The 57,671-nt window shown below is 54.5% G+C and carries 57 protein-coding genes and 1 other RNA gene (2 of these 58 cut by a window edge); 36 read left to right on the plus strand and 22 right to left on the minus strand.

The features are described from left to right. On the minus strand, positions 1-1,280 hold the 5' portion of the coding sequence (locus LG297_RS00250; protein ID WP_404423981.1) for a cache domain-containing protein. It extends 508 nt beyond the left edge of the window; only the first 1,280 of its 1,788 coding nucleotides appear in the window; the start codon lies at positions 1,278-1,280; its stop codon lies beyond the left edge, outside the window. 337 nt (positions 1,281-1,617) lie between these two features. Here LG297_RS00250 and LG297_RS00255 point away from each other — a divergent pair, with 337 nt between their 5' ends. The 9 genes from LG297_RS00255 (at position 1,618) to LG297_RS00295 (ending at position 10,144) form a co-directional block, all read left to right on the plus strand. Beyond that, complete coding sequence (locus LG297_RS00255; RefSeq protein ID WP_404423983.1) at positions 1,618-2,334, plus strand: response regulator transcription factor; 717 nt, start codon at positions 1,618-1,620, stop codon at positions 2,332-2,334. A 63-nt stretch (positions 2,335-2,397) separates the two neighbouring features. Next, positions 2,398-4,056, plus strand: a complete 1,659-nt coding sequence (locus tag LG297_RS00260) for a stimulus-sensing domain-containing protein (RefSeq protein ID WP_404423985.1) — start codon at positions 2,398-2,400, stop codon at positions 4,054-4,056. A 55-nt stretch (positions 4,057-4,111) separates the two neighbouring features. Further along, the gene (locus LG297_RS00265) at positions 4,112-4,591 is read left to right on the plus strand and encodes an HPr kinase/phosphorylase (RefSeq protein WP_404423987.1); all 480 of its coding nucleotides are present in this window, start codon (positions 4,112-4,114) and stop codon (positions 4,589-4,591) included. Further along, entirely contained in the window at positions 4,588-5,508 is a 921-nt protein-coding gene (gene rapZ / locus LG297_RS00270; protein WP_404423989.1) for an RNase adapter RapZ, read from the plus strand. Before LG297_RS00265 ends, rapZ begins: the two co-directional genes overlap by 4 nt. An 18-nt stretch (positions 5,509-5,526) precedes the next feature. Next, positions 5,527-5,931 (plus strand): PTS sugar transporter subunit IIA, encoded by a 405-nt coding sequence (locus tag LG297_RS00275; protein ID WP_114094089.1) that lies wholly within the window; start codon positions 5,527-5,529, stop codon positions 5,929-5,931. Between the two features lie 38 nt (positions 5,932-5,969). Continuing rightward, positions 5,970-6,245 (plus strand): HPr family phosphocarrier protein, encoded by a 276-nt coding sequence (locus LG297_RS00280; protein ID WP_404423992.1) that lies wholly within the window; start codon positions 5,970-5,972, stop codon positions 6,243-6,245. Between the two features lie 80 nt (positions 6,246-6,325). Further along, on the plus strand, positions 6,326-8,122 hold the full coding sequence (gene ptsP, locus LG297_RS00285; RefSeq protein ID WP_404423994.1) for a phosphoenolpyruvate--protein phosphotransferase: 1,797 nt from the start codon (positions 6,326-6,328) through the stop codon (positions 8,120-8,122). Between the two features lie 246 nt (positions 8,123-8,368). Beyond that, positions 8,369-9,664, plus strand: coding sequence for an adenosylhomocysteinase (gene ahcY, locus LG297_RS00290; protein WP_062949660.1), 1,296 nt, complete (start codon positions 8,369-8,371; stop codon positions 9,662-9,664). 111 nt (positions 9,665-9,775) lie between these two features. After that, positions 9,776-10,144, plus strand: coding sequence for a 5-carboxymethyl-2-hydroxymuconate Delta-isomerase (locus LG297_RS00295; RefSeq protein WP_404423997.1), 369 nt, complete (start codon positions 9,776-9,778; stop codon positions 10,142-10,144). Between the two features lie 21 nt (positions 10,145-10,165). Here LG297_RS00295 and LG297_RS00300 read toward each other — a convergent pair whose 3' ends face one another. Beyond that, the gene (locus LG297_RS00300) at positions 10,166-11,128 is read right to left on the minus strand and encodes a hypothetical protein (protein ID WP_404423999.1); all 963 of its coding nucleotides are present in this window, start codon (positions 11,126-11,128) and stop codon (positions 10,166-10,168) included. 296 nt (positions 11,129-11,424) lie between these two features. Here LG297_RS00300 and LG297_RS00305 point away from each other — a divergent pair, with 296 nt between their 5' ends. Both LG297_RS00305 and LG297_RS00310 read left to right on the plus strand, forming a co-directional pair. Then, positions 11,425-11,928, plus strand: a complete 504-nt coding sequence (locus LG297_RS00305; RefSeq protein ID WP_404424001.1) for a hypothetical protein — start codon at positions 11,425-11,427, stop codon at positions 11,926-11,928. 160 nt (positions 11,929-12,088) lie between these two features. After that, positions 12,089-12,418 (plus strand): DHCW motif cupin fold protein, encoded by a 330-nt coding sequence (locus LG297_RS00310; RefSeq protein ID WP_404424003.1) that lies wholly within the window; start codon positions 12,089-12,091, stop codon positions 12,416-12,418. A 46-nt stretch (positions 12,419-12,464) separates the two neighbouring features. Here the strand turns inward: LG297_RS00310 and LG297_RS00315 are convergent, their stop codons facing one another. Next, complete coding sequence (locus LG297_RS00315) at positions 12,465-13,712, minus strand: HD domain-containing protein (RefSeq protein ID WP_404424005.1); 1,248 nt, start codon at positions 13,710-13,712, stop codon at positions 12,465-12,467. Positions 13,713-13,987: 275 nt separating this feature from the next. On the opposite strand from LG297_RS00315, the gene LG297_RS00320 reads away from it, so the two are divergent. Continuing rightward, entirely contained in the window at positions 13,988-16,498 is a 2,511-nt protein-coding gene (locus tag LG297_RS00320) for a PAS-domain containing protein (protein WP_404424007.1), read from the plus strand. A 46-nt stretch (positions 16,499-16,544) separates the two neighbouring features. On the opposite strand, the gene LG297_RS00325 is transcribed toward LG297_RS00320, so the two are convergent. Together LG297_RS00325 and LG297_RS00330 are read right to left on the minus strand one after the other, a co-directional pair. After that, positions 16,545-17,501, minus strand: coding sequence for a 2-hydroxyacid dehydrogenase (locus tag LG297_RS00325; protein ID WP_404424009.1), 957 nt, complete (start codon positions 17,499-17,501; stop codon positions 16,545-16,547). 44 nt (positions 17,502-17,545) lie between these two features. Further along, positions 17,546-18,121 (minus strand): hypothetical protein, encoded by a 576-nt coding sequence (locus LG297_RS00330; protein WP_404424011.1) that lies wholly within the window; start codon positions 18,119-18,121, stop codon positions 17,546-17,548. Positions 18,122-18,304: 183 nt separating this feature from the next. Between LG297_RS00330 and LG297_RS00335 the strand changes: the two genes are divergently transcribed. Then, entirely contained in the window at positions 18,305-18,916 is a 612-nt protein-coding gene (locus LG297_RS00335; protein ID WP_404424013.1) for a hypothetical protein, read from the plus strand. A 14-nt stretch (positions 18,917-18,930) separates the two neighbouring features. Here the strand turns inward: LG297_RS00335 and LG297_RS00340 are convergent, their stop codons facing one another. The 4 genes from LG297_RS00340 to LG297_RS00355 form a co-directional block, all read right to left on the minus strand. Further along, entirely contained in the window at positions 18,931-20,406 is a 1,476-nt protein-coding gene (locus LG297_RS00340) for a DUF4139 domain-containing protein (protein WP_404424015.1), read from the minus strand. 141 nt (positions 20,407-20,547) lie between these two features. After that, on the minus strand, positions 20,548-21,036 hold the full coding sequence (gene fliW / locus LG297_RS00345) for a flagellar assembly protein FliW (protein ID WP_404424017.1): 489 nt from the start codon (positions 21,034-21,036) through the stop codon (positions 20,548-20,550). Between the two features lie 98 nt (positions 21,037-21,134). Then, on the minus strand, positions 21,135-22,511 hold the full coding sequence (locus LG297_RS00350; protein ID WP_404424019.1) for an adenylate/guanylate cyclase domain-containing protein: 1,377 nt from the start codon (positions 22,509-22,511) through the stop codon (positions 21,135-21,137). After that, positions 22,495-23,229 carry a Crp/Fnr family transcriptional regulator gene (locus tag LG297_RS00355; protein WP_404424021.1) on the minus strand — a complete coding sequence of 245 codons (735 nt, stop codon included), beginning with the start codon at positions 23,227-23,229 and terminating at the stop codon, positions 22,495-22,497. The genes LG297_RS00350 and LG297_RS00355 overlap by 17 nt, the downstream gene beginning before the upstream one ends. Before the next feature lie 381 nt (positions 23,230-23,610). On the opposite strand from LG297_RS00355, the gene LG297_RS00360 reads away from it, so the two are divergent. The 7 genes from LG297_RS00360 to LG297_RS00390 all read left to right on the plus strand — a co-directional run bounded on the left by LG297_RS00360 (position 23,611) and on the right by LG297_RS00390 (position 30,483). Further along, positions 23,611-24,636 carry a DctP family TRAP transporter solute-binding subunit gene (locus tag LG297_RS00360; RefSeq protein WP_404424023.1) on the plus strand — a complete coding sequence of 342 codons (1,026 nt, stop codon included), beginning with the start codon at positions 23,611-23,613 and terminating at the stop codon, positions 24,634-24,636. A 130-nt stretch (positions 24,637-24,766) separates the two neighbouring features. Beyond that, positions 24,767-25,249, plus strand: a complete 483-nt coding sequence (locus LG297_RS00365; RefSeq protein WP_404424025.1) for a TRAP transporter small permease — start codon at positions 24,767-24,769, stop codon at positions 25,247-25,249. Further along, entirely contained in the window at positions 25,246-26,514 is a 1,269-nt protein-coding gene (locus LG297_RS00370; RefSeq protein WP_404424027.1) for a TRAP transporter large permease, read from the plus strand. The genes LG297_RS00365 and LG297_RS00370 overlap by 4 nt, the downstream gene beginning before the upstream one ends. Positions 26,515-26,525: 11 nt before the next feature. After that, positions 26,526-27,374, plus strand: coding sequence for a shikimate dehydrogenase family protein (locus LG297_RS00375; protein WP_404424029.1), 849 nt, complete (start codon positions 26,526-26,528; stop codon positions 27,372-27,374). Between the two features lie 11 nt (positions 27,375-27,385). Beyond that, complete coding sequence (locus LG297_RS00380; RefSeq protein ID WP_404424031.1) at positions 27,386-28,036, plus strand: GntR family transcriptional regulator; 651 nt, start codon at positions 27,386-27,388, stop codon at positions 28,034-28,036. A gap of 86 nt (positions 28,037-28,122) precedes the next feature. After that, positions 28,123-30,006 carry a bifunctional sugar phosphate isomerase/epimerase/4-hydroxyphenylpyruvate dioxygenase family protein gene (locus LG297_RS00385; RefSeq protein ID WP_404424033.1) on the plus strand — a complete coding sequence of 628 codons (1,884 nt, stop codon included), beginning with the start codon at positions 28,123-28,125 and terminating at the stop codon, positions 30,004-30,006. Positions 30,007-30,033: 27 nt separating this feature from the next. Beyond that, complete coding sequence (locus LG297_RS00390) at positions 30,034-30,483, plus strand: type II 3-dehydroquinate dehydratase (protein WP_404424035.1); 450 nt, start codon at positions 30,034-30,036, stop codon at positions 30,481-30,483. A gap of 1,195 nt (positions 30,484-31,678) precedes the next feature. Here the strand turns inward: LG297_RS00390 and recR are convergent. The 4 genes from recR to ffs form a co-directional block, all read right to left on the minus strand. Continuing rightward, on the minus strand, positions 31,679-32,272 hold the full coding sequence (recR, locus tag LG297_RS00395; protein WP_404424037.1) for a recombination mediator RecR: 594 nt from the start codon (positions 32,270-32,272) through the stop codon (positions 31,679-31,681). A gap of 127 nt (positions 32,273-32,399) precedes the next feature. Next, a complete protein-coding gene (locus LG297_RS00400) occupies positions 32,400-32,723 on the minus strand; it encodes a YbaB/EbfC family nucleoid-associated protein (protein ID WP_007091823.1) in 324 nt (107 codons plus the stop codon). Continuing rightward, entirely contained in the window at positions 32,720-34,624 is a 1,905-nt protein-coding gene (locus LG297_RS00405) for a DNA polymerase III subunit gamma/tau (RefSeq protein WP_404424040.1), read from the minus strand. The genes LG297_RS00400 and LG297_RS00405 overlap by 4 nt, the downstream gene beginning before the upstream one ends. A 155-nt stretch (positions 34,625-34,779) precedes the next feature. Then, positions 34,780-34,874: signal recognition particle sRNA small type (gene ffs / locus LG297_RS00410), an RNA gene on the minus strand. Between the two features lie 196 nt (positions 34,875-35,070). Between ffs and nudC the strand changes: the two genes are divergently transcribed. Further along, a complete protein-coding gene (nudC, locus tag LG297_RS00415; protein WP_404424042.1) occupies positions 35,071-35,997 on the plus strand; it encodes an NAD(+) diphosphatase in 927 nt (308 codons plus the stop codon). 78 nt (positions 35,998-36,075) lie between these two features. Next, complete coding sequence (locus LG297_RS00420; protein ID WP_404424044.1) at positions 36,076-36,876, plus strand: substrate-binding periplasmic protein; 801 nt, start codon at positions 36,076-36,078, stop codon at positions 36,874-36,876. 34 nt (positions 36,877-36,910) lie between these two features. Here LG297_RS00420 and LG297_RS00425 read toward each other — a convergent pair whose 3' ends face one another. The 4 genes from LG297_RS00425 to LG297_RS00440 all read right to left on the minus strand — a co-directional run bounded on the left by LG297_RS00425 (position 36,911) and on the right by LG297_RS00440 (position 39,025). Beyond that, on the minus strand, positions 36,911-37,276 hold the full coding sequence (locus tag LG297_RS00425) for a DUF1636 family protein (RefSeq protein WP_404424046.1): 366 nt from the start codon (positions 37,274-37,276) through the stop codon (positions 36,911-36,913). 81 nt (positions 37,277-37,357) lie between these two features. After that, positions 37,358-37,945 (minus strand): YdeI family protein, encoded by a 588-nt coding sequence (locus tag LG297_RS00430; RefSeq protein WP_404424047.1) that lies wholly within the window; start codon positions 37,943-37,945, stop codon positions 37,358-37,360. 45 nt (positions 37,946-37,990) lie between these two features. Continuing rightward, positions 37,991-38,872: a LysR family transcriptional regulator gene (locus LG297_RS00435; protein WP_404424049.1), complete on the minus strand. Its 882-nt coding sequence runs from the start codon at positions 38,870-38,872 to the stop codon at positions 37,991-37,993. Between the two features lie 27 nt (positions 38,873-38,899). Beyond that, entirely contained in the window at positions 38,900-39,025 is a 126-nt protein-coding gene (locus LG297_RS00440) for a hypothetical protein (RefSeq protein WP_404424051.1), read from the minus strand. On the opposite strand from LG297_RS00440, the gene LG297_RS00445 reads away from it, so the two are divergent. After that, on the plus strand, positions 39,014-39,622 hold the full coding sequence (locus LG297_RS00445; protein ID WP_404424053.1) for a glutathione S-transferase family protein: 609 nt from the start codon (positions 39,014-39,016) through the stop codon (positions 39,620-39,622). The genes LG297_RS00440 and LG297_RS00445 overlap by 12 nt on opposite strands. Positions 39,623-39,756: 134 nt before the next feature. On the opposite strand, the gene LG297_RS00450 is transcribed toward LG297_RS00445, so the two are convergent. Further along, a complete protein-coding gene (locus LG297_RS00450; protein WP_404424055.1) occupies positions 39,757-40,425 on the minus strand; it encodes a glutathione S-transferase family protein in 669 nt (222 codons plus the stop codon). A gap of 157 nt (positions 40,426-40,582) precedes the next feature. On the opposite strand from LG297_RS00450, the gene LG297_RS00455 reads away from it, so the two are divergent. After that, entirely contained in the window at positions 40,583-41,296 is a 714-nt protein-coding gene (locus LG297_RS00455) for a TetR/AcrR family transcriptional regulator (protein ID WP_404424057.1), read from the plus strand. Here LG297_RS00455 and dapE read toward each other — a convergent pair. The 3 genes from dapE to LG297_RS00470 all read right to left on the minus strand — a co-directional run bounded on the left by dapE (position 41,260) and on the right by LG297_RS00470 (position 44,273). After that, positions 41,260-42,402 (minus strand): succinyl-diaminopimelate desuccinylase, encoded by a 1,143-nt coding sequence (gene dapE / locus LG297_RS00460; protein ID WP_404424059.1) that lies wholly within the window; start codon positions 42,400-42,402, stop codon positions 41,260-41,262. The two genes, LG297_RS00455 and dapE, sit on opposite strands and share 37 nt — an antisense overlap. 146 nt (positions 42,403-42,548) lie before the next feature. Beyond that, positions 42,549-43,394 carry a 2,3,4,5-tetrahydropyridine-2,6-dicarboxylate N-succinyltransferase gene (gene dapD / locus LG297_RS00465; protein ID WP_404424061.1) on the minus strand — a complete coding sequence of 282 codons (846 nt, stop codon included), beginning with the start codon at positions 43,392-43,394 and terminating at the stop codon, positions 42,549-42,551. A 180-nt stretch (positions 43,395-43,574) separates the two neighbouring features. Continuing rightward, positions 43,575-44,273: a pyrimidine 5'-nucleotidase gene (locus tag LG297_RS00470; RefSeq protein WP_404424063.1), complete on the minus strand. Its 699-nt coding sequence runs from the start codon at positions 44,271-44,273 to the stop codon at positions 43,575-43,577. Positions 44,274-44,662: 389 nt separating this feature from the next. Between LG297_RS00470 and LG297_RS00475 the strand changes: the two genes are divergently transcribed. The 12 genes from LG297_RS00475 to LG297_RS00530 all read left to right on the plus strand — a co-directional run bounded on the left by LG297_RS00475 (position 44,663) and on the right by LG297_RS00530 (position 56,825). Beyond that, on the plus strand, positions 44,663-46,351 hold the full coding sequence (locus LG297_RS00475) for an EAL domain-containing protein (RefSeq protein WP_404424065.1): 1,689 nt from the start codon (positions 44,663-44,665) through the stop codon (positions 46,349-46,351). A gap of 246 nt (positions 46,352-46,597) precedes the next feature. Continuing rightward, on the plus strand, positions 46,598-47,416 hold the full coding sequence (locus LG297_RS00480; RefSeq protein WP_404424067.1) for a flagellin: 819 nt from the start codon (positions 46,598-46,600) through the stop codon (positions 47,414-47,416). Between the two features lie 77 nt (positions 47,417-47,493). Continuing rightward, on the plus strand, positions 47,494-49,182 hold the full coding sequence (gene fliD, locus LG297_RS00485) for a flagellar filament capping protein FliD (protein WP_404424069.1): 1,689 nt from the start codon (positions 47,494-47,496) through the stop codon (positions 49,180-49,182). Beyond that, complete coding sequence (locus LG297_RS00490) at positions 49,175-49,645, plus strand: flagellar protein FliS (RefSeq protein WP_404424071.1); 471 nt, start codon at positions 49,175-49,177, stop codon at positions 49,643-49,645. Before fliD ends, LG297_RS00490 begins: the two co-directional genes overlap by 8 nt. 7 nt (positions 49,646-49,652) lie before the next feature. Continuing rightward, positions 49,653-50,264: a sigma-70 family RNA polymerase sigma factor gene (locus LG297_RS00495; protein ID WP_404424073.1), complete on the plus strand. Its 612-nt coding sequence runs from the start codon at positions 49,653-49,655 to the stop codon at positions 50,262-50,264. A 59-nt stretch (positions 50,265-50,323) separates the two neighbouring features. Then, positions 50,324-51,007, plus strand: coding sequence for a hypothetical protein (locus LG297_RS00500; protein WP_404424075.1), 684 nt, complete (start codon positions 50,324-50,326; stop codon positions 51,005-51,007). Then, complete coding sequence (locus LG297_RS00505; protein ID WP_404424077.1) at positions 51,007-51,516, plus strand: periplasmic heavy metal sensor; 510 nt, start codon at positions 51,007-51,009, stop codon at positions 51,514-51,516. Before LG297_RS00500 ends, LG297_RS00505 begins: the two co-directional genes overlap by 1 nt. Positions 51,517-51,680: 164 nt before the next feature. Then, complete coding sequence (locus LG297_RS00510) at positions 51,681-52,376, plus strand: flagellar hook assembly protein FlgD (protein WP_404424079.1); 696 nt, start codon at positions 51,681-51,683, stop codon at positions 52,374-52,376. A gap of 17 nt (positions 52,377-52,393) precedes the next feature. Beyond that, entirely contained in the window at positions 52,394-53,689 is a 1,296-nt protein-coding gene (gene flgE / locus LG297_RS00515; RefSeq protein ID WP_404424081.1) for a flagellar hook protein FlgE, read from the plus strand. 36 nt (positions 53,690-53,725) lie between these two features. After that, positions 53,726-54,148 carry a hypothetical protein gene (locus LG297_RS00520; protein ID WP_404424083.1) on the plus strand — a complete coding sequence of 141 codons (423 nt, stop codon included), beginning with the start codon at positions 53,726-53,728 and terminating at the stop codon, positions 54,146-54,148. Positions 54,149-54,179: 31 nt separating this feature from the next. Further along, positions 54,180-55,901: a flagellar hook-associated protein FlgK gene (flgK, locus tag LG297_RS00525; protein WP_404424085.1), complete on the plus strand. Its 1,722-nt coding sequence runs from the start codon at positions 54,180-54,182 to the stop codon at positions 55,899-55,901. Positions 55,902-55,913: 12 nt separating this feature from the next. Then, positions 55,914-56,825, plus strand: a complete 912-nt coding sequence (locus LG297_RS00530; RefSeq protein ID WP_404424087.1) for a flagellin — start codon at positions 55,914-55,916, stop codon at positions 56,823-56,825. Between the two features lie 16 nt (positions 56,826-56,841). Here LG297_RS00530 and LG297_RS00535 read toward each other — a convergent pair whose 3' ends face one another. Next, positions 56,842-57,671, minus strand: partial view of a substrate-binding periplasmic protein gene (locus LG297_RS00535; protein WP_404424089.1) — the 3' portion only. The gene runs 1 nt beyond the window's last position; 830 of the gene's 831 nt are visible here — the last part of the coding sequence; the start codon is cut by the window's right edge — 2 of its three bases fall inside, at positions 57,670-57,671; the stop codon is at positions 56,842-56,844.

The following is a 57,671-nucleotide window of genomic DNA, read 5'->3' on the forward strand; positions in this document are numbered from 1 at the left end:
AAGGTTTTAAGTTGGCCGGTAATCGCACCCATGCGTTCGGTCAGGGCGGCAATTTGTTCGATATTGGGGCCGAGATTTTCCGGCTTGCCGCGTTCAAGCATCAGTTTGGCGCTGGCGCAGAAAGTCCGGATGGCCGCTATCGGCTGATTGATTTCGTGCGCGATGGCTGCCGACATCTGGCCCAGAGCGGCAAGTTTTCCGGCCTGAACCAGTTCGTCCTGTGTGCCGCGCAACTCGGCCTCGGTCTTGCGGCGTTCGCCAATTTCCTGTTCAAGCCGGGTATTAAGGGCCTGAATGCGGGCGAATTCCATGGATTTGCGCTGGGATGCCAGTTTGAGTTCACGTTCGCGCAGGAACAGGACAATCAGAATGATCAGACCCGACCCGATGATGGCGATCAGCATGACACTGGTGCGTCTTTCAGCGACATAATCCATCGGGGTCAGGTAAAACAGATTCCATTCGCTGCCGCTAATCGGTTTGATATCAAACAGAAAGCGTTCATTACCGATTTCAAGCAGGCCATCCTCACCGGACGGGTTTTCATCCATGTTCAACGGCAAAAGTTCCTGTCCGGAATATTGGCGGTTGCGCGAAATCCGATCACGTTCGGGTTCGGTCAGCGGGCGAATGGTGCGATATTTCCAGTTGCCGCGACTGGTCAACATGATCACCCCGTCGGCATCGGAAACGAAAACCGTTTCCCCGCCGTCCTGCCAGTTCCGTTCAAGTTCATCGAGTTCAAGTTTGACCGCGACAACACCGACAATCTCGTTGTCACGTGAAATCGGATGGGAAATAAAAAGTCCGGATCGGCCGGTTGTTACCCCGATGCCATAGAAAAAGCCTTCACCACCGGCAAAAGCTTCGGTGAAATAGGGGCGGAAACTGTAATCCTGTCCGACAAAGCTGTCGGCGGTTCCCCAGTTGCTGGCAGAAACTGTGTTACCGGTTTTGTCCATGACATAAAGGGCGGCGGCCCCGGACCGGTCATTGACCTTTTGCAAATACTGATTGGCGATATCCGCGCTGCCATTGCCGGTAACGACATTGACGATTTCATGGTTTCGCGCCACGACATAGGGCAGATAACGATAGCGGTCGACGGCAGCGCGCAGCGTACTCTCATACAAGGCCAGACGGGCCTGGGCTGTTTGCTGCAACTGGCTGATGGCAAGGTTTCCGGTCGAATTGACGGCAAGCCAGACGACCAGACCGGCAATCACAATCCCTGCCAGACTCAATGACGCGCGGCTATAGGTACTTAGCCAATAGAACAATCCTGCCTCCCGCGCGTTAATGGGTCCCTGCCCTATTTGTTGCCGACTGTTTCGGGCGCATTGTTTCGGGTGACCGGTCCGGTAATGGGGACTCCGGTTTCCCGTTCCGGCGCACGATAGTTATGTAGCTTGGGGGCAGGGAGTCAATAAAGACGCATTTGGATACCGTTATTGCGTGTTACTTTCTGCATGACGGAACGGCTGAAAACCGTGACGCGGTTTCTGTCGTACATGAACAAAGCCTCAAATATGCCTCAAGTGGTTATTTTTTCGCCACAATGGGGTGTATTTTGTTAGGCTGTTTCAAATTTTAATCTGTCCAACTGACGAGGTTCAGGTGAGTAAGATCGCACTTGTTGATGACGACCGTAATATCCTGACATCGGTTTCGATGGCGCTTGAAGAAGAAGGCTATGAGGTCCAGACATATTCCGACGGGTCCGAAGCGCTGCATGCGCTGACCAAGGAAGAGCCCGATCTTGCCGTGCTCGATATCAAGATGCCGCGCATGGATGGTCTGGAACTGCTGACACATCTGCGCAAAAAGTCCCAGATGCCGGTCATTTTTCTGACGTCCAAGGATGACGAGGTCGATGAACTGACCGGTTTGCGCCTTGGCGCAGATGACTATATCAAAAAGCCGTTCTCGCAGCGTTTGCTGATCGAACGTATCCGTACCCTTTTACGCCGTGCCGAAATCATGCGGGCAGGCGGTGTCCGCCCAAGCGGTTCGGAAGACGTCATTCAGCGGGGCGATCTGGTGCTGGACCCGTCGCGCCACATGTGCAGCTGGAAGGGGCAGCATGTGAACCTGACAGTGACGGAATTCCTGTTGATACAGGCGCTGGCAAAACATCCGGGCCATGTTAAAAACCGCGACCAGTTGATTGATGCGGCATATGGTGAACATATCTATGTTGATGACCGTACGATCGACAGCCATATCAAACGTCTGCGCAAGAAATTCCGTGAAACCGACAAGGAATTCAAAGAAATCGAAACCCTGTATGGTGTCGGTTACCGTTACCGCGACACTGCCACAGTCGCGAGCTGAAACCCAGATTATAGTCTTGTCGCAGTGCCGGGCCGGTTGGTCCGGCCTGAATTGCGGGTCTGAATGAGCGAATTACCTGCCTCGGCCGAACAGCATTCCGCACCACAGCATGAAATCCGTGCTGCACGGATAGAGGAACGTCACGGGCTTTTTTCCCCGTTAACCTGGCGCATTCTGGCGGTGAATGCGCTGGCGCTTTTTGTGCTGGTTGCGGGGATACTTTATCTTGGCCGTTACAAGCAGGAACTGATCCATTCCGAACTTGAAGCCATGGCTGTACAGGCGGAAATGTATGCTGCCGCCCTGTCAACCTCTGCCGTCGGACAGAGCGATGATGCTACCAACCGGGTGAAGCTTGAAGTTGCGCGCGAAATGGTGCGTCGTCTTGTTGGAATTACCGGCGCACGTGCGCGACTGTTCGGGGCCAATGGCGAACTGATCGCAGACAGCCGGAATGTCCGGACATTTGGCAGCGGCGCGGTCCAGGCCGAAGAACTTCCCGTACCGGGTGAAGACGACCAGTTTGCCGAAATTATGCGCAAGCTGACCGAAGGGGTGCTGTCGATCTTTGAAGGCGAGCAACCGCTTCCGCTTTATGTCGATCCGCCGGTTGCCAGTGCCAACGATTATCCTGAAGTGCGAGCCGCCCTTGCAGGGTATTCGCGTGGTGTGGTCCGGGTGGATACGGAAGGCGGGCGTGTGCTTTCGGTTTCGGTGCCGGTACAGCGCTTCAAGCAGGTTCTGGCATCGATCATGCTGACCAAAAATGGCGATGCGATCGAAAAAGCCCTGCATGCGGTGCGGCTTGATATCCTGAAAATCTTTGTTTTTGCATTTGGCATCACGGTTTTGCTGTCGATTTATCTGGCCGGGGTGATTACGCGCCCGTTAAACCGGTTGGCGCGTGCGGCCGAACGGGTCCGGCGTAGCAAGAACCGTCAGTTTACCATTCCCGATCTTTCGGATCGTCGCGATGAAATCGGCGATCTGTCGACGACGCTCCGCGATATGACCGAAACGCTTTGGGATCGCATGGATGCAATTGAACGTTTTGCCGCCGATGTTGCACATGAAATCAAAAATCCGCTGACCTCGCTTCGCAGTGCGGTGGAAACCGCAACCCGCCTTAAAGATCCGGAACGCCAGCGCCGTCTGATGGAAATCATTGCCGAAGATGTGCAGCGTCTTGATCGACTGATCAGTGATATTTCCGATTATTCGCGTATGGATGCGGAATTGTCGCGCGCCGAGACCGAGGAGGTCGACCTGCGCGTATTGCTGCAAACTCTGTGCGAGCTATACAATGCCGATGCGGCGGGGCCGCCGGTCAAGGCGTCAGTGCCCGAAAACCTGATTGTTCCGGCGCTTGAAAGCCGGTTGGTGCAGGTATTCCGAAACCTGATTTCGAATGCGATTACCTTTACCCCCGAAGGCGGGACCGTACGTGTGCGTGCGTGGCGCGACAAGGACGAGGCGGTGGTGACGGTCGAGGATGACGGGCCTGGCATTCCGCCGGGTAAGGAAGAAGCGATTTTCGACCGTTTCTATACCGAACGTCCATCCGGTGAAAAGTTCGGCCAGCATTCCGGTTTGGGGCTTTCGATTTCCAAACGGATTGCATCGGCGCATAACGGGGATCTGACTGCATCGAACCGAGTCCTTGATGGCGAGGTCAAGGGGGCGGTCTTTACCTTGCGTCTGCCGCTTGAAGAAGGCGCGTAATGCCGTCAGGTCGTGGTATTTTCTATCCGTGAGGATAGAGCGGGATGTTTCACGTTTGACAAGCCCGGATCATCCGCGCATCGTTTTGCCCGATATGACACAAATCCATGCAAATTGTGTTGCGCTCGGCCCTTATGCGATCCTGTTGCGCGGGCCATCGGGCAGCGGCAAATCCAACCTTGCCCTGCGGCTGATACGGGCTGGCGGGCGACTTGTTTCCGATGACAGAACCGATCTTGTGGCAAGCGGGGGAAAGCTGATCGCAACCGCTCCGGCACAGATTGCGCGATTGTGCGAAGTGCGCGGGATTGGTATCGTCCGCGGGCTTGCTCATCAGGCGGCAGGCGATGTCCGTGTTCTGTTCGATCTGGTGGCCGATCCCGCCGGGATCGAGCGGATGCCGGACCCGCAGTTGGAAACGTTTTGTGGTATTTCGATTCCGTCCTGGAAAATCTGGCCGTTCGATATGGCCGTCGACGCCAAGATTGAAGTAGCCTTGGCCCTGGCAACAGGTGAGATGCAGATCGAAACATGACCGATGCAGATGCAATAACCCCGAAGCAGCCGGGCGACCAAACCGGGGACACGCGGCTTGTACTGGTAACCGGTGTTTCCGGTGCCGGACGAACCACATCACTTAAAATATTCGAGGATTTCGGGTTCGATGCGGTCGATAACCTGCCGTTGCGGTTGTTGCCGGCGTTATTGGGTGGCGGTACGGACCTTGATCAGCCGCTCGCCATCGGACTTGATATCCGCACGCGCGATTTTGGTGTGGACCAGTTTGTCGATATTGTCAGCGACCTTCGCAAGCAGCCCGGCGTTAATCCGATGGTGGTGTTTGTCGATGCGGAAACCGGGGTTTTGCAGCGTCGTTTTACCGAAACCAGACGACCCCATCCGTTGACCCATGACCGGCCCCTTGTTGATGCGATCGAGCATGAAAAACGCCTGATGGCGCCGATTGCCGCTACGGCAGACATGATTATCGATACCTCACGGCTTAAGGCGGCCGAGCTTCGCAAGATCCTTCAGGACCAGTTTGCCATTGGCGAAAAGGATGCGATGGCGATCTTTGTCAAAAGCTTTTCGTTCCGTCAGGGGGTGCCCGGTGAAGCCGATCTTGTTTTTGACGTTCGTTTTCTGAGCAACCCGCATTATGATCCCGAGCTTCGTCTGCTGACCGGGCTTGATAAGCGGGTTGGCGACTATATCGAAAAGGATCAGGATTTCGCCGGTTTCATGGACCGTTTAAAAGCCCTGATCGGCCCGGTTCTGCCCCGCTATGCGCAGGAAGGGAAAAGCTATCTGACTATCGCGATCGGTTGTACGGGCGGCCAGCATCGTTCCGTTTATATCGCGCGCATGCTAAACGACTGGATTGCCGGTCTGGGATATGATGTTCATCTCAGCCATCGTGACAAGCCAGATGAACCAAAACCGGGGGAGTGAATTGATGGAGAAAACTGCATGATCGGGATGGTGCTCGTCACCCATGGCGATCTCGCTAAGGAATTCGTATCGGCCTTGCAGCATGTTGTCGGCGAACAGGAAAATATCGCTGCCGTCTGCATCGGGCCGGACGATGACATGGAACAACGCCGTGCCGACATCCTTGCGAGTGTCGAGGCTGTCGATGATGGCAAGGGCGTTGTGCTGCTGACTGACATGTTTGGCGGCACGCCGTCGAACCTGGCGATTTCCATCATGGAACAGGCCAATGTCGAAGTTATTGCAGGGGTTAATTTACCTTTGTTGATCAAACTGGCATCGGTGCGCATCGATGGCACGCTGGCCGAAACGGTCAATGCAGCGCAGGAAGCGGGCCGGAAATATATCAATGTGGCGTCGCGCCTGTTAAGCGGCGAAGAATAAACAACAATAAAGAAGGCCGGACCAAGGCGGGGACACATATGGCGCAGACGGAAAAGCGGATCGTAACCATCAGCAATCAGCGCGGATTGCACGCGCGCGCGGCCGCAAAATTTGTTAAACTTGCCGGTGAATTCGAATCCCGGATCATGGTGCGCAATCGTGGCACCGAGGTCTCGGGCGTCTCGATCATGGGGCTGATGATGCTTGCGGCATCGACCGGCACGGAAATCGAGATCGAGGCAGCCGGGCCCGACGCCAAAAGGGCGATTGATGCCCTTAACGAACTTGTCGATGCCAAGTTCCACGAAGAATGAAGAAGACTGAATAGGAACCCCGCACGGACGGGGACCTGATTTTCGGGAAACAACAAGAACGAGTTGGCAGCAGATCACGCTTGCAAGTTCCACCAAAAGACCAGACCACAATTGATGACCAATCGCCGACTGGCCGCCGTGTGATCACGGGGCTCGGGGCATCGGGCGGGATTGTTATCGGTCGGGCTTTTGTCATGGACCGGCAATATGTCGATGTCAGTCGGGCGCGCATCGATGCAACCGCCATCCCGACCGAAACCGACCGCCTGCACAAGGGCGTTGCGGAAAGCATCGAACAGCTTAAACGCCTGAAATCGCAGTCGGCCAATGTGGGCGGGGCTGCGTCCGAGGAACTCGGTTTTTTGCTGGATGCCTATGTGCATATGCTGACCCAGTCACGCCTTGTGCGCGGGGCAGAGGACCTGATCAAGACGCGCAACATGAATGCGGTGCATGCGGTCAGCGAAGTGATCGACGCAATCGCCAACCAGTTTTCCGGCATTGATGACCGATATATCGCCGCCCGCGCGTCAGACATTCGCGAGGTTGGGCTGCGCCTGATGCGCTGCCTGATCGGGGAAACCGACCGGGCATTTGAAACTGCCCCCAAAGGCGCCATCCTGATTGCCGAGGAAGTCAGCCCGGCAGATATGGCGCGCCTGCAATCCGGGCAGCTTTCGGCCTTCGTCACCGCCCTTGGCGGGGCGGAGGGGCACACCGCCATCATGGCCCGGTCGCTTGGCATTCCGGCCGTTCTGGGGGCTGCAGATATCATTCGTGGGGTTTCGGGCGGCGACCTGATCATTGTCGACGGCGGGCGGGGTGAAGTCATCCTGCGTCCGACCGAGGATGATCTGGCCCATTATACCCAGCGCCGCGAAGACTGGCGGGCGGCACGCGCCAAACTGGCCAGTCTGCGCGATGTGCCATCTGCCACCCGCGATGGGGTTGATATCGACCTGCATGCCAATATCGAACTGCCTATCGAACTAGCCGCTGCCCTGGAAAACGGGGCGACTGGTATCGGGCTTTTGCGCAGTGAGTTCATGTTCATGAACAAAAATTATCTGCCGGACGAAGACGAACAATATGCCGAGTTGGCCGATATCGTGACCCGGATGGAAGGCAAACCGGTCACGATCCGCACCCTTGATATCGGAGGGGAAAAGCTTGCCGTTTCGTTGCAGGCGGAAATCGGTTCCGGCCCGAATCCGGCACTGGGGTTGCGCGGCATTCGTCTGTCACTGCGCAAACCCGAACTTCTCGAAGTACAGATGGCGGCCATCCTGCGCGCATCGCTGCACGGGCCGATCCGGGTTCTGATCCCGATGGTGGTCAGCGTTCATGAAATGAGCCGGGCGCGCCAGATTTACGAAGCCGTTGCAAGGCGTCTGCGCAAGGATGGTCATGCCATCCCCGATATACTGCCGCCGCTGGGTGCGATGATCGAAATACCGGCTGCCGCCCTTGCGATTGATGCATTGGCACGTGAAAGCGATTTCTTTGCCATTGGCACCAATGATCTGACGCAATATACCCTGGCGATTGATCGCACCGACGATCAGGTGGCAGGGCTTTATGATCCGCTGCATCCGTCCGTGTTGCGTCTGATCCGCGATGTAATCAAGACATCGCGCGAACGCGACATTCCGATCAGCGTGTGCGGCGAAATGGCCGGTGATCCACGCTATACCCCGCTTTTCATCGGCTTTGGCCTGCGTAACCTGTCGATGTCACCGGTCAGTCTTTTGCCGGTCAAGCAGCGCCTGCGCCGCCTCGATACCCGCAATTCCGAACATCAGGCGGCCCGCGTGATGGAGCAGTGGGATTCAGCACGCATTGCCATGATGCTGGACGATTTCAACGATCTTGCCTGATTGGCGGTCATGATCTGATATAAATCAATTGGTTATGGAGCATATCCGCGCGATGTGAGCGCTGTATGGCTATGCATATTTTTCTGGCATTGAAAATTCGTCGAAGAAAAGACTTGAAATCCATATAAAGAAATCTTTATATCTTTTTCATCGCGAACGGGCAAACCGTCGCACAGGAATTTTCGGGCGTATCTGCAGGACTTATCAGGTCGGCAGTTGCGCTGTTTTTGTTTGATTGGAGACGACATGTCGAACTTTACCGATTGCAAGGTCGCAGACATCTCGCTGGCCGCATGGGGCCGCAAGGAAATCGCGATTGCCGAAACCGAGATGCCGGGCCTGATGGCGCTGCGTGAAGAATATGGCGCGGCCAAGCCGCTTGCCGGCGCGCGCATCGTCGGTTGCCTGCATATGACCATTCAGACTGCGGTTCTGATCGAAACCCTGACAGCACTTGGTGCAGAAGTTCGCTGGTCGTCGTGCAACATCTTCTCGACCCAGGATCAGGCTGCCGCGGCGATTGCGGCAACCGGTGTTCCAGTCTTTGCCTGGAAGGGCGAGACCGAGGAAGAATTCTGGTGGTGTATCGAGCAGACCATCACCGGCCCGAACGGCTGGAAACCGAACCTGATCCTGGATGACGGCGGCGATGTTACCCAGCTGATCCACGACAAGTATCCGGAACTTCTTGAAGACATCAAAGGTCTTTCCGAAGAAACCACCACCGGTGTGCACCGCCTGTATGAAATGGCGAAAAAAGGCACGCTCAAGGTTCCGGCGATCAACGTCAATGACTCTGTCACCAAGTCGAAATTCGACAACCTGTATGGCTGCCGTGAGTCGCTTGTTGATGGCATCAAACGCGCAACCGACGTCATGGTTGCCGGTAAGATCGGTGTGGTTGCCGGTTTTGGTGATGTTGGCAAAGGTTCGGCTGCTTCGCTGCGCAGCCAGGGTGCCCGTGTTCTTGTGACCGAAATCGACCCGATCTGCGCGCTTCAGGCCGCAATGGAAGGTTACGAAGTCACCACCATGGAAGACGCTGCACCGGTTGGCGACATCTTTGTCACCACGACGGGCAATATCGATATCATCACGCTGGACCATATGCGTGCGATGAAAGACCGCGCAATCGTTTGCAACATCGGTCACTTCGATTCCGAAATCCAGATCGGTTCGCTGCGTAACTACAAGTGGGACAACGTCAAGCCGCAAGTCGACGAAGTCGAATTCCCGGATGGCAAGCGTTTGATCGTTCTGGCCGAAGGCCGTCTGGTCAACCTTGGTTGCGCAACCGGTCATCCGAGCTTCGTGATGTCGGCATCCTTCACCAACCAGGTGCTGGCCCAGATCGAACTTTGGAAAAACCACGCCAACTACGAAAACAAGGTTTATGTTCTGCCGAAACACCTCGACGAGAAAGTTGCAGCCCTGCATCTTGACCGTCTTGGCGTGAAACTGACCAAACTTTCCAGCGAACAGGCCGAATATATCGGCGTGCCGCAGGCTGGTCCGTTCAAGCCGGATCATTACCGCTACTAAGCGCAATCGCGTTTTGCATCAGAGCCGGTCCGTTCATTCGGACCGGCTTTTTTGTGTGTCGCGAAGACGTGTTCGGGTAAGAAAGAGAACACCACAACAGGGAAGCAAGCCATGCCCCAGCTTGAAATCGAATATTCCGCCAATTTGCCAATCGCCGAGATGCTTCGTGGATTGGCGATCAGCCTGCATCGTGAAATAGCCAAGGCAGCCGATGCCGATCTTGACAGTTTCAAAACACGTTTATCGCCACTTGAAAATGTCGTGATTGCCGATGGCGGGCCAAAGCATGGCATGGTGCATCTTGATGTGCGCCTGTTGTCGGGGCGCTCGGACAAGGTCAAACATTCCGTTGGTGCCATCGCACTTGAAACCGTGCGGGCGCATCTGGAAAATCTGGTCGGGAATTTCGATGTGCAGTTTACTGTCGAAGTACACGATCTGGACCGGGCCAATTACCACAAGCATGTGACAAACGCCTGACTGCCCGATTGGGTTGGCAGATTACATCAAAAGGGCTTCATGGATCGGGTGATCGGGGCCGTAACGATCATTCATCAGTTTGATCAGCTCGCGCGAAAACTGCTTGCCGGCATCCAACAGGGAACGGAGTTCCGCATCACTGCGGTCATTCGGGCCGACTTTTTCCAGTCGTTTGCGAACGTCCGGGTCGCTAAGTTCGCGCAGAAACCGGTCATAGAGTTCAAGTGCGGGAAGGCTTTTATCACCAAAGACAGTCTGTACGCGCGTGATGGGCGGAAGCTGTAAAAGTTCCGACAGTTTGGCACGTTTGCCGACATAATCCCGATCGGCGGTTTCTGCGGCCGCGATAATACCACCGAAATAAAGCATCTTTCGCGAAAAGACGAGTTTTAGGCGTCTGGGCGCCCATGCCTTGCTGGCGTCGCCTTCGCGGGTTTTGATTTCGAAATCGACACTGATGGTGCGGTAATAACGGATCACGTCATTGACCAGAAAACGTGCGATGGATTCGCGTGTAACCGTTTCGGTGACGTAGTTGGCAATCAATTCATCAAAGAAGGCCCGTTTGCCGACCTCGTTATAAAGCCATTCACATTCCAGCAAAAACAGCAGGCGGCGGGTTGTGATCGAGTTGGTATCGCCGTCAAGCCCGATGCGGTTCACCAGTTCCTCGGCCGGGACATAGGATGAAAACGGGCCGTTAACGGCCGCCTTTTGGGTGACCATGGAACCAAGGATTTCGGAAACGTCAAGATGGGGGGCCAGGTCACGGTCGACTTCACGACCGATGATGAAGTAATCCAGATCGGATTGTTCGGATGCTTCGTGCCGTCCGAATGAGCCGGTCACGACCACGCAAAAGGCGCTACCATGCAGCTGATTGGCCAGCGCGCTGCGCATCTCGTCCAGTCGGGCGGCGGTATAGGCCTGATTGCTTGCGATGGTATCTGGCAACAAGATGGAAACGGTTCCGATTGAAGTCACTGATAAATCCAGTATCGACCTAAAGCCGAAAGATTAAAACCGGGTTTATGGGCAAAGGTGCGGAGCCCCGTCCGAATGTGGGGGCGGGCACATAATTGCCATCACTTGCCGATAAAACGGCCTTAAAGGCGCATAACTATTTTACCAGATAACGTTTATCGGGGCGCCGCGCCGTTGGCTGAAGCATTCAACGGTACTGTTCGCTTACCTTCCCGATTGGAAATCACGACAGATTACGGAGAAGTCCGATCAAAAATTTTCATCGCACCCTGCTTGCCGTTCCACTGCTTGGCCTGATGGCACTGCCTGCCTTTGCCCAATCGCCTGATACAACGTCGCCCGAGGTGATGAAGGATATGGCCCCGGATGCTTTGCGCGACGGGATCGAAAACCGTCATCCATCGGCCTATTACATTCTGGCAGCCAAACTGTTTAACGAGGGTGAACGCGACGATGCAGTGTTCTGGTTCTATACCGGGCAGTTGCGCTATCGTATGCTTTTGGGCTGCAAACCCGATCTGGCCCCCGATCAGGACCCGGCCCTGTTTGCGTCTCTGAACGAAACGGTCGGCAGGCCACTGAACGGCTACGCGTTCGGGGATGTCGACGAACTCGGCACTACGATTGAGGACGTACTTGAATGGGATGGGGAACATCCCAACGGTTATGTCAGCAAAGCCGAGTGCGAGCAGATCATCACCGCCGAGCGCGCCGGGCTTGGCGAGCTGCGCGAGATGATTAACGAAAAGGCAGATGAAATCCGCAAACAGCGTGAAGAAAACGGGTTGGAAAACCGGTGAGTTCGCCTGTCTGTACCTGAAGAGTGCCCGGCCTGAGTGCCGGGCTTCTTCGTTGGTGGCATGTGTTGACGTTCAGACAGGTAACGCGATAGCCTCATTGCCATATTGTCCGGTCCCGGGTGATATTCGCCTCATGAATTCCGTTGAAAGACGCCCCCCAATGGACATTTCCAATCTGCCGTTCGGGACGACCGACTGGTCATCGATCACGCCAACCGAACATTCCGGCGATACCGGCATGGCATACTGGCGCACACAGCAATTCGGCCCGATCCGGGTGCGGATGGTGACTTATACGCCGGGCTATCTTGCCGATCATTGGTGCAAGAAGGGCCATATCCTGCTGTGCCTTGAGGGTGAATTGGTTACCGAACTTGAAGATGGACGATTTTTCACCCTGAAGCCCGGTATGAGCTATCAGGTGGCCGATAACGCAGAAGCGCACCGTTCATCGACAGAGGCCGGTGCGACATTGTTCGTTGTTGACTGAAATTGCATATCCGGCAGTCCGGTTTATAACAGACGCCAGACGATTTTCAGTCAAACAGGCTTGCTGCAGCAGCCTGTTGTGCCGGGTCTGTCAGGTTGCCGACACGGCGGAGAAACGAGTTCTTTTCCTCGTAATAGCGTTTTCCAAGATCGGCAAAGCTTTTGACTTCGGCGTCGGTGTTGATGTGAAACTCGCGCTTGGGCACCTTGGTCGTGGTTTGGTCCAGGATTGCGGCAGCAGCGCTGATTTCAGGGTCGACGACCTCGGCAACACCGTCAAGCTCGATCCGGTTTTTCAGGCTGAACAGGAATTTCTTGAAAGCCGGGTGGCGTTGCAGGAAGGCCTTTTCAGTCAGCAGGAAATCGTTAGCGGCAAAATCCGGCGCATTTTTCACAACAAATTCGCGACATAGATGATCCGTGGCAAAGCACATCGGGCCGAAAATGAAGTTGCGATAAATGTCTTCTTTAAGCTGCCAGAATTTATCAAGCCGTTTCAGGGCGTCTTCATCAAGCTTTACCGCTGCTTCAAGCAGCAGGCGGGGATGGCAATGAACATAGTTCGGATGGACATAGGTCTTGGTGCGGCTGATACCTTCCAGCGTGTCGATATTGACCGGACCCGATAGCAGGCTGGCATGAGGATGGGACGATGTTTTTGACAGAAGGGCGATAACTTCGGCCGGATCGACGTCATGTTTCACCAGTAAATGATTGACCGAAAGATCAAGCTGAACTTCGCCGGTGATGATCTTTTCGGTCAACTGGTGATGGTTCAGGTTGAAACGCCGGGCAAATTCCGGCTCCAGTGTATGCGAAAACGGACCATGGCCAATATCATGCAACAGGGCGGCAGCCCCCAGAAGATCACGGTCGGCTTCCGAAAGGCCCATCAGGCGGCAATATTGTTGCGACAGCAGGGCAACACCAATCGTGTGGTCGTATCGGGAATGGCGGATATTGGCCGGGCGTCCGTTGGGGTGGAACAGGTAATCGATGGCACCAAGGAACGAAATTTCGCGCAACCGTTCAAACGCGTGTGACGCGATCAGCTTTTTATGCAGCGGTCGGTCAAAGGCCGATGCGATCTGAGAACGTTTGAAATGATAGTTATATTGCGGGGCATCGCGAAACAGCAGTTCCCATTCTGCGATGTCATCGGCGCTGAAATTGGTGTCGAACAGATCGCGCATTTCCGGTCCCGCCGGTTTGGCCGCGGCAGACTCCTTTTGGGACGCGACCGGTCTGGCGGCCACGCGCGGCGTAAAAAGGTCTAGCTGCGGTTTGGGACTCATTTTTGAAATGACGAGATCGTTATAGCTGTTGTTTCGACAATAGCGCAGACATAGCCCGATTTGGGGTATATGTCATCGCGGTTTTTCCTGCGATCACGGGCGTTCGACCGGGTATTGGGAAAACGTCGTGAAACAGTGGTAAAAGCCAGACGTTTTCACCATAATAATAGCTCATAAACACAAACGGTTAACAACACGTGACACGGCCTGCATCCGATCATCGACGGGGAAAAGAACCAATTGGTTCCTGCAAGGGGGGATCAAACAGGTTTGGTTTGTCCAGACTGTGGCAGTGGGGATGCTATGGCCTGACATCGCTTTTCATCGCAGCCGACCTGCATGCGCAGGAAAAGTTCCGTGTTGGCAGTGCTGCCGATGCCCTACCCGATGCGGCGACGCAACCCGCCGGGACCTCGATATTTGGTGGTCTGGCAGATCTGAGCGACCGGGACTGGCTTGTTGTCGGGCTGGCCGCGATTGGCGGCGCGGCAATTGCCGGGGGAATCGGCTGGCGATTATCGCTGCGCATGCGCCGCCATCTTGAAGAGGCGGAAGATCACGAATCCGAACTTGCGGATTCAACCGAACAATTTACCCATCTGTTTTTTGCTGGACCGGACCCGGTTTATTACTGGAGCCAGGCCGGTTTTGCGGAGGGTGCCAGCCCGTCGCTTAAGCGTGCGTTTCAGCTTGGCAAGGATGGGCGTTTTCCCGATGTGCTTGACCAGTTGCGCGATGATGACGCCAAGGCACTCAAGGAGCGTGTCCGAAACCTGAAATCGACCCACGAACGATTTGAACTTTGGGTAACTGCGGTTGATGAACGCAAATTCCATGTGACCGGGGCGATGGCCCGCAAGGACCGCAATTCGCCGGTTCTGGCCCATGCTTTGTGGTTCCGCGATGAAACCCGTCATACCCGCGAACGCGAAAGCCAGTTTGGTGATTTTACTGCCCTTAAACACGAGGTCAGCGGACTAAGGCTTTTGATCGACAGTCTGCCTTTCCCGGTGTGGCGGCGTGATGGCGATTTGCGCCTGATTGATTGCAATGCGGCCTATGCGGCGGCGGTAGAGCTTCCGACAGTCAGTGATGCACTTGCCAAACAGGCGGAGCTTGGCGCGGGCGTGATCCCCGATCACGGCAAGTCGCTTGCAGCATCGGCATTGCGCAACAGCGAAACCATGACACGCGATTATCACATTGTGATCAAGGGCGACCGCAAGCTTCTGCGGATTACCGAATGTCCGTCGCAAACGCCCGAAGACCTTGACGGTCTGATCGGCTTTGCGATTGATTGCACTGCAATTGAAGAACTGCAATCTGATCTGTCGCGACATATTCGCGCACATGCCGAGGTGTTGGAGAATCTTGGAACCGCAATCGCGATTTACGGCGGGGACAAGCGGCTTATCTTCTTTAACACGGCCTTCACCAAGCTTTGGGATATGGAGGAGGACTGGCTATGGGCAGAGCCGTCGCTTGATGATGTGCTGCGCCGGATGCGCGATGAACGCAAACTGCCCGAAGTCACCGACTTCACCCAGTTCCGCAATATCGAAAACCAGCGCTTCACCGATCTTCTGAAACCTGAAGAAGATTTGATGCATCTGCCAAACGGCATGACATTGCGTCGCTTTATTTCGCCGCACCCGTTTGGCGGGCTGATGTTCGCCTACGAGGATGTGACCGACAAGCTGGTTCTTGAAAGTAGTTACAACACGCTGATTGCGGTTCAGCGCGAGACGCTTGAAAACCTGCATGAAGCGGTCGGTGTGATCAGCGGCGATGGAAGGCTGCGGCTTTACAACCACGGTTTTGCGGATGTCTGGGGCCTAGAGGACAGTTTCCTTTCGGGCGCGCCGCATATCAGCGAAGTGGTCGAGGAAGCGCGCGAATACTGGCATGATCGCGACGACTGGGACAAATTTAAAAGCCGGATGGTCGCGCGTATCACCAATCATGAACCAATGAGCGGAAGGTTGGAGCGTGCCGATAACAGCATCATCGATTTTGCGATCGTGCCGTTGCCTGACGGGGCGGTGATGATGTCCTATATCGATGTGACCGACACGATCCGGGTCGAACGTGCGCTTCGTGAACGCAACGAGGCATTACGCACCGCCGACCAGATGAAGTCCGACTTCATTTCGACCGTATCGCGTGAATTGACGAGACCACTTGATCACATCAATGGCGAGGCGGATCGTCTGATTCCGCATTTGCAGGGCAATGTTGCGCAGTCCGTTGAAACCATCCGGGCCGAGGCACAAAGCATGCTGGCGTTGGTTGATGACATGCGCGATCTGGCAACACTTGGGTCAGGGCAGGTCGCACTTGAACTTGATACGGTTGACCCCAGGCGGTTGTTGCGTTCGCTCGAGGCGCTGACGCGGGCACGCCTGGCGGAACTTAACGTTTCGCTGCGGCTTTATTGTTCGCGCAATATCGGCTGGATGATTGCTGATGAGCGCCGTTTGAAGCAGGCATTGTTCATTCTTGTGACCAACGTGCTTCGTACCGCCCCCGAGGGCAGTGAGGTTTCCGTCGTTGCACGTCGTCGGGGTGAGGATATCGATATCAGCATTTCACTGTCCGACGAAGCGCCGCAGCCGATGCTGTTTGAAGGATTGCGCGAGGGCGAATCGCCATCTGCACGGCGGGCACTTGGCATGGCGATGGTGCGTGCGGTGGTCGAAATCCATGGTGGCCGGGTCAAGGTCAGCCGGGATGGTCATGAGATTTCCTGCATCCTGCCCGCAGGCGAAGAAAGCGATCTGGAATAAAAAGGCGCCCGATCAGGCGCCTTTTGTTTGTCGGAACATTTCTTGATCACACTTTAAACGGCACATCTCTGCCCTGAATGAAGGCATCGATGTTATCGAGTGCCCGGAAACCCATCGCATTGCGGGTTTCGACCGTTGCCGATCCCAAGTGGGGCAACAGGAACGTATTGGGCAGATCGCGATAGGCCGGTTCGATATTCGGCTCTCCGGCAAAGACATCAAGACCGGCAGCCGTCAGCTTGCCCGATTTAAGGGCAGAGATCAGGTCCTTGTCATTAACGATATCGCCGCGCGCCGTGTTTACAATGATGGCCCCGTTGGGCAGTTTGGCGATGAAATCACGATTGACCATGCCGCGTGTTTCCGGTGTCGATGGGCAATGCAGCGACAGGAAATCGCAATGGGGCAGAAGGTCATCGATGGATGCATGATAGGTCGCGCCAAACTCCTGTTCTTTGGGGAGTTGGCGGCGATTGAAATAGTGGACTTCCATATCAAAACCGCGTGCGCGTTTGGCAACGGCCTGTCCGATCCGGCCCATACCGATAATGCCAAGCTTTTTGCCGGTGACCTGTGTACCCATCAGATGGGTCGGACGCCAGCTTGACCATGTTGCATTGCGCACTTCGGCCTCACCCTCGCTGGCGCGGCGGGCAGCACCCAGAATCAGAAGCCACGCAATATCCGCCGTTGCATCGGTCAGAACCCCGGGGGTATTGCCAATGACGAAACCGTTGGCCTTGGCCGCGGCCAGATCAATATGGTCGGTGCCCACCGAAAAGGTGGCAATGATGCCGACCTTTTGGGGTAGGGCTGCAAAAAAGGCCGCATCAATCGGATCGCCAACCGAAACCAGGGCGGCATTTGCGTCTTTGCAGAGGTCAAGAATCTGATCGCGTGACAGCGGATCATCGCCGTCCTGCATGCGCAGATCATAACTTTCGCGTGCGCGTTTTTCGACAGCTTCCGGCAAGCGTCTGGTGATGGCGAGAACCGGTTTCATTCTGATGCGTCTCCCTGAATTTTAAGACTTGTTTGTTGATTGTGTCAGAATAGCTGGCCAAGTGCGAGACGAATGCCGATTGTCGTGATGGTCAATGACAACAGGAAATCGGCTGCAACAATGGCACTTGCCGTGGCAATCGGGATCGCCAGTGTCAGTTTCGCAATGTAAACCCCGTAAATCAGCATTGCGATAACCGCCACCAGAACAAACCCGCCTGCACCGAGCATCGGGAAGATCACACCCAGAAACAGCGCCAGCAAATAGACCCCCATTTGCAGCACGCTTGACCAGTTATAGACGGTAATAAATGCCACATAGTGGTTGGACCGACCAATCATCGGCGTGACATGCAGCATCAAAAGTGGGAATGCGAACCATTTCATGACATAGGCAATGGTTTCCGCAAGCATGTAGCGGCCAACCGGGAAATCGTCGGGAACCGTGTCGAGATCATGCCAGCGCAATAGCGCAAAGGCCGGAAACACGATAACCGCGGCGAAAAAGGATCGCCAGAAGGCTTCGTTTGAATATTCAAAGAAGGCAAGGCCTTTGGCATCGCCACGTGCAATGCGCCAGGTTCCGTAAAGAGCGCGCAGGGTTTCAGTCGACATGGTCATGGGTGGCAGTCGTTTCACACAAAATGGGTCAGATAAATGGGCGGCAGTCCGGTGTCGGGGCGTGGCCGCGAAGGCCGGATTGCAGCTTATCCCCGATTGCCCCTGCTTCACAAGACGGGGTGCTTTCCCGTCTAACATCTGTCGTGTGATCGCGGTGACATTCTGGCAAAGCAGGGAAAAGACATGTCGGACAAAATTGCCGGATATCTGCCCCGTCTTTCATTCCTGCAGGCGACGGAGCCCGGCTCGCTGACGCTGGCGCGGCTTTATCTTGAAATGGCAACCGCACTTGATAAATCCGAACGCCTGACAGCCCTTACCCTTTTTGACGAGGCGGACCATCTGTTTGCCGCTCATTTGCAAACCGCCCCGGATGCGGCACGTGCCGGGCTGGCGCACAGCCTGAACAATCGGGCGGCACTGGAAATTGACGGACAGCAATGGGGGGAAGCGGTCGATGCCGCCCGGCAGGCGGTTGAGTTGCGTCGCGACCGGCTGGCGGGATTACCATCCGGTCAGAACGAAAACGCCCGCCTTGATCTCGGCTATTCGCAAGGTGCGCTTGTCCTTGCACTGCGTGGTGCGTCCTGTTTTGACACAGCACGCGAAGTTTGCGCCGAGGCACTTGCCAATCTTGCAATATTCGCCGGAAAGAAAAACCAGCAGGCATTTATCCTGCTGGCGAAACTGATCTGTCTTTATACCGAGCTTTGCGGCATCACCGGTGAAAGGCCAGATCCGGTCCTGCTGCTGCCGCTGGCGAAGGCCTTTTACGACGGCAACCAGACCGGATGAATGCACCGGGCTCGTTAGCGGGTGCTTTTCACTGACCAGCCCAGATTGACTTCCTTGCCAGCCGGAACCTCTATCGTCCAGACGATCAGGTCGGGCTGCGGTTTGCTGTGCTTGTGATCTTCGCCGGTCACAATCCAGTCGGCCGGGACATTTTCACGGATGGTGACGGTTTCGGTACGTTCGCCGCTATTGGTGATCGACCATTCCATGTTGGCGGTAATTTCATCGGGCAGGTTCGGACGTGCCTTGCGTTCAAAGGCCGTGACCTTGCGTATGCCGGAAATGTTGCTGGCCTGACCCAAGCGGATGGTTGCCTTGCGCCCGACCGGGGTTAAAGACAGATTGTCTTCACCAAGGAAGCCGGTCACGCCACTTTGCGATTGGCCAAAGACGCGCACGGTTCCTGCGGGCCAAGGGCTTTTTTCGTCCGGACCACCATCGTTTTCAATTTCGATTTCAAGGTCGGGACGGACAAATTCGGACACGTCACTTTGACCGGCATAATAAAGATTGGCGCTGCCGTTAAAAATCACCTTGCGGTTCGCGGGCAGGGATTGGGATGCGATCAGCGGCATCATCACGACATCGCCATTGCGCATCGAAAGGCCGTCGAACGGACCATAGACATGCAGATTTTCCATGGTTTCACGGTCCGGAACTTCACCACCCGGTGCGCCGTCGGCCATGGCCGACATCATCATTTCACCGCGGGCAGCCTTCGCCATCGGGGTGTGAGTAACCCGGTTGGGATCGCCCGCCACCAGACGCAACTGCGCATTCTCCAGCGTGGTCCCTGTCTGGTTGGTAACACGTGCCATTGCCGAGAGGTTCAGCACATTCTGGGTGCTGTCATATTGCCCGACATAGGCCGTTTGCCATGAAACACCGCCCAGAAGGTAGGCCAGCGAAATATGATCAAGTGCGATATCGGATCCGATGGTAGCTTCAATTGCCGGACTGGTGGCGAAGTCACCGGGCAGGTCGGCGATAATAATCTTTTCGACCGGGACCTGTTCAACGCCATCAAGTGTGCGAACCAGTGCACCGCCATCGATTGACAGCAAGGTGCCTTCGACCAGTTCACCATCCTTGCGCCGGATGGTGATGGCTTTGCCGACCTGATCCTGGAGCAGACGATACATGGTTGCCGGACCATTGGCGGTGTTGCGCAGGGAATGCCAGACAAGGTTGGCATCGTTCTGTGCGCCCATCAGAAACGTATCGTCCATGATGGTTTGCGGCAGGTCTTCGATCCGAAGCGTTTTTGTCCCTTTGGGGATCGTTCCGTTTCGTTGCTCGGCAATCATGCCAAGATTGCCGGGATAAACGGTTAACTGCATTTTGCTGCGGTTTTCACCCGAAAGCGTGACGGTTTCTTCCGCTTTTTCGTCGCTGGACTGGGCGGATGCCGGTTCTATGACCGGGCCAACAAAAAGGGCCGCGCTTAGGAGCGTGGCCATGGCAAAACGGTTGCGCATTTCTGGTGACATGTCGAATCCCTTGTATCGCTTGTTGCGTATTGTTCTGCAACGACCTTTACGCGAAAAAATGGCAGGATCAAGGACGTATCAAGGTAACGGAAGGACTGTCATGAAAAAACAGATTCTTCCTGAAATGGACGTACCAAAAGGTTATGCGCCCAGCGTCTGGTGGTAGGAATAACTCGTATCGGGCAGAAGATGCTGGTAGGCGGCCTGACGGGACGTATCGATAATGATTGGTGCGCGCAGATTGACTGACATGCTGGTCTCGCCACCGTCATCGGGTTTGTGCAGGGTCACAATCAGCAATACGGCACCGTCATCTTTTTTGATGCCGTGAATGGTAAAAGCCTGGGTCAGATGTTCGGGCTTGATGCTGTTGCTTTCCATATTGTAGGGGGCAACGATGAAGGCCAGTTCCGGCTCTGTCAGGCTTTGCATCAGGATAAAGGTATTGTTGCTTTCGCCCGGAAAATTGGCGAGCGCAAAGACATTATGATCTGGAAAACCTTTGATCCCCGTCGGAAAATAGATTGCCTTGTCCCACAGGAATTCCTTGTCTCCGAACAAAGTCCGGATCGTAACAGAAGTCGGCACGCTGTTCGCTTCTGGTGGCTGCGGTGTTACGGAATCCGCCATACCTTCCTCCCTTATTCTTATGCATTGGCAAGTAAAAGGCATTTTGGACCGGTTTCACCGGAATTCAAGGGTTTGGCGCATGCCAACTGTCGATTTCGTCAGTTGGCGGACCGGGGTTGAAAATGAACCGGGACCGGCTGACTGAAACCCTTGACGCGAATGGCATCCTGTTTTGTAAAGCTGCGCAGCAAGGCTGCCCCTGCCGATGCGGTTTCCGTGCGCAGTTTGCGAGCGAAACTGTCACTGATGATGATGTCGGTATCAAGGGTTCTGGTCGCACGTTCAAGACGTGCGGCAAGATTGACGCTGGCCCCGATTACGGCGGGTGTCACGGCTTCACCTTCACCGATATCACCTACAACCGCCGGGCCGAAATTAAGACCAATGCCGATTTGAAGCGGCGTTATACTGTCCGCAAGGTCGCTGTTTTGCCAGTCGCGAACATGAGTGACCATCGATTGCGCAGCCGAAAGGGCATTTGCCGCCGGGCAATGCATGTCGTCAAATGCACCGAAACTCGCCATGACGGCATCGCCGATATATTTTTCGACAATCCCGCCATAGGCCCCGATCTGCGTCGTCATGATCTGGTGAAACTGGTTTAACAGCCGCATCACATCCTGCGGATCACGTTTTTCGGCGTAGCTTGAAAAGCCGATAATATCGGCAAACAGGATCACGCATTCGCGCCGTGCCCCGATTCGTACGGGTTCGTCGCGATCCGCCAACTGATCGGCAAGGGCTGCGGGAAAATAACGTGCCAGATTGCCGTGTGCCCGTTCGGCCGCGGCGAACTGATTGATCAGGACGCGCAATCGCGAAACCATTACCGCACAGGCAAGCGTGAAGACCACGACAATCACGACCTGTTCGGCCAATGCGGAAATATCGATAAATTCCGGCAGATTATAGGTCGTTATGATTTCGTTCTGGGTCGGGGTCCAGTCATCGCCGAAATGCTGCGATATGATCACGCCGGGACGGGTCATCAGCCAGACGATGCTCGTGCTCCAGGCGATGAAAAGCCAGAAGCCGAACCAAAGAATCAGCCGCGGCGAGAATGTCATGATGACCAACGCCATCATGATCATCGAAAACACAACACCACGATCACGAACCACAAAGCTGTATAGCCATGCAGGATGATCTGTCAGCGGGTTCAACGGATCGGGAACGACAGACACATAAACGATCAATGCGGCGTCAACGACCGCCAGAATGTAAAGAAGCCAGCGCCATTTTCTGCCGCGAAAGGCAACGAAAAGCTGGATCAGCACACCGGGAATGAACCAGCCGAGAACTTCGAGCAGCGAATAAAGTTCGCCCGTCGGGGAATCCGGTTTGGAAAACAGCAGCAGGATGAAGATCAGCATACAGATGCGTAAAAACGCAACAAGGATCAGGCCACGCTGCTCCTCGCGGGCGACCAGCCGGTCGAACAGGGTACTGGGGGGTGGATCAGCTCTTGATTGCATCGGCAAGAAGGTTCTTCAGGCCGTCCTTGTCGCGGATGACCAGACGGCCATCACGGCGCGTGATCAGGTCGCGTTTTTCAAGGTCACGCAGCTTTTTGTTCACGGCCTCACGCGTGACACCCAGCATCAGGCCCAGTTCCTGCTGCGACAATGGCAGGGCAATGCGAATGCCTTCAGGGTCCGGGCCGCCATGGCGTTCGGCCAACCACAAAAGACGTTTGACGAGGCGCCCGGTCAGATCAAGGAAATTGGCATCTTCCAGAAGGTCGCTGACCCATCGCAACCGACGGCATAAAAGGGCCGTGATATGACGGCGAAGCGGTGCCTCGCGGTCAAATATTTCAAAGAAATCATCGCGTGAAATGAACAGAAGGCGTGTCGGACCGACAGCACGCGCGGTTGCCGTGCGCGGCTCACCATCCAGAAGCGCGATCTCGCCAAATACCGCGCCGGGTGCCAGCACGTTCAGAACGATTTCCTTGCCACTATCGGATACAGTCGAGATGCGAATTTTCCCTGCCTCGACAGCATAAAGACCGTCGGCCGGGGCGCCTTTTTCAAACAGAAGCTCACCATCATCCATCCGTCGCACACTTGCCTGATTTGAAAGCTGGGCAAGCAGTTCGGGATCAAGATCCTCGAACAGAAAGCTGCCTGCAAGAATGCGTGAGGCAATTTTGGCCAGTTGGGGTGTTGCGGTATCGGTAACGCTGTTCACTGAAATCACTTTTGAAAAGGGCGTCGTTTCGATCATCGAATCGATGCATTGCTGCGTCAAAGTAGCATGAAACACCGGTTTCATCGCAAGTGTTTTACAGTGTTTTCTGTTGTTGCGGCAGGGGGATGGCATTTGAACGCGGTGGAGGGACCTGCTTTTTTGTCATGGAAGATCAAGGATAGCTTCCAATGCCGAAACCAACGCATTCAAGGACCGGATCAGAAAAAAGGGATGGTCAAGGTGTTGCAAATTATAAAAATTCTAGAATATTTGACAAAATATCCTATATTTTTTAAATTCTCCCTATTCCGAGATCGGGCCGGTTCAGAAGACCATGAATAAAGATCGGCCATCGGGATTGTTTTCATTCGGGAGGAAAAAATGAAATTCGTCTTCAAAAGTGCACTGCTGGGTGCTGTATCGTTTGCAACTGCTTCTTTCGCCGTTCCCGCACAGGCTGCGGACATTACTTTGAATTTTGCTCATGTTGATCCGGCGGAATGGACCACCTCGAAAAAAGGGGCGGCCACGCAGGTTTTCAAAAACATTGTCGAAGCGGAATCCGCAGGCCGCATTGCGGTCGAACTGTTTCCGGCCGGTTCGCTCGGTGGTGAAACCGATCTGATCCAGAATACCCAGGACGGTACGCTGGCGATGTCGATGGTATCGGGCCCGTTCTCTCAGGTTTGCCCAGAGGCAGCTGTTCTTGACGTACCCTACATGTTCCCGAACGCCAATGTGGCATGGAAAGTTCTGGATGGGGACTTTGGCAAGGAACTGGCCGCGCATTGTCTTGAAAAAACCGGGTTGCGTACCTTGGCTTATGGCGAGACGGGTTTCCGCAACTTCACCAACTCCAAGCGCACGGTTGCCGAGCCGAAGGATATGGAAGGTCTGAAAATCCGTGTCATGACCGTTCCGCTTTATGTGGAAATGGTCAAGGCACTGGGCGGCGACCCGACCCCGATCCCGTGGCCGGAAGTTCCGACTGCGCTGACGACCGGTACGGTTGACGGGCAGGAAAACCCGATCAGCGTGATCTATGCCAACAAATTCTATGAAATGCAGAAATACCTGACGCTGGATCGTCACGTCTATGGCACGGATTTCATCCTGATAAACGAAGATATCTATAGCGGTCTGTCTGACGGAGATAAGGCATTGCTGCGTCGTGCGGCCGGAATTGCCGCCAATGTCGGGCGCGCCGTTCAGCAGTTCAATTCGGCCGAGGGTGTCGCCAAGCTGGCCGAGGCTGGCATGGAAGTAACCACGCCGACCGCTGAACAGCTTGCCGCTTTCCGTGATGCGGCACAGCCAGCGGTGATTGAATGGCTGTCAGGCGAAATCGATGCACAATGGATCGAAAAGCTGAAAAGCGCCGTTAGCGACGCTGAAACCTCCATGTAACCGGCTTTGGCAGGCCGGGTGGGACGCCGTTTATGCTTGATCCCTCCTTTGCCCCCGGCCTGTCCTTTTTATGAATAGCGTCTTGCCCACCGGGCAGCCGATTTTCCCGCGATCACTCTGGGGGTAACCCATGCATCGAGCAGAGACAGCCTTTCGCCATCTGCTTGCCGGACTTTCGGGGATCAGTATCCTCGTTGTTTTCGGTGTTGTTTTTGCCGGCAGTGTCAGCCGTTATGCCTTCTCTGCGCCCCTGCAATGGAGCGAGGAAGTCGCCAAATATGCCATGATTTACGGCTGCATGTTTGGCATTGCCTATGCCTATCTGCAGGACAAGCAGATCAATTTTTCGCTGGTAACAGACCTTTTGTCCGCGCAGATGCGTGCCCGGCTTTCCATTGTTGTCGACCTGTCGACGCTGATCCTCGGTGGTATTCTTGCCTATGCCGGGCTGATTTTTGCGGAAAAGCGCGGCGGCATTCTGGCGTCCGGCCTTGGTATTCCGATGTATTGGGCGCAGATCGCCATGACGGTCGGGGGCATTTGCCTGGTTCTGGCAGCCCTGTTCCGACTGGCCCGTCTTATGAATAAGAATCGTCCGGAGTATGAAGCATGATCACAGGTTTTGGCCTTTTGGCATTGCTTGCGATCGGTGCGCCGGTGGCTTTTGCCATTGCACTGGCGATTGCGATTTATATTAGCGGTGCGACTTTTGGCATTGATCTGTTGCCCCAGCGTATTTTTGCCGGGCTCGACAGTTTTACCATTCTGGCAATTCCGCTTTTTGTTCTTGCCGGTGAATTGATGAATGCCAGCGGGATTACAGCACGTGTTATCAATCTTGCCAACGCGCTGGTCGGTCATGCAAAGGCAGGTTTGGCACAAGTCAATATCTGGTCTTCGGTGATTTTTGCCGGTCTTTCGGGGTCGGCTGTGGCCGATACATCCGCTTTGGGGCGTATTTTCATTCCGTCGATGGAAAAGGAAGGTTACCCGCGTGATTTTGCTGCGGCCCTGACCGCAGCATCCTCGGTGATCGGCCCGATTATTCCACCCAGTATTCCCGTGATCATTTATGCGCTGATCACAACCAATGTTTCGGTTCCGGCATTGTTCCTGGCGGGGATTGTTCCGGGCATTTTGCTGGCGGCGGCACTTTCGATTTATGTGCGTGTTTTCGCCAACAAGTATGCCATACCGCGTGATCGAATGAGCTTCCGTGAAAAGCTGCGTGCGCTCTGGAATGGTCTTGTGCCGGTTTTCATGCCGATTTTTGTTATCGGCTCGATTCTGGCCGGGATTGTTACTCCGACCGAGGCAGCAAGCTTTGCAGTATTTTATGCACTGATTGTCGGATTGTTCGTGTTTCGTGAACTCAAACCGTCGGAATTGCCGGGCATCTTTGCCAGTTCGATGCGCGATTCATCCAGCATCCTGATCATTATGGGCACGGTTGCCGCGGCAAACTGGTTCATGACTTTTGCAGGTATTCCGCAGGCCCTGAGTTCGTTCGTTCTGGGCTATGTCGATAGTCCGGCCATGTTCCTGATTCTGATCAACGTGATGCTGCTTGGTGTTGGTCTGGTGCTTGAAGGTATCGCTGCGATGCTGGTTCTGGTGCCGATCCTGCATCCGATTGCGATCAGCCTTGGCATTGACCCGACCCATTTCGGCATCGTCGTGATCTTTAACCTGATGATCGGCCTGATCACGCCGCCGATGGGATTGTGCCTGTTCGTTGCCGACGGGGTCGCGAATGTCGGTATGGCCCGGATGATCAAATCGATCATGCCTTTGTTCCTGGTGGAACTGGTGGTTCTGCTGGTGATCACCTTTGTGCCGCAACTCGTCACCTTCATGCCCAATCTGTTCGGATTTTAGGATTTCGCCCCATGTTGAAACTTGGTCTTATCGGTAAAGGCATATCGCGCAGCCAGTCTGCCAGACTGCATGTCCTGCTTGGCCGGATGAACGAAATTGATGTGACCTATGACTATCTCGACAGTGAAAAGATCGCCGATTTCGATCTGATCGGGCAACTTACATCCTGTGCCAATGCCGGTTATGCCGGTGTGAATGTTACCCATCCCTTCAAAACCGAGGCCCGCAAGCTCATCCAGCGTCGCAAACGTCTCCCCGAAGCCCTTGGTGCGGTGAACACGGTGGTGTTCCGCGAAGATGGCTGGCGCGGGGACAATACCGACTATGTCGGTTTCATGCGCGGCTATCGCGGGCAATTTGGCGATCAGGCACCGGGAACGGTGCTGCAGATGGGGGCGGGCGGTGTTGGCCTTGCCACGGCATTCGGGTTGCACGGGCTTGGTGCGGATCGTGTCCTTATTCATGACAAGGATACGGATCGCGGCCATGCGCTGGCTGCGACCCTTGAGACTGGCGGGGCCAACGTTGCCTTTGTCGCGGAAGCCGATCTTTCCGATGCTATCCGGGATGCGGATGGCTTGATCAATTGTACCCCGGTCGGCATGAACCAGTATCCGGGTAGTCCGTTTGATGCGCAATTGCTCGGTGGGCAGAAATGGGCATTTGATGCGGTTTATACACCGGTTGAAACGGCGTTCCTTCATTCCGCGCGAAAGGCCGGGCTTTCTGTCATGACCGGCTTTGAGCTGTTCTTTTTTCAGGGTATTGAAGCGTTCGAGGTTTTCAGTGGCACGCAGATCGACAGTAATGCCGCCCGGATCGAATATTTCAATGCCTATCCCGAGGCATTGACGGGGTAAGGGGAAAGTCCATGAGCAGCACAGTTGCCGAGACGGTTTATAACGAAATTCGCGATGACATCCTGTATGGCGAACTCCAGCCGGGGGTGAAGCTTAAGCTGGACGCTTTACGCGACCGTTATAGTGCCGGGGTGAATACCCTGCGCGAGGTATTGAACCGTCTTGTTGCGTCGGGCTTTGTTTTTGTCGAGGGGCAGAAAGGCTTTCGGGTTGTCGAAACGTCGCCCTCGAATTTCAAGGAACTGACCGCGATGCGGTTGCTGCTTGAAACCAACGGGCTTTCGAAATCAATAGATGCCGGGGACGTTGAATGGGAAGGCCGGGTTGCCGCCGCCCATCACAAACTTTCCACCATCGAAAAACGCATGCTGACCGAAGACAGCCGCGAACTTACCGTTCGCTGGAGCCAGTATGACCGCGAATTTCATCAGGCCCTGATTTCGGCCTGCGGATCGGATCTGCATATGCGGATGCATCGTGAAATCTTTGACCAGTTCCGCCGTTACGTGGTGATCGAGCTGAAAACGCATGGCTTCCGGGCCGAAGACATCATTGATGAACATCGCAGCATCTGTGACCTGGCACTGGCACGCGACAAAACTGCCGCACTGGCAAAACTGACCGATCATATCGAAACCTATCGGCGTCGTTCGCAGGACTGATCAAACCGATCCTGCCGGGCAACGTGCCCGGAAGTCCTTCCGCGCGACGGTGCCGATGCGCCACACGACCATCCCGGAGGGATAAAATGCTGACTTCCATCGCCACCGTTTCGCTATCGGGGGATCTTCAGGAAAAACTCGATGCCATTGCCGCCGCCGGCTTTGACGGGGTCGAGATTTTTGAAAATGACCTGCTGACCTTTGACGGTTCCCCCGAGGATGTCGGCAAAACCATTCGTGACCTTGGTTTGAAACTGGTGACATTCCAGCCGTTCCGCGATTTCGAAGGCATGCCCGAACCCCAGCGTACCCGTGCGTTCGAACGTGCCGAACGCAAGTTCGATCTGATGGAAGAACTGGGGACAGATCTTCTGATGGTTTGCTCGAACGTATCGCCGCATTCACTTGGCGGATTGGATCGTGCGGCAAAGGATCTGGCCGAGCTTGGCGACCGGGCGGCAAAGCGTGGCCTTCGCATTGCGTTCGAAGCCCTGTCATGGGGCAAGCATATCAGCGACTATCGTGATAGCTGGGAAGTCGTCCGGCGCGCCAATCACCCCAATGTTGGTCTGGTGCTTGACACCTTCCACATTATGGCGCGCAAAGTGCCGCTTGATGCGATTGCATCAATACCTGGCGACAGGATTTTCCTGGTGCAGGTCGCTGATGCGCCGATCCTTGAAATGGACCCGCTTTCATGGAGCCGCCATTTCAGGTGCTTCCCGGGGCAGGGTGACTTTCCCCTTGATGAATTCATGCGCAATCTGGCCCGCACCGGGTATGACGGCCCGCTGTCGCTTGAAATTTTCAACGATCAGTTCCGCTCAAGCTCGACCAAAAACGTCGCCAAGGATGGGTTGCGTTCACTGATTTATCTTGGCGATGGGGTCGAAGGCGTAAAAGTCGGGGAAAAGGCAGCGGCCCTTCCGCCCAAGGCCCATGCACGCAACGTCGAATTCATCGAATTTGCAGTCGAGGAAGAAAATGCCGAAAAACTTGCGGCCCTGTTTGCCGGGCTTGGCTTTGAAAAACGCGGCAGCCACAAATCCAAGGCCGTAACTTGGTGGAAGCAGGGCAATATCAATCTTGTCATCAATTGCGACAAGGACGGATTTGCGCATTCCTATAACATCGTGCATGGCCCGTCGGTTTGTGCGGTGGGGCTCAAGGTCGATGATGCCGGTGCATCTCTTAAGCGTGCGCAATCGTTGCTGGCCTCGCCCTTTACTCAGCCGGTGGGGGCGGGCGAGATCGAAATGCCTGCCATCCGTGGTGTGGGCGGCAGTCTGGTCTATTTCCTTGATGATCAAAGCGAACTGGCGCGTATCTGGGATGTCGAATTCGAAGCATCGGAACCGGTAGGCAAACCGGCACATGATGCCAACCTGAAATCGGTCGATCATGTGTCCTATTCGATGCAGTACGAGGAAATGCTGACTTGGGTGCTGTATTTCACGTCGATCTTTGACCTTGGCAAAATGCCAACGGTCGATGTGCCCGATCCCGGCGGGCTTGTGCAAAGTCAGGTGGTTCAGGGTGATGATGGCGGGGTGCGGTTGATCCTGAACGGATCGCAAAGCCCCCATACCCAGCATTCACAATTCCTAAGCGAGTTCTTCGGAAGCGGGGTGCAGCATATCGCACTTTCAAGTGGCGATATTTTTGCCAGTGTTGATTTTTGTCGGAAAAATGGTGTTGAAGTTTTGCCGATACCGGAAAATTACTATGATGATATCGAGGCGCGCTTTGGGCTTGATCCTGATCTTCTGGATCGACTGAAAGCTGCCAACATCCTTTATGATCGTGATGATGACGGCGAGTATTTTCAGGTCTATACCAAGACCTTCGCCAACCGGTTCTTCTTTGAGCTGGTTGAACGTCGTGATTATCGCGGGTTTGGTGCGGCCAATGCGCCGATCCGGCTTGCATCACAGACCCGTATGAACCGGCGCAGTCAGGCACCGAAATAACGAACCATTTCAGGGGATAACGACGTCATGAGTGTTGCGGAGATTCTCGTCATTAACGGCCCGAACCTTAACCTTCTGGGGCAGCGTCAGCCGGAAATATACGGTTATGACACCTTGGCAAGTATCGCGGATAAATGCACGTCCCTTGCCGAAATATTGGGCGTTTCTGTCCGGTTTGAGCAGTCAAACCATGAAGGCAGCATTGTCGACTTCATCCATGATGCACGGCAAAAATCGGCGGCGATCATCATCAATGCCGGGGCCTATACCCATACATCGGCGGCCATTCATGACGCGCTGAAAACCTTCGATGGATATATCATCGAACTGCATATTTCCAATCCGCACGCCCGTGAAGAATTCCGCCACCACAGCTGGATCAGCCCGGTTGCCAATGCCGTGATGGCGGGTGCCGGTGCCTATGGCTATGAACTGGCGACGCGTCTTGCCGCGGAAAAGATTGCGCAGACCAAATAGGGTGATGGTGCCCGGGTCCGAAACAACAAAGGCAGCATTCAATGCTGCCTCAGACTGCTGACAAAGCATACCCGATCTGATCGTCATTCCCGCAAAGCCTGCCCCGTGAAAGCGGGGGCGGCAATCCCGTCTCCTGCAACAGGGTATGGATTCCGGGTCTGCGCTCTGCTCGCCCGGAATGACGATTTTGATCAATCGCCAAAGCCAACCCCGTCAGCCAACCCCGGACCGCTGACAAAGCCCTTCCAACCAGATCGTCATTCCCGCGACGGCGGGAATCCAGTCTCTTTCAACGGGGCATGGATTCCGGGTCTGCGCTGCGCTTCGCCCGGAATGACGGTTTTGGTCAATCTTCGAACCAATCCCGCCAGCCAACCAACCCCTCTGCCCCCGGCATCGCCAAACGCCACCGACCGGACGGACCACGCCCCGGACGGCCCCCGCTGCCCCGAACGACGCTCGCTCTCGGTTGCCCCAAAACGCACCTCACCCCAAGGGCAACAACGTTGCCGAATGGCAGGCACACAAATCCCGCCATCGATGACCCACGTTTCGGCATCTCCGAACGCACCACCAGCCCGCTGGCAACCGATCCTGCCAGCCGCTCCCCGCCAGCCAATCCCGGCAACCCGACCAGACGATCCCGTGCCGATCCAATTCGGGCGCAATTCGGGCCCGCTGATTCTCGGCATTGTCACGCTTCACTGACCGGACTGGACCAAATCAGATCAGCCTCGCCCCGGCTCTCGCTGCCCCGAACAAACGCCCTTGCCCCAAGGACACATTTCTCCCGTCATGATAAACACCCGTTTTTCGCAAATATCCGACGGCCTCACGGCCCGGACGCACTACCGCCGTAATGACTTTTCCATGCGCCAGTGATGCTCCTTTGGCGACGTCGCCCCCGCCATTTCATCCCGTCAGATCGCTGCCCTGTCATCGTCTCATTCCTGTTTTGCCGCCCGAAACGCAAAAACCCGCAAAAGCGGATCACGCTTTGCGGGTTTTGTCTCCGGACCCATTTGTCCTGTTGACTTTATCTTTATGCCACAATCGAAAGAACAAATCAAGAACTTTTTTCAGAAAAACCGGAAAAAGTTCCCGGTCGATGCTCTGCGTGACCGAAAAGGTATATTTATCAATATCCTGAGGCAGCATTGAATGCTGCCTTTCTGTTTTCATGAACGGTTTGCGATCAAACTGCGCTGCGTGATCGAAGGGCTGCGGCCAGCGTGCCGTCATCAAGGTAATCAAGTTCGCCGCCAACCGGGACCCCGTGCGCCAGGCGTGTAACCTTGACCCCGGTTTCGATCAGCCGTTCGGTAATGTAATGTGCGGTGGTCTGGCCATCAACGGTCGCGTTGGTCGCAAGGATTACTTCGGTTACGGCTTCGTCGCGTGCCCGTTCGATCAGCTGGTCGATACGCAGATCATCCGGGCCAACCCCGTCAAGCGGCGATAACGTCCCGCCCAGCACATGATATTGCCCCTTGAATGCCCCGGCACGTTCGAGTGCCCAAAGATCCTGCACCTCCTCGACCACGCAAATTGTATCGCGGGTGCGATTGCGGTCGGCACAGATATGGCAGGGGTCAACCACATCGATATTGCCGCAAGTCCCACAGTGGGTCATGGCATTGGCGGTTTCTTCAAGTGCGTGGGATAACGGGATCATCAGGGTTTCGGGTTTTTTAAGCATCTGAATAACCGCACGTCGTGCGGAACGCGGGCCGAGTCCCGGCAGGCGCGACAGAAGCTTAATCAGATTTTCGATTTCCCGTCCGTTCATGATGGTCCAGTCTTGCGGTTTATCTTGTGATTGGTGTCTCTGATAGCTTGTACCAAAAACAAAGGGCGGCGCAATGCCACCCTTTGCTTTATGCGGCAATACCGCAATTTGACATTGGACCTGCCGATCAGAACGGCAGTTTGAAACCTTCCGGCAGGTTAAGCCCGCCGGTGACGTCCTTCATCTTGTCCTGAACGGCGGCTTCGACCTTGACCTTGGCATCGTTATAGGCGGCAACGATCAGGTCTTCGAGGACTTCGGTGTCCTCGGGATCGACAATGCTTTTGTCGAGTTTCAGGCCGCGCATTTCGCCCTTGCCGTTCAGCATGACCTTGACCATGCCCGCACCGGACTGGCCTTCGATTTCAAGTGCGACCAGTCCTTCCTGCATTTCCTGCATTTTGGACTGCATTTGCTGGGCCTGTTTCAGCATCCCTGCAAGGTTCTTCATAGCTCGTCGTCTCCTTCGAGATAAAACGCATCATCATATACGGAACCGCTTTCGTCCCCTTCTTCCCCGGTTTCTTCCTGTCCCGGCGGCAGATGGACGGCAACGATTTTTGCCTTGGGTAATCCGTCAAGGATCGCCTTGACCAGCGGATCGAGCGATGCATCCGCCTTGCGCTGTTCAAGTTCCTCAAGCTCCTGTTCCTTGAGTGTCGGCGCACCTTCTTCGCGTTCCGAAACACTCACCAGCCAGCGATGGCCGGTTAGATTGTTCAGGGTCTTGATTAGTTGGCTCGACAAATCCGCACGCGCCCCGCGCGCCGGACGGAATTCAATGCGACCCGGTTCGTATTTCACCAGATGCATATAGTTTTTTAGCTGGATCGCAAGTGCGGTTGTTTCCCGCTCTTTCGACAGCAATTCGGCAACCTCGGCGAAGGTTTCCGGCAATTTCGCATAAGCCTGCTGCGAGGCATGCTCGGGTTCACCCAGTGGATCGGGACGCGCATGGGCAACTGCCGCAGCACCGCCGCCATTAACCACTTGCATGCGCGGCCCTGGTCCGCCACCACCATTGCCGCCACCGCCGCCTTGCGGGGCATTGCCGGATTTATTCAGATCACTGCGCAGTTTCTTGATCAGATCGCCCGGGGGCGGCATTTCCGCGGCATAAGCCAGCCGGATCAGGATCATTTCGGCGGCCTGTATCGGACTTGGTGCAATGCGGGTTTCTTCCAGCCCTTTAAGCAGCATCTGCCACGCACGGGTTAATTGTGGCATGGCAAGCTTGGCGGCGATTTCCTTGCCGCGGTCGCGTTCGATCTGCGATACGCCGGGATCATTTGCCGCCTCGGGTGACAGTTTCACACGCGTCAGCCAATGGGTCAGGTCAAGCATATCCTGCAACATCACCGCCGGATCGCCGCCTAGCGCATATTGCGCGCCGAGCAATTCCAGTGCTTCGTTGATCTCGCCCTTCATGGTCTGATCAAACAGATCAAAAATCCGCGACCTGTCGGACAGGCCCAGCATATCGCGGACCTGTTGGGTCGTGACTTTGCCTGCGCCATGCGAAATCGCCTGATCCAGAAGGCTCATGCCGTCGCGAACCGATCCATCGGCCGCGCGTGCAATCAGGGCAAGTGCCTCGTCCTCGATATCAGCATGTTCAAGGTCGGCGATGCGTTTGTAATGGGCGGCCAGTTCGTCGGTTTGAACCCGGCGCAAATCAAAACGCTGGCAACGCGATAGGACCGTAATCGGAATTTTGCGGATTTCGGTGGTCGCAAAGATGAATTTCACATGCTCCGGCGGTTCTTCCAGCGTTTTCAAAAGCGCGTTAAACGCACTTTTCGACAGCATGTGCACTTCGTCGATGATGTAAATCTTGTAGCGGGCAGATGTCGGGCGATAACGAACGCCTTCGATCAGTTCGCGAATATCGTCAACACCGGTACGTGACGCGGCATCCATTTCCAGAACGTCGACATGACGGTCTTCGGCAATCGCGCGGCAATGTTCGCAAACACCGCATGGCTCGATGGTGGCATTGCCTTTGCCATCCGGCCCGATGCAGTTCAGCGCGCGCGCAATGATACGGGCGGTCGTGGTTTTACCGATCCCGCGCACCCCGGTCAGAACAAAGGCATGCGCCAGACGACCGCTTTCAAGCGCGTTCGACAGCGTCTTGACCATCGGCCCGTGACCGATCATCTCGTCAAAGGTTTTCGGGCGATATTTGCGGGCAAGAACCTGATATTCGCTTTTGGGCGCTTCTTCGGCCTTTGCGGCAGGCGCAGAGACGGGTGCCGCCGCGGCGGGTTCCTGTTCCATATCAAGCTCTGGCGCCTCAGCCTCGGGCGTTTCTGGTGCTGACGTTTCGGTGCTGTCGATCTGATCCGTCATTCATCCGGTCCGGCATGTTTCAATGTGCTTTGGTTTTAGCAGCTTCGCCCCCGCATGGGAAAGACCAAGTGGGAAATTTCCCACACAAAATTCCATAGCAGGCATGATGCTGCAAAGCATGGCGGAAACGTGTGATTTTTGGGGGGATATAAAGGGTGAGAGACTGAACCGCGACCCGGAAAAACTCGTTACGGCTGCTACCTTCCGGTCCTGACCGGGTTGGCGAGCGGTCCGTCCGCGGCCAGCCTCTCGCCCCCTATATCGCGCAAGGGACCATAAAACGCAAGGCCCGGCTTTGATTTTTTGATAAATCGCGTGATCGTGGCTTTGACGGCGGGTTTGGTCGCGTTAATGTCGGTGCCCGTTATCCGAATAAGATGATCCGCCATCCTGATCATGGGACTCGACCCCGCTTCTGGTGGAATCAAACAAGGAATGCCCGGAATATGGACAGGCTGTTTTACGAAGCAACCGATCTGGATCGCGATGCCCGATTGCGGACACTGGAAAACTGGCGCGAAGTATTACTCACCGAGGAAACGGTTCGTATCTTGATTTGTCATGGGGGCGACCCGCTTTTTGCCTGGCCCGAGGATATGAACGAACACGAACTTGTCGTGGTTGGCGGTCCGGCCTTGCCCCATCTTGATTTGGAAATTGAACAGGCAGACTGGATTTATATCGGTCGTCATGGTGGCGAGGCGGTGATTGCCATCGATGTTGCCCCTGTGATCACGGATCGGGACGAAGCCGTGCGTCGTCTGGGCGGCGGGTTTGGCGATATGCGAAGCCGTATGGCGGCCCTTTCCGAAGACGAGGCCGCCCTTGCAGCCCAGGCACGCGCCATTTTCAACTGGCATCAGAAACACCGTTTTTGCGGTGTTTGCGGCAATCCCAATCAGGTTTTGGAAGCCGGTTATCGTATGCAATGCACCAACCCGACGTGCGGTACGCAGCATTTCCCGCGGACCGATCCGGCGGTGATCATGCTGATCCATCACAACGATCATGTGCTGCTTGCGCGCTCCCCTCAATTTCTGCCCGGCACCGTTTCCGTTCTTGCAGGATTTGTCGAGCCGGGGGAAACCCTTGAACAGGCGGTCGCGCGCGAAGTATTCGAAGAGGTCGGCATTCGGGTAAAACGCGCACGCTATATTGCCTCCCAGCCATGGCCTTTCCCCGGTTCCCTGATGCTTGGCTTCGTCGCCGAGGCGGAAACAACCGACATCGTGATCGATGAAAAGGAAATCGAATTTGCGATGTGGGTTCATCGCGACGATATCGCGAGCTTGCCGGAACGCGGTATCAATCTGCCCCGTCCGATTTCTATTGCACGTTACCTTCTGGAAAACTGGCGGCAAGGCCGCATATAGAAGAATAATTGCAGTGCAGCACGGTCTCGATATCGCTGCTGCTGCCATAAACAGGCGGGAGAAAGGATTAGTCTTCGGATGAAGCGCATGTTCCGGTGGTTTTACAGCCTGATGGGACTGGTTGGTTTGGCCGCTGCTGCCTCTGGGGCATCTTCGGGATCGGCAGAGGCAAAAGAACCGATCACCATCAAGGTCGGCACCTATGAATATGGTGTCGTCTATTTTTTCAATGACGGCAAACCGGTCGGATTTGCACCGGATCTGGTTGCGGCCCTGAATGCTGTCCAGTCAGCCTATTTTTTTGAACTGGTTGAAACATCTTCACGGCGGCGATACAACGATCTGGAAACCGGTGTCTTTGATATGGTTCTGCTTGAAAGCCCGGATTGGGAATGGCGGGATGAAGATGTCATTTTTTCCGATCCGATCGTGACCGAACATGATCTATACATCGCGCGCCGTCAGGATGTGTCGGACGCGGGCTGGTTTGATCAGATAACCCGTCGCGAAATCCTGTGTGTTCTTGGTTTCCACTACGGATTTGCCAAATTCAACTCCAGCCCGGACTTCTTGCGCGATCATTTCAATATATCGCTGCTTTACAGTGAAGAAGAAGTCCTCGACCGGCTTTTGGCCGGAGACGGCGAAATCGGAGTGGTTTCGGCAGGCTTTCTGGCCCGCAAATATAATGACAATCCGGAACTGAGCGAGCAGGTTATAATCGGGCCAAAACCCGATTCCAGTTATGATCTGGTTTCCGTGATGTCGCGGGATTCAGCAATCCCGGCTGAGGAATATAACGCACTGATCAAGCTGCTTCATACCACGGGAAATATTGCGGAAAACTGGCGTAAATTGCACGATGATCTTTCCGGTTAGTCGGCAGGCACGCCCATGATCGGTACCATTGCGATCAATCCAGTGGAGGAATGCGGGCAACGACATTGCGACGCAGGCTTTCGGGCCGTTCGCGCCATGGCACGATACCGTCATCTGACGCGGCATAGCGACGGCCAAGTTCGCAGAGATCGTCGATCATGCCGGGATCAAGGTTGCCATAAACATATCCCCATTTGCCCGGCCCGTTTAGTGCAACCGAACAGCCAGATTTGCAATTGGTCAGGCATTCGATGGCTTTGATATCAAACGGCATATCCTGCTTCGCACAGCTTTCGACCATTTTATCAAACAGTTCCCTGCCATGACGGGGATCGGTTGCTCCCTCGGCCGAGGACGCAGTGCAGGTCGTACAGATATTCAGGCGCGCTTTGGTGGTCATGGCATCCGGTATGGTTAAGGCGTTTGCGGGCTGCGCATCCAAACAGTTTGCGCCTTGTCCGGTCAAGTTATCTTGTCAGGCTTAACGATCCTGAAGACCCTTCCCGTCCAGAATACGCGGGACAGATTTTTCGATTCGAGCTGTGCGTGTAGCCGACTGCTTGGCACCGGAAAAATGAAGATTGTATCCCCGTTGTCGACCCGGTGTCAGCGCATTGAAAGCACGTTCGAAATCGGGATTTTCGGCAAATTTCTTCAAAAGCTCTGCCGGAAGTTCAAGTCTGTCCTTTTCGCCGAATTCGATCTTGAGGCCCGATTTCTCTACCTCGATCGCAGCCTTGATAAAGGCCTTCAGAACATCTTCTCTGGTGTTGATTTCCGGAACCGACGTGAAATGCATGCGGCGCATGGCCTGCGAATTTTCACCCGGTTTGGCAAGTATCCCTTCGGGATCGTCCAATAATGCTCCTTTAAAGAATCCTACCGCGCAATCCTCCTTAAGCCCGTAAATCATCAGGACATTATTATTCTGCCACGTGTAACACAGATTACCCCACTTCACGTCCTCGCCAAGGCCGCAATCAAGGATAATCGACCGCAGTTTTTTGCGTTCTTCGTGCCATTTTTCCTGAGCCAGAAGGGCATCGACTTTTGCTGTCAAACTGGTCATTTATAGAAACTCCGACGGATGCTTCTTCCCCAATTCTTTATTCAATCAGCCCGCCGCGCGGATGGTCAAGTTGTCATCATTGATATATTCGCTGACAAAACTCTGGATCGTTGCGGCAAGCTGCCGATCCACCAGCGGATGCGACGCATCCGACAGCATCAGGGCCACACCGACTGCGGGCAATGGCGGGAAACCGTCGCGACTTTCAAGTATCTGAAACTCGTCCGTGACACTTGCCGCGGCAAGTGCTGCTACGCCAAGTCCGTCACGCACCAGATGCAGTAACGATGCCGCCTGTCTGGTCGTTGCAAACAGGGTAAAAGGACGATCCGCCTTTGAAATGGCATCAATCGCCCAAGCATGGAATTTGCAATCTTCGGCAGGCAGAACAAGCGATAGCGGGTTCGCCAGATGTTGTCTGTGAATCGGCGACGAAACCCAGACACCGGGTTCATGGCGCAGGAAATATCCCTCTTCGCCTTTTTCTGATCGGCTGATGATGGATATATCAAGTTCGCCCTGATCCAGCATCCGGTGGAGCAATATCGTCGGATTGACGGAAATAAAGAATTTGGCATCGGGATGGGTCTTGCGTATGGCGCGCAGTACCACCGGCAGGATTTTCTGGGTGTAATCATCCGGGCATCCGATCCGGATCGGGCGGCTGCTATCCTGCCCGCGCATCTTTCCCATGGCTTCGTCCTGCAGCGACAGCATACGCCTTGCATATCCGACAAAAGTGATACCATCCGCCGTCAATAGAACATTGCGGCCTTCCCGTTCAAACAATGTACTGCCAACAATATCTTCCAGTCGTTTCATCTGCATGGAAAAGGCCGATGGGGTGCGGCCTATCCGGTCGGCTGCACGGTTGAAACTGCCGCATTCGGCAAAGGCGACGAAGCTTCGAAGCAGATCGGAATCCATGAAACATCCTTTGATCAGAAATAATGATCAATAAATTTGAACTGTCTGGTCAAAACTATTCGATTGTTTGCCAGCCGGCCAGCACCAATTATCGGCGCTGGCCGGCCATTGCTGTTTTGCAAGTGCCAAAGGAATATCGAAATGATCCTTCATGATTTTCTTCCTTCGGGAAACGGTTACAAAATCCGTTTGCTGTTAACCCTTCTCGGCAAACCGTTTGATCTGGTCGAGCATGACATCACCAAGGGTGAAACCCGCACGCCCGAATTTCTGTCGCGGATCAATGCCAATGGCAAAATCCCTGCACTGGAATTTGATGATGGCCGGGTTCTTGTCGAAAGCAACGCGATCCTGATCCACCTTTCCGAAGGAACACCCTATTTGCCGACCGATGCGTGGGAACGCACCGAGGTCATGCAATGGCTGTTCTTTGAACAATATGATCACGAACCGACGATTGCCGTTTTGCGGTCATGGGTCGGGGTCAAGGGCATGCCCGAACATGCCGATATTCTCGTACCGATGAAGCGCGCGGGCGCAAAAAAGGCGCTCGATCTTATGGAAAAACGACTGTCGGGGCATAACTGGCTGGTAGGCGATACCTTGACCATCGCCGATATATCCCTTTACGCCTACACCCACGTTGCCGAAGAGGGCGACATTGATCTGTCGGTCTATCCGGGCATCCTTGCATGGCTTGACCGCATTGCGGCCCTGCCGGGATATGTTCCGATCACGTGGAAGCCCTGATTCCATCCGCAGAAGGAAAAACAGCCGCCCCGTCATCGGAAGGCATATTGGGGCATCCTGATCGGGGCGGCTGCAAGAATCGATGCGCGATCCAGGTAGCGCATCGGTGAAAAGAAAAAGATGGCTAGGTGTCCCTATGCCGACCGCAAAATCCGGTCGGGCAATAACGGATCGGTTGCCGCAGCTGAATGGCGCGCCTGAAAATTGTTGAAAGCGGCATTTACGTTCGGAACTTCGGAGAGGATTTCCGGCCCGCCCGGCATCGCTTTCAGATACTGGATCATCGGCATGATCAGCATATCGGGGATGGTAAAACGCGGGCCGAACAACCAGCCATCGGCATAATGCGGATCAAGCACCTTGAGGTCGCCGGCAATCAGCCCGCCCATGCGGCTCATGCGTATGGCAAAGCCCGGATCGTTGCGCTGTTCTTCATCGGCAAAGACCATCGGGATGACAAATTGCCGCAGGATATGCGGATCAAGCCGGGTAAGCGCGACACTGATCCATTGTTCCATATGCGCGACCTTGTCATGACGCACGGGGCGCAACAGCGGTCCGTCAAAGGCATCGTCAATATATCGGCAGATCGCGGCTGCTTCGTACAGTACCAGACTGCCATGGACCAAAACCGGCACCTTGCCAAACGGATTGAAGCGCAGCAATTCGTGCGTAGGCGATGAACCGGGTTTCTGAATGCCCTTGGTACGGAACTCGAACGAAATCCCTTTCTCGATACAGGCAATCCGGACGGTGCGCGAAAGGCTGCTGCGGGGCATGCCGTAAATAATCACCTCGGACATCGCAAAATCCTTTGCATCTGTGATGCGCGCATGAAACCGAAACAGGGTTTTGACACGCGAAACTTGCCAACAGGATTGCGGACCTCATAATATGTTCAAGAACATATTATGAAAATGTGAGAGCCTTGTTTCGAACCACACCAATCAGAGTCAAAGCATGCCTTACAGCCCGGACCACAAGCCAAAGACGCGGCAAAAAATCATCCGCTCGGCGGCGAAGCTTTTCAAAACGGTCGGCTATGAAAATGTGACCATCGATCAGGTGATGGCGGATGCCGGGCTTACGCGCGGCGGGTTTTATGCACATTTCAGGAACAAGGAAGATCTGTTTGTCGCCACGGTCGAAAGCGGCATTGATCTTCTTGGTGAGCCGATCTTGTCGCGCTTGCGCAAGGCCGAAAAATTCGGCCTTGATTGGACAGCCGCCTTTGCCGAACTTTATCTGTCGAGCCAGCACTTGCATCACCCTGGCAAGGGATGTGCGTTACCAACACTTTCAACCGAAGTTGCCCGTTCGGGCGAACGGGCGCAGAAGGCTTTTTCCAAGGTCATCCGCGGGGCATGCGGCAAGCTTGCCGGGAAACTGGCCCTTGAGGAACGGGGCATGGCACCGATGACCCGCGAAGAAGCCGATGCCTGGTTTGAAAACCCGCCGCTTGATGAAATCGGCAAGGAACATCGCATCAATGCAACCGCGATGCTGTCGATGATGGTTGGGGCGATAGTGCTTGGCCGGGCAGTCGATGACGAAACCGCCGAGTTGATCCTGAATTCCGTGCGAAAATCCCTGCCGAAGCTTAAGGTCTCACCTGAAAATGTAGAAACGACGCCGACCTATTTTGCAAAGAAGCCATCCAGAACATCGGCGTAAATCGCGACCAGATTTTTGATGTCATCGAGCATGGCGTGTTCATCGACCTTGTGCATGCTTTGCCCGACCAGCCCGAATTCGGCAACTTCGCAATATTTATGGATAAAGCGCGCATCCGATGTGCCGCCAGTGGTACTCATTTCCGGGCGATGGCCAGTCACCTTTTCCGAAGCATCGGAAATCAGCTTTGCCAGGGTGGCGGGTTCGGACACAAACGCCTCGCCGGAAATTTTGACTTTCAGGTCATGCGCCCCGGCGTGTTCCGCGCAGGTTTCGCGGATCCATTTTTCAAGATCGACACCCTGATGCAGGTCGTTGAAACGGATATTGAACGCTGCACTGACCTTGGCCGGAACAACATTAGTTGCCGGGTTACCGGCATCGACCGTCGTGACTTCCAGATTGCTGGGCTGGAAATGCGGGGTGCCGGCATCAAGCTCATGGGTGGTTAGGGCGTTCAGAACGCGCAGCATGCGCGGCACCGGATTATCTGCCAGATGCGGGTATGCGACGTGCCCCTGTGCACCATAGATCGTCAGCCAGCCGGTGATCGATCCTCGGCGGCCTACTTTCATCATCTCGCCCAGATATTTCGGGTTGGTCGGCTCTCCGACAAGGCAGACGTCGAATTTCTCACCATGCTTGTCGCACCAGTCGAGAAGCTTGATCGTGCCGTTCACCGCATCGGCTTCTTCGTCGCCGGTGATGAGGAAACTGATACTTTCATCAAAATCAGGACGCGCCGCCAGAAAATTGTCCACGGCTTCAACGAAGCAGGCAATGCCGGTTTTCATGTCGACTGATCCGCGCCCGAACAGACGGCCATCCTTTATTTCACCACCAAACGGATCAACCGTCCAGGCTGCGGCATCGCCAGCCGGAACCACATCTGTATGTCCGGCAAAACAGAAATTGCGTCCCTTGGTACCCAGTCGTGCATAAAGGTTATCGATGCTGGCCCAGCCGTCTTCTTGGAAAACCTTGCGCTTGCAGTCAAAGCCGCGTGCTTCGAGCGCTGTCTGCAACACATCAAGGGCCCCGGCGTCGGCAGGGGTGACGGACGGGCAGCGGATCAGGGATTGGGCAAGGTCAAGGGCGGCGGACATTTGATATTCTCTTGGCTTCGTGATGATGGACCGGGATTTACATCCCATTATCAATGTTTCGCCTGAAACATTTAACGAGCAAAAAAGGGGCAAAACGGTATGCCGCTTCGCCCCTTATAGATCATTGGCAAATCGGGTGACAGAAATCAGTCACGCAGCAATTCATTGATTGAGGTTTTCGAGCGGGTTTTTTCATCCACACGTTTGATGATGACCGCGCAATACAGGCTCGGCCCAGGCTTGCCATCGGGCAACGGTTTGCCCGGAATGCTGCCCGGAACCACAACCGAATAGGCCGGAACGCGGCCAACAAAAGTCTCGCCGGTGGTGCGGTCGATGATCTTGGTTGATGCGCCGATAAACACACCCATCGAAATCACGGCACCTTCTTCGACGATCACACCTTCGACGATTTCCGAACGGGCACCGATAAAGGCGTTGTCTTCGATGATGACCGGACCGGCCTGCAGGGGTTCAAGCACACCGCCGATACCTGCACCACCCGACAGATGAACGTTCTTGCCGATCTGTGCGCAGGAGCCGACTGTTGCCCAAGTATCAACCATAACGCCGGTATCGACATAGGCACCAAGGTTCACAAAGCTTGGCATCAGCACGGTACCCGGTGCGACATAGGCCGAACGGCGCACGATGCTGCCCGGTACAGCGCGGAAACCGGCATTTTTGAACTCGGCTTCGCCCCAGCCTTCGAATTTCGACGGGACCTTGTCCCACCAGTTGGTGTTTTCGCCCGGTCCGCCGGAAATTGTGGTCATGTCATTGAGACGGAAGGACAGAAGAACCGCCTTCTTGGCCCACTGATTGACAATCCACTTGCCGTCGGTCTTTTCGGCAACACGCAGTTTACCGCTATCAAGTGCGGAAAGCGTCTGGTCGACGGCCTTGCGGATTTCACCCTGGGTGGCGGAGCCGATTTCGTCGCGATTTTCCCATGCGACGTTGATCACGCCTTCAAGTTCTGTTCTGTCCATTTTCAGAAGTCCTTGCGGTCAGCCATAATTTCATGTCGGGCGGAGAATGGTCAAAGCCTGTTGTGAAGTCAACTCCGCCAGTTTACGTAGGGTTCCCTGATTCTGACCCGCGCAAGAATTACCCGATAAGGAGGCGAAGCTCAATCTTGGAACCGTGACAAATTTGTACGGTCAAGTCTTTTACGCAGAGCCGTTACCCAATTTGCGCAGGAAATCCACCAGATTGTCGGTTTCATGATCAATCCGGGGATCATCACGACCGACCTGCGCCCATGCCTCGTCGGTATGGATCCAGACGGTGGTCATGCCCATGTCTTTTGCCGGAAGCAGGTTTTTGGCCATGTCTTCGAAATAGATCGCGCGTGTCGGATCAATCGCATCACGCGCAAGCAACCGGTCATAAGGCTGGCGTTCCGGTTTAGGGATATAATCCGCATCGACAATGTCAAAGATGGTTTCGAAATGGCTGGAAATGCCAAGGCGATCCATTACCCGTTCAGCGTGCCCGCGCGATGCATTGGTGAAAATCACCTTGCGGCACGGCAGCGCATCAAGGGCCGCAGCTAGGTCTGGTGCGGGATCGACCACCGACAGATCGATATTGTGTACCTTGTTCAGATAATCCGCCGGATCGATGTCATGTTCGGTCATCAGACCGCGCAGTGTCGTGCCATAGCGGTGAAAATAGCTTTTCTGGATGACATAAGCTTCGTCTGCCGGAAGGCATAAGGCGTCACGCACATACTGCCCGATTAGATTGGATACCTGGGAAAACAGGTCGCATGCCGACGGATACAGCGTGTTGTCGAGATCAAAGATCAGGACATTGTCCGGTGCAATACGCGGGATGACAGCAGTGGCAGAAACGGTCGGGGACATATTGGATCAATCCGGTTGTGTACAGCGGAATTTTGGATGTTCTTTTATGAGATTACCGGCTTCCTGCAAAGGCCAAGTCAGATTTTTGCAGTGCAGCATTGTAGATATGCGGTTTTTGCAACTATTCAGATCTCGAATTATTCCAGATAGGGGTTTAAAAAGTGCAACCCGAACAAAGATATATTCAATTTGAGTTTGGAAAGTAACGGTGCCAAGGGGAATGTTTCTGTTTTCGGAGCATGCGCACCTGGAAATGTATTCGCCGAGGTGGAAATCTGTCGCTGCTGTAAAGGCCTTATTAAGAGTGCCCGTGCAGATGATAGGAAAATCCGTCTTCCTGAATAGGGGCAGGATGATGCAAAGATTTCGAGGCAGCGCGAGAGGGCCCTTTGGAAAAGCTTCTCAAAAGTCGGACAACGGCACTCCGGAACGAGCGTAATCGTTTCGCTGCGCTTGCGTTTGTCTGGGGCGATCTTTTGCTAGAACTGGATGACGACCTTCGGATCGTGTTCGCATCCGGCGCGGCTGATGGCATGATTGGCCGGTCGGCCGCCGATATTGAAGGCCATACACTGCAATCGGTTCTGGCACCGCAGTTCCGGCCACTGGTTCAGGAAATGCTCCATGTTGCGCGCCGTCGCGGTCGCATGGATAATATTCAGGTCCGCTTTATCCGCCCGGATGAACAGTTAAGCGCACCGGTTTCCATGAGCGGCTATTTCCTGCCCGATCTTGGCGATCATTTTTTTGTCGCCCTGCGTATTGCGGTCAATACCTTGCCGCACGACGTGGCGAGGTCGATCAGACGCGACAATGCAACCGGCCTGATGGACGAGGAAAGTCTGTCGCGCGTCGTGACTGAACGCCTGATGGCGCAACGTGAAACCGGTGCCGAACACAAATTCACCCTGATGACGCTGAACGCGTTTGATCCGTTATGCAAGCGCATGGAACAGATCGAACGCGATGAAATGCTTGCCAATATCGGGGCGTTCCTGCGCGCGCATTCCGTTGCCGGGGATACCGCGGGCCGCCTTAACGGCAATCAGTTTGGCATGTTGCACCGGTCGGATGTGCCGGTCGGAGAACTTGAAAACCGGATTGCCGATTGTGCACGGGATGCCGACCCGTCGGGCCAGGGTGTCGACATTTCGACATCCGTTACCGATTTTACCGCCGAAATGATCCCGCCGGGCGATCTGGCGCGCGGGGTGTTGTATTCGATCCGCCGCTTCTGCGACCGGCAGGAGCACGGGTTTACATTTTCGCGTTTGATCGGGCAAACACCTAATCTGGTGAATGATACATTTTCCGCGATGCGTGATTTCGGCATGCGGGTCGACCGGCTGAAATTCGACGCGGTTTATCAGCCAATCGTGCGACTACCATCCGCCGAAATCCATCATTTCGAGGTGCTTGCCCGCTTTTATGATGATGATGGCAAGCTGATCCCGACAGATCGCCTGATCACCTTTGCCGAACAGGTCAACATGATCCACAGGCTCGATCTGGCGATGATGCGCCGGACACTGAAATGGATCCGTAATCAGTTGGATGAAGGTATTGATGCCCGCGTGGCGGTGAATGTTTCAGGGCACAGCATCGAAAATCCGGATTTCTGCCGGTCAGTAATTGCGCTGTTTGAACGCAATCGCGATTCAATGGGGCAATTGATGATCGAAATTACTGAAACCGCCGAAATCACCGATATCGATACGGCGTCGATCTGGATCACGCGGTTCCGTGATTTCGGGGTCGAGATTTGCCTGGACGATTTTGGCACCGGGGCATCGAATTTCCGCTATCTCAGCGCAATGGATGTCGATTACGTCAAGATCGACGGGGAATCGATCCGTCAGTCTATGAAGTCTTCAAAGGGTCGTGCCTTTATGAAGTCGCTGGTCGATCTTTGTCACGAGCTTAAGGTCGAGGTCGTGGCAGAAATGATTGAAACTGATGCGATGCGCGAAATGGTGACCAAGGTCGGCTTTGACTATGCGCAAGGGTATCTTTTTGGGAAACCCGAGAAGGACATCACACTTTACTGGCGTCATGTTCACGAGCGCAAACGCCATTAGAAATACCTTGCATAAATGCCTGTAAAGACCGCCATTCGGGCGGTCTTTTTTGTATCAATCATGAAAATAGTTTTGCCCTGAAATCGCAAGAAACCGCTGTTTTTCGGGCGGAACCGGCAATCGTCGAAAAAAAACAACAGAAGCACCGCCAGTTTTATCGCCTGTACGCGTGGATATGGATACCGGCCCGTTTTGGTCGGTTGGCAGGTATGTCAGTTCCATTCTTCCATATAGGAGATCGCGAAAATGGCGAGCATTAACACCAATATGTCGGCGACACTGGCAGTGTCGAACCTTAACAAGACCACCGACGAGATGACTTCTGTTCTGACCGCAATGTCGAGCGGCAAGTCGATCAACTCGGCATCGGATGATGCGGCCGGTCTTGCAGTTTATACTGCGATGTCTGTGGACTACGCGGCTTGGGAACAGGCTGGCGATAACGCCGAAGTCGCAACGGCTATTCTTGAAACGGCCGATGGCGGTCTTTCGGAAATCGGTGACATTCTCGAACGTATGTATGAACTGGCATCCGAAGCTTCTTCGGGTTCGGTGACCGACACGGAACGTGCCTATCTTGATGCCGAATATCAGGAACTGGTTGCGCAGGTTGATTCCATCGTCAACTCGACGACCTATTTCGATACCTCGCTGCTCGATGGCACCTATAACGAGAACTTTACGGTTTCTGCAGACTCTAGCGTTGCAGCAATTGCCGTTGACTTGTCTGCACAAGCCTATGATGCCGCAAGCCTTGGCCTTGCCGGTGATCTGACATCGGCGACCAACGCGGCAACCGAACTGACGGCAATCGAAACGGCGGTTACCACCGTTTCGTCTGGTCGCGCGACGGTCGGTGCGCTGATGTCGCGGTTTGATTACGCGTCCGGCAACATCGAAACCGCCCAGACCAACCTTGAAGCCGCAATGAGCGTCTATATGGATGCCGATATCGCGGAACTTAGTGCGGAACAGACCGAACTTGGCGTGAAGATGGACTCTGCCATTCAGGCCCTGTCCGTTTCCAACGAAAATCTCGAGAAGCTCTCGCGGTTGCTGAGCTAACTCGACGTAGGGCCATCCGGTCTTAGAGCCGCCGGGTGGCCCTGTTTTGTTTCGTATCGCATGAAAGGAAGGGCAGGATGCCGACCGTCAATTCGTCTACTTCGTCGAGTTATGTATCCTCGTCCTATGTTTCGGGGCTGACCGACCTTGATACGGCCCAGCTGATCGAAGATGCTTATAATGTGAAGATGGAAGTCGCCGACACCATCGAGGCAGAGGTTGACGAGCTTGAACTTGAAATTGCGGCGTTTGAAGATTTACAGGACCTGCTTGAAGCGTTGGAAGATGCGGCAGAGGCCCTGACCGCTTCGGCAGAACTTGACAGTTTGCGTGATGATGTCTGGGTTGGAAAATCGGCCTATCTGTCATCGTCGGATGCCAACACCACCGCATCGGATGTGCTGGGTGTTCTGGTCGAGGATGAAGCGGCGGTCGGCAGCTATACGATTGAAATCAAACAGATGGCAACCGCCCACAAGCTGGGTGGAGATACCTATGCCGATGCTTCATCGGCTGCTGGTTTGTCGGGCACCCTCAATCTTGTGGCCGGAGATGATTATACAGCGACGGATATCGAGATATCCGATGACATGTCGCTTGATGATATCGCGGATGCCATCAACGACCAAAGCAGTGCAACCGGGGTACGTGCGAGTGTGCTTCAGGTATCCGACGATGAATATATGCTGGTTTTATCAGCCATCGATACCGGGCAGGAAATCACCTTTGATACAGATGGAGCCGATACCACGATTGCGGCATCGTTGGGGTTGATCAATGCCGATGGCAGTTATGCCGACGAGCTGGTTGCAGCCGATCAGGCGATTTTTTCTGTCGACGGGGTCGAGGTAACGCGCAGCAGCAATACGGTGGATGACGTGATCGAAGGCGTGACGCTGTATCTCTATGCCGAAGAAGAAGGCACGGAAATCACGCTCGAAATTGACGAGGATGCAAGTTCGGCCTATGACGCAGTTGAAGCCTTTGTTACCGCATATAACGAACTGCGCAGTTTCGTTATCACCAATCAGGCCTATGAGGCCGGTGAAGGGGCGGATGAGGACGCGGTTCTGTTTGGCGATTCACTTTTAAGTTCAGTCGTATCCTCGGTCTACGATGCGCTGTCCTTCACCGAAGACAGCGAAACCTATGCCTCCCTCTCCTCAATCGGCATTACCTTTGATGAAAGCAACTATCTGGTGATCGATTCCGGGATGCTTGAAGATGCGCTGGTGTCGAATTTCGACGAGGTTGCCGACCTGTTTTCGCTGTCGACCGATACCGGTTCGGACAACCTGCTGGTTTCCGAAGCCGACGGTCCCTTTACCGGCACCTTTACCATAGATCTCGAGGTCGATGCCGATGGCAATATCACATCAGCCAGTGTCGGCGGTGATTCCAGTCTGTTTACCATCAGTGGCAACAATATCATCGGGGTCGAGGGATCGGCATACGAAGGGGTCGAGCTGTATTTTGGCGGTGACAGTTCCGAAAGTGTCGATGTCACGATTTCCAGCGGTCTTGGCAATGAAATGGTCAATGCGCTCGATAAATACACCAATAGTTCGGATGGCCTGATTTCGTCCCGGATTGAGCGGCTTGAAGAACAGACATCGGAACTTGAGGACGAAATCGAAGATGTTACGACCGCCGCCGAGGCTTATGCCGAGGATCTGACCGAACGTTATTCTGTGCTGGAAACCAAGATGTATCAGCTTCAGCTGCTGCGCGAACAACTTGAAGCCTTGTGGGGTGATGATGAATAAGCATTCGCAGACGGCTGCTCAGCAGGCCTATCGTTTTGCCGGTGCCAGCGCGCAATATAACAATGCATTGCGCACGACGTCGCCGGTTGCAATGATGGTGATTGCCATCACCCGCACGCGTCAGCATCTGCGGGCGGCCAAACAGCACCGTGAAGAAAAGCGTTTTGATCTTGAACGGCAGGAAAAGGCAATTGCGATCAACCGGCTGCGTGCGTTGCAGGCAGTCGTGGCACCAAAGTCGGCCCCGGAATTGTCCCGTGATCTGTATGCGTTCTATGCCCGAATGATCAAAACACTGGCTCGAAACGGGCGGAAAACGCCGCTTGAGGAACGTTACGAAATAGTGGACCGGAACCTCGAAACACTTGCAAAACAGTGGGAGGCGTTCAGATCGGTTAATCCGCAGTCCGTCGGGCTGCAACAGGTTTGCGGAACCCGTCATATCGTGGAACAGGTGTTGTGAGGGGCAGTTGAGTGTAGGCATCCGTCGCGAAATGACCACGGGATCGCAAGCCTCCGAGGCGGGAAAGCAGACAGCCGCCCTGTCGGAACTTGCTGATCAGGACCTTGTGGCCCTGATGGTTCGGGGCGACAAGCGCGCCTATCGTGTACTTGTGGAACGATACTATCGCGGGATCATCGGGATTGCGCGACGTATGGGCCTGACCAGTGGCGATGCCGAGGATGCGGCACAGGATGTTTTTGTCCGGGTCTGGTTGCACCGGGAAAAATGGCGTCCCGAAGGGGCCAGTTTTAAAACCTGGTTGTATCGGGTTGCGGTTAACCGGGTGATTGACCTGAAACGGAAACCGCAATTTGTAGATGGCAGCGATCTTGAAAGTATGCCAGATGATGCGATGTCGCCGGTTGAACAACTGGCACAACATCAGGAATTCAAACGACTTCGAAGTGCGATCAAGCTGCTGTCGGAGCAACAACAAATTGCCATCAATCTGTTTTACGACCGCGAACTGTCGAACCAAGAAGCGGCCGCGATTATGGGTGTTTCCATCAATGCGATGGAATCATTGTTAAAAAGGGCACGAAAGCGACTGCGTGAAGAGTTGAAAGCGATGGGATAGATCGTTAACTTCAGTTGTGTTCGAACAGGTAGGTTCGTCCTAGAAAAAAGCGGTGTGCTGTGAAGATCGAGAAATTTGAAGAATTGCTGGATCAATACGGGTGGGATATTTCGTCCTGGCCAGAGCCGCTTCGCCATGAGGCCAACATTCTCGTTGCCCGGAATGATGAAGCAGCAGAATTGCTCAGTTCCCTGAAATCTGTTGAAGATTTTCTGGCCGATGATCCGTTGCCGATGGGCAAGCATCGCGCAGTTGATGATATATTTGCAGCCATTGAAGCAGAAGAAATCGCAGCCGAGCCAAGGCACCACGACGCCAAAAGCGATGTCTTTTCCTTTAGCGACGAACGTCCCGGACATGGTGCCCCGCCGCAAATGGCAGAGCATGGGGACGACCCCATTCCGCAACGTCGGACATATCCATCCGAAAAGGCCACAAACCCGGTAAGCAGCGTGGCCGGACCGACAGATCCGGTGCGCGCAAAATCAGGTATCCGGGTCAAGTCATCGCGGGCATTGTTGCGTTATTCCGCGACCTTTGCATCAGCTTGCGGGATGGTGCTGTGTGTGATGTTCGGTTTTGTTGTCGGCGTTGTGTTTACGTCGGAACAGGAAATTCAGGCAGACGTCCATGCAACCGAAATGCCAATGGTACAGGCGTTGGAAAATCACGTTTTTGATGAGGCATCGCAAGGCATGGGAATTGATTTGAATGGTGGTAACACACAAACGGGGCCGGAATAATGGTTTTTGATGATCGTCGCAAACCGAATGCCACCCGAAAGTTTTTGTGGGCCTCGCTCGCGCTGAACCTGTTTCTGATCGGGACGATTGCCGGAAGTATTGCGGCAGGTAGCACGATTCTTCACAGTTTTCTGGGGGCTCCCCCTCCGATGCCAGGGCAGGATAATGACCGACCACCAGGGGTCCGCATGCTTACCGATTTGCGCGAAAAGCTAAGTCCTGACGGACAGGCAGTTTTTGATGCCGAGTTCTCGCCCGTGATAAAGGACTTGATGAAGCGTCGTGACGACCTGAAAAAATTCAGGGAACTGCGCGAGGTTTTGCTGCGTGACGATGCAACAGATGCTGAAATTCGTGACGTCTTTGATAAAATGAGGAACGCTATCGGAGATGACGTTGGTCGTATTCTGAGCCATATGGCCGATGTCGCGGTCCGCTTGTCACCCGAAGATCGCGCGGAACTGGCATTGCATCGTCCAGGGCCGCCACCGCCGCCGCCCGTCCAGTAACCTGATTGCGAATAACGGGCGTATAATCGAAAGGAGTGCACAGGCACTCCTTTTCTGTTTTTGGATTTATTTTTTCGAAAAAGTGAATCCATTGCGCCAGTTTTTCCGTCGTCCAGCGTGAAACGAACATAGACCCGATCAATGTTCGCTTCATGGAGGCGGTGATGAGTTACCTCAGCGGACTGACATACGATAACCTGACGGCTTCGACGACGTCATCGTCAAGCACATCGACCTCGTCGAGCACGAGCGAAAGCTCGACCTACGAAACCTATATGACGCTGATGCTAACGACACTTCAGAATCAGGATCCGACCGATCCCGAAGATGTGTCGGAGATGACCACGCAGCTCGCAACCTTCGAACAGCTTGAACTGGCCGAGCGGAATAATGCGTTGCTGTCCGATCTTTCGGAATCGCTTCTGACCTTGCAGGGGGTGATCGATAACAGTGCCGCGCAGTCCTATCTTGGCACGGATATTGTGGCTGTGGGTGATACTGCCCCGCTCGAAGATGGCGAAGCCGAATGGTATTTCGTCCTTGATGATGATGCATCGAATGTCAGCATCGAAATCACCGATGAAGACGGCAACGTTGTCTATGAGACGACGGTGACTGGTGCCGAGGGTGCCAATAATTTCACCTGGGACGGTGCGACCGACGGCGGAAGCACGCTGAGTTCGGGCACCTATACCCTTTCGGTCGAAGCGACCGATGCAAACGGAAATTCCGTTGATTCAGAAATCCTTATGACCGGTGTGGTGTCGGCGATCGACCTGACCGGCGACGAAGCCGTGCTGTATGTCAACGGGGTCGATATCGCGATCTCGGACGTTCAGGGCACGCAAACAGTTTCCTGAAGTGAAGGATCAAGGTCATGAGCTTAAGCAGTGCATTGAATTCTGCCGTTTTGGGGCTGAATGCGCAATCGACGTCGCTTGGTGTGATTTCGGGTAATATCAGTAACAGCGAGACTGTTGGTTACAAGGACAGTTCTACATCCTTCTCGTCACTGGTGACCACGCCCGGTTCGACGACGACCGGATATTCCAACGGTGTGAGGACATCGACCCAGACCAATATCAGCTCGCAAGGTCTGATTCAGGCGGACGAGACGGCAACCAGTCTGGCGATTTCGGGTGATGGGTTTTTTGTCGTGACCGATGCCAATGGCGACGTCTATTACACGCGCGCCGGTGATTTCGATACGGATTCCAACGGAAACCTGGTCAACAGTTCAGGCTACTACCTCATGGGTTATGCCCTGGATGATGATGGCAATCCGGCAAGTGGCACTGTCCCGACAAGTACGTCGGCGTTGACCACCATCAATCTTGAAGACCTGACCGGTACGGCTGAAGCCACCACCGAGGTCTCGATGGTCGCCAATCTTCCGGCAGATGCAGCAGTTGGCGATGTGTTTTCCGTCGATGTCGAGGTGTTCGACAGTCTTGGTACCAGCCATACGGTGACTTACACCTATGAAAAGACCGCAGCGAACGAGTGGGAACTGACCTATTCCGATCCGGTTCTGACCTCGGATGGAACGACGGTGACCGGTACGTCCTCGGGCGGTCCATTGACGATTACCTTTGACGGGGATGGCAATCTTTCGGCGATCACGGATGCCGGTGGCACCGATGTTACGGATAGCGCGACACTGACCATCACCGGCTGGACCACGGGTGCCAATGACAGCACGATTGTTTCCGATCTGGGAACGGCGGGCGACGATGATGGTTTGCAGCAGTTTGCCTCGGACGAGGAAGATGGCGACATGACGCTGTATTCTGTCGGTCAGAACGGTTCAAACTACAGCGAGATCGCCGAGATATCGATCTCGGACGATGGGGTTGTTTCGGTTACCTATGAGAACGGCGAGAGCGAACCGGTTTATCAGATCGTACTGGCCGATTTTGCCAACGCGGATGGCCTGACCGCTTATAGCGATACGGTTTACAAGGAAAGCAACACATCGGGCAGCTATGTGCTGAAAACCCCGGGTGATGGCGGAACCGGGACGCTTGCGGATTATTCGCTGGAAAGTTCCACCGTCGATACCACCAGCCAGTTTTCCAAAATGATCATCGCACAGCAGGCCTATTCGGCCGCGGCACAGGTCGTTTCAACCACCAGCGACATGTATGACACGCTGATTTCGTCGGTGAACTAATTGACGATTGATTGGTGAATAAAAGGAATTCGGAACATGACAACACTGGCATTGACACTTCCGCAAGACAGCGACGCCGTGACGCAGATCATCACGAGGCTTGAAGAACTTCTGGATGTTGAATGGCGCATCCTTGAACAGGCACAATATGACCTTTTGCCTGATATCACCGCCGAAAAGACAATGCTGGAAGACGAGTTGAAGGCCGAACTTCATGCCCAAAAGCAGGCTGATCCGGCCAACCCGCTTGCGGGGCAAATCATCAATATTGAAACCGTGCGCAGTCTGCGGGCAAAGCTTGATCGCAATAATATCCGCCTGATGGCTAAACGCGATGCGTGTTTGAAACGCATCCGTGCCGGTTGGGCCGCAACAGCAGGAGACCCGGCGACGTCTTATGACCGTGATGGTGATCTGCGCGGTAAAACCACGCCTGCCATTCTGAATCTGAAGATGTAACTGCACTTTTGGCAACTGACAGGTCAGAAAAATGTCGATCCGTGCTGCCCAATCTGCTGCGTTTAGCGCATTGCAATCAAGCCAGACCGGGATTGCCGTATCTTCGAACAACATCGCCAATGCGTCGGTCGAAGGATATACAACCAAGTCCGCCAGCCTGGCCAGCAATGTTAATGGCGGATCAGCTGTCGGCGTTTCGGTTACCTCGGTAGGGTCAAGTGTTGACAGTTTTTTGATCAAGGCGATTAACGAGGCGGCTTCGGAAAGCGGATATGCATCGGTTTTTGCCGACCCGCTTGAAATCGTTTCAGGCAATTTCGGATCGGTGGGCGATGATGACGCGATATCGACCCTGATCACTGATCTTGAAACATCAATCGCATCCCTTGCTGCCAGTGCAGACAGCCAGTCGCCAAAGGCGCTTGTTCTTAATGATGCGGAACAGATCGCAAGCGAGCTTAACAGCCTTTCAGCCAGTGTGCAGGATCAGCGTGCGGCGGCCGATCAGTCGATCGAGGAAACGGTCGATCAGATCAATGCGCTGTTAAATGAAATTCAGTCCTATAACGACCAATTGACCGGAATGGACGGTACGACACTGGCTTCCAGTGAACTTGAAGACGCGCGTGCTGTTGCCATTCAGGAACTGTCTGAACTGGTGGATGTGACTTATTACACCAGTTCGTCAAACCAGACGCAGGTCTATATTGGCGGCACGCTTGTCGTCGGAAGTCAGGTGCAGGAACTTGAATACAATGCCATCGGTACGGTCAATGCCGATACGGTATTTGGTGACATCACGGTGAACGGCAATTCTATATCCGATGATATCAGCGGTGGTGAACTGGGTGGTTTGATCGATTTGCGCGACGAAACCCTGCCAGCTATTCAGGACGAGCTTGATGCGTTGGCCGTAACCCTGATGAACAGCATCAATGCGGTCACCAATCTAGGCACGTCCTATCCCGGCCCGGCTGAGCTGACATCAAGCGAGACAACGGCATTGACGGATGCCTTCTCGGGAACGGGTACCGTGCGGCTGGTGGCGACGAACGAGGATGGCAATGCGGTTGAAATCCTTGATATCGATCTGGCGACAGTGACGACGGTTCAGGATCTGGTCGATCAGATCAATACATCGGCGAACATGGCGGCAACGGTAAATGCCGATGGCACGTTGACGATTGCCAGTTCCGACGATGATTACGGTGTATCGATTGTCAATATGGATGCCGAGGTTGGTGCGGATGCGCAGGGCTTTTCCGACTATTTCGGTCTGAACGATATGTTCACCGGAACCGGGGCTGATGATATTTCGGTCAATGCCGCGTGGCTTGCCGATTCCAGTCTGGTGCCGACCGGGTCGGGATCGGATGACACGGCCCTTGCCGTTGGTGACAGCGTGATTTCGTCTGGAAGTTCGGACGTGGCCGAGGCGTTGGCGAATGTTTTTGATACCAATGTCAGTTTTGATGCGGCCGGGAACCTTGGTAGTACCAAGACCACGATGTCGGATTATGCATCGGAAATCCTTTCCGATGTGGCCCAACAATCATCAAGTGCCGAAACCAAGGCCAGTGTTGCCGGTACCGCTTATAGCGATCTGGTTGAAAGTTTTTCCAATCAATATGGTGTCAATACCGACGAAGAGGCCCTGACAATGGCCAATCTTGAAAGTGCCTATGAAGCGGCTGCCGCGATCCTCGAAATCACGCAGTCACTGATGGACACCTTGCTTGAAGCTGTCCGGTAAAGGGTAAAGAACATGAGAGTTTCGACAGCCGCCATGCAGCAAAACCTGCTGAACCAGATGCGAAGTGTTCAGTCGCAACTTACCGAAGCGACCAGGCAATCCAGCTCGGGAATGAAATCGGATTCCTATTCCGGCGTTTCGGATAATTCCTATGTGATCAGCACGCTGAGTGCTGAAATATCGGAATCATCGGCTTATGCCGATCTGGCCGAGCAAATTCAGAGCCGTGTTGAAATGTATTATTCGACACTGAACGATATGGTCGATTTGTTAAGCGACATGCTGGCCGATATCTCGGGCGCACTTAGCACTGGAAGCACCGATGTTGCAGGGATTAACGAGTCGGCGATTGCGGCACTTTCCACCATGGCTTCTTTGCTTAATACCCAATATGAAGATCGCTACCTGTTTGCCGGGTCGGCCACAAATACGGCGCCGGTTTCTGTCGATGTGGCTGATTACCCGGCCATGACAACGCCCAGTATCACGGATACCAGCTACTATTCAGGTAATGGGGATGTTGCATCGGCCAAGGTCGCGGATGGTACCACCATCGAATATGGCATTACTGCCGATCAGGAACCGTTTGAACAGGCATTGCGGGCCTTGAACCTGACGGCTTATGCATCATCGGATCCGATTGACGAAGCCGCCCTGACAGAAGCCATGGCTCTGATCGAGGGCGCGGTCGAAGGCATTGCCGATCTTCAGACGCAGGTATCCCTGACGCAGGATGAACTTGAAGCCATTGTCGATATGCATATCGATTTTCAGTTGACCGCCGAGGGAATAGTAACCGATCTGGCCGAAGTCGATCTGGCCGAGGCGATGGTCAACCTTGAAACCCTCTCGGTACAGCTTGAAGCATCCTATTCGGTTGCCAGTCAGATTGTCGATATGTCGTTGTTTGAGTATTTGCGTTAGGATTTTCGGGCGGTCGTTATTTGCGCTCACTCGACGAAGGGGCTTGCTCTTCGTCTGATTGAATGCCGTATTTTTCCAGAATGTCAGCATAAATACCGTTTTTACGCAGCACCGAAATCCCGTGATTTAAACGATCCAGCAGGAAGTGCGCATTATCGGTTTTGCGTGAAATGCAGGAATAGTAGGGGCTGTTGCTGATGTCGCGATAGGCCAGATTTACGTTCTCTGCGTATTCCTGATTATGGCTGCGCACGGTATTTTCCATTGGTGCCTTGAAGGTATAGATTGCATCAAGGCGGCGTGACAGCAAAAGGCCGAGCAAAACCCGTTCGCTATTGGCAGAAATCAAATCAAGCCCAAGTTCACGGGCGCTGCTTTCAAGAGTATATCCTGAAACAACACCGACAATAAGCTGCTTGGCATCAGCGAGTTCTTCGACGCTATCAAGCACGGTATCATTTATTGCAAACAGACCAACATGTTCGCGACCGAGTTCGGATGAATACAGGAAGGCGGCTTCGCGTTCCGGAAGATAGCTGCAGGAACATAATCCATCTGCATCGCCGCGTTCAGCCATCAGATAGGCGCGCTTCCACGGGTAGAATGGTGTATTAACCGCAATGTGACTGACGGCAAAGGCAGCACGAAGGATTTCGACGTCGTAACCGGGCATCATCGGCCGGTCGGCGATTTTCGAGGGCGGAAACGGGTTGCACATCATTGTGACATTCTGGCGAGGTGTCGCCTTTTGTGCCACGACAGACAGGCTGCCTGCAACAAAGCCGATCCATAAAAACAGGATACCTGCCAGACCGCAAAACAGTCGCAAGATCAAAGCGGATGTCA

The sequence above is a fragment of the Thalassospira australica genome, from assembly GCF_044790785.1.
Taxonomy (GTDB): Bacteria; Pseudomonadota; Alphaproteobacteria; order Rhodospirillales; family Thalassospiraceae; genus Thalassospira; species Thalassospira australica_A.

Excerpts from the sequence above, each read along its gene's own strand:
- LG297_RS00260 (WP_404423985.1), top strand. The coding sequence starts at position 2,398 with ATGAGCGAATTACCTGCCTCGGCCGAACAGCATTCCGCACCACAGCAT.
- rapZ (WP_404423989.1), top strand. The coding sequence starts at position 4,588 with ATGACCGATGCAGATGCAATAACCCCGAAGCAGCCGGGCGACCAAACC.
- LG297_RS00275 (WP_114094089.1), top strand. The coding sequence starts at position 5,527 with ATGATCGGGATGGTGCTCGTCACCCATGGCGATCTCGCTAAGGAATTC.
- LG297_RS00280 (WP_404423992.1), top strand. The coding sequence starts at position 5,970 with ATGGCGCAGACGGAAAAGCGGATCGTAACCATCAGCAATCAGCGCGGA.
- ahcY (WP_062949660.1), top strand. The coding sequence starts at position 8,369 with ATGTCGAACTTTACCGATTGCAAGGTCGCAGACATCTCGCTGGCCGCA.
- LG297_RS00295 (WP_404423997.1), top strand. The coding sequence starts at position 9,776 with ATGCCCCAGCTTGAAATCGAATATTCCGCCAATTTGCCAATCGCCGAG.
- LG297_RS00305 (WP_404424001.1), top strand. The coding sequence starts at position 11,425 with ATGGCACTGCCTGCCTTTGCCCAATCGCCTGATACAACGTCGCCCGAG.
- LG297_RS00310 (WP_404424003.1), top strand. The coding sequence starts at position 12,089 with ATGGACATTTCCAATCTGCCGTTCGGGACGACCGACTGGTCATCGATC.
- LG297_RS00315 (WP_404424005.1), bottom strand. The coding sequence starts at position 13,712 with ATGAGTCCCAAACCGCAGCTAGACCTTTTTACGCCGCGCGTGGCCGCC.
- LG297_RS00325 (WP_404424009.1), bottom strand. The coding sequence starts at position 17,501 with ATGAAACCGGTTCTCGCCATCACCAGACGCTTGCCGGAAGCTGTCGAA.
- LG297_RS00330 (WP_404424011.1), bottom strand. The coding sequence starts at position 18,121 with ATGACCATGTCGACTGAAACCCTGCGCGCTCTTTACGGAACCTGGCGC.
- LG297_RS00335 (WP_404424013.1), top strand. The coding sequence starts at position 18,305 with ATGTCGGACAAAATTGCCGGATATCTGCCCCGTCTTTCATTCCTGCAG.
- LG297_RS00340 (WP_404424015.1), bottom strand. The coding sequence starts at position 20,406 with ATGTCACCAGAAATGCGCAACCGTTTTGCCATGGCCACGCTCCTAAGC.
- fliW (WP_404424017.1), bottom strand. The coding sequence starts at position 21,036 with ATGGCGGATTCCGTAACACCGCAGCCACCAGAAGCGAACAGCGTGCCG.
- LG297_RS00350 (WP_404424019.1), bottom strand. The coding sequence starts at position 22,511 with ATGCAATCAAGAGCTGATCCACCCCCCAGTACCCTGTTCGACCGGCTG.
- LG297_RS00360 (WP_404424023.1), top strand. The coding sequence starts at position 23,611 with ATGAAATTCGTCTTCAAAAGTGCACTGCTGGGTGCTGTATCGTTTGCA.
- LG297_RS00365 (WP_404424025.1), top strand. The coding sequence starts at position 24,767 with ATGCATCGAGCAGAGACAGCCTTTCGCCATCTGCTTGCCGGACTTTCG.
- LG297_RS00370 (WP_404424027.1), top strand. The coding sequence starts at position 25,246 with ATGATCACAGGTTTTGGCCTTTTGGCATTGCTTGCGATCGGTGCGCCG.
- LG297_RS00375 (WP_404424029.1), top strand. The coding sequence starts at position 26,526 with ATGTTGAAACTTGGTCTTATCGGTAAAGGCATATCGCGCAGCCAGTCT.
- LG297_RS00380 (WP_404424031.1), top strand. The coding sequence starts at position 27,386 with ATGAGCAGCACAGTTGCCGAGACGGTTTATAACGAAATTCGCGATGAC.
- LG297_RS00385 (WP_404424033.1), top strand. The coding sequence starts at position 28,123 with ATGCTGACTTCCATCGCCACCGTTTCGCTATCGGGGGATCTTCAGGAA.
- LG297_RS00390 (WP_404424035.1), top strand. The coding sequence starts at position 30,034 with ATGAGTGTTGCGGAGATTCTCGTCATTAACGGCCCGAACCTTAACCTT.
- recR (WP_404424037.1), bottom strand. The coding sequence starts at position 32,272 with ATGAACGGACGGGAAATCGAAAATCTGATTAAGCTTCTGTCGCGCCTG.
- LG297_RS00400 (WP_007091823.1), bottom strand. The coding sequence starts at position 32,723 with ATGAAGAACCTTGCAGGGATGCTGAAACAGGCCCAGCAAATGCAGTCC.
- LG297_RS00405 (WP_404424040.1), bottom strand. The coding sequence starts at position 34,624 with ATGACGGATCAGATCGACAGCACCGAAACGTCAGCACCAGAAACGCCC.
- nudC (WP_404424042.1), top strand. The coding sequence starts at position 35,071 with ATGGACAGGCTGTTTTACGAAGCAACCGATCTGGATCGCGATGCCCGA.
- LG297_RS00420 (WP_404424044.1), top strand. The coding sequence starts at position 36,076 with ATGAAGCGCATGTTCCGGTGGTTTTACAGCCTGATGGGACTGGTTGGT.
- LG297_RS00425 (WP_404424046.1), bottom strand. The coding sequence starts at position 37,276 with ATGACCACCAAAGCGCGCCTGAATATCTGTACGACCTGCACTGCGTCC.
- LG297_RS00430 (WP_404424047.1), bottom strand. The coding sequence starts at position 37,945 with ATGACCAGTTTGACAGCAAAAGTCGATGCCCTTCTGGCTCAGGAAAAA.
- LG297_RS00435 (WP_404424049.1), bottom strand. The coding sequence starts at position 38,872 with ATGGATTCCGATCTGCTTCGAAGCTTCGTCGCCTTTGCCGAATGCGGC.
- LG297_RS00445 (WP_404424053.1), top strand. The coding sequence starts at position 39,014 with ATGATCCTTCATGATTTTCTTCCTTCGGGAAACGGTTACAAAATCCGT.
- LG297_RS00440 (WP_404424051.1), bottom strand. The coding sequence starts at position 39,025 with ATGAAGGATCATTTCGATATTCCTTTGGCACTTGCAAAACAGCAATGG.
- LG297_RS00450 (WP_404424055.1), bottom strand. The coding sequence starts at position 40,425 with ATGTCCGAGGTGATTATTTACGGCATGCCCCGCAGCAGCCTTTCGCGC.
- LG297_RS00455 (WP_404424057.1), top strand. The coding sequence starts at position 40,583 with ATGCCTTACAGCCCGGACCACAAGCCAAAGACGCGGCAAAAAATCATC.
- dapE (WP_404424059.1), bottom strand. The coding sequence starts at position 42,402 with ATGTCCGCCGCCCTTGACCTTGCCCAATCCCTGATCCGCTGCCCGTCC.
- dapD (WP_404424061.1), bottom strand. The coding sequence starts at position 43,394 with ATGGACAGAACAGAACTTGAAGGCGTGATCAACGTCGCATGGGAAAAT.
- LG297_RS00470 (WP_404424063.1), bottom strand. The coding sequence starts at position 44,273 with ATGTCCCCGACCGTTTCTGCCACTGCTGTCATCCCGCGTATTGCACCG.
- LG297_RS00480 (WP_404424067.1), top strand. The coding sequence starts at position 46,598 with ATGGCGAGCATTAACACCAATATGTCGGCGACACTGGCAGTGTCGAAC.
- fliD (WP_404424069.1), top strand. The coding sequence starts at position 47,494 with ATGCCGACCGTCAATTCGTCTACTTCGTCGAGTTATGTATCCTCGTCC.
- LG297_RS00490 (WP_404424071.1), top strand. The coding sequence starts at position 49,175 with ATGAATAAGCATTCGCAGACGGCTGCTCAGCAGGCCTATCGTTTTGCC.
- LG297_RS00505 (WP_404424077.1), top strand. The coding sequence starts at position 51,007 with ATGGTTTTTGATGATCGTCGCAAACCGAATGCCACCCGAAAGTTTTTG.
- LG297_RS00510 (WP_404424079.1), top strand. The coding sequence starts at position 51,681 with ATGAGTTACCTCAGCGGACTGACATACGATAACCTGACGGCTTCGACG.
- flgE (WP_404424081.1), top strand. The coding sequence starts at position 52,394 with ATGAGCTTAAGCAGTGCATTGAATTCTGCCGTTTTGGGGCTGAATGCG.
- LG297_RS00520 (WP_404424083.1), top strand. The coding sequence starts at position 53,726 with ATGACAACACTGGCATTGACACTTCCGCAAGACAGCGACGCCGTGACG.
- flgK (WP_404424085.1), top strand. The coding sequence starts at position 54,180 with ATGTCGATCCGTGCTGCCCAATCTGCTGCGTTTAGCGCATTGCAATCA.
- LG297_RS00530 (WP_404424087.1), top strand. The coding sequence starts at position 55,914 with ATGAGAGTTTCGACAGCCGCCATGCAGCAAAACCTGCTGAACCAGATG.